General features: G+C 60.1%; 46 protein-coding genes, 1 tRNA gene, 1 other RNA gene and 1 pseudogene (2 of these 49 cut by a window edge). 14 read left to right on the top strand and 35 right to left on the bottom strand.

Annotated features, from left to right (window positions below):
- The 5 genes from NFR47_RS01320 to hutI form a co-directional block, all read left to right on the top strand.
- On the top strand, window positions 1-37 hold the 3' end of the coding sequence (locus tag NFR47_RS01320) for a TonB-dependent receptor plug domain-containing protein (protein ID WP_251213773.1). The gene continues 1,967 nt to the left of window position 1, outside the view; the window shows 37 of its 2,004 coding nt (coding positions 1,968-2,004); its start codon lies beyond the left edge, outside the window; the stop codon is at window positions 35-37.
- Window positions 38-219: 182 nt separating this feature from the next.
- Complete coding sequence (ftcD, locus tag NFR47_RS01315) at window positions 220-1,920, top strand: glutamate formimidoyltransferase (RefSeq protein ID WP_251213772.1); 1,701 nt, start codon at window positions 220-222, stop codon at window positions 1,918-1,920.
- Window positions 1,921-1,922: 2 nt separating this feature from the next.
- Complete coding sequence (locus tag NFR47_RS01310; RefSeq protein WP_251213771.1) at window positions 1,923-3,938, top strand: urocanate hydratase; 2,016 nt, start codon at window positions 1,923-1,925, stop codon at window positions 3,936-3,938.
- Between the two features lie 22 nt (window positions 3,939-3,960).
- Window positions 3,961-5,451, top strand: coding sequence for a histidine ammonia-lyase (gene hutH, locus NFR47_RS01305; protein WP_251213770.1), 1,491 nt, complete (start codon window positions 3,961-3,963; stop codon window positions 5,449-5,451).
- Complete coding sequence (gene hutI / locus NFR47_RS01300; RefSeq protein ID WP_251213769.1) at window positions 5,435-6,682, top strand: imidazolonepropionase; 1,248 nt, start codon at window positions 5,435-5,437, stop codon at window positions 6,680-6,682. Before hutH ends, hutI begins: the two co-directional genes overlap by 17 nt.
- A gap of 63 nt (window positions 6,683-6,745) precedes the next feature.
- Here hutI and NFR47_RS01295 read toward each other — a convergent pair.
- Window positions 6,746-7,222, bottom strand: a pseudogene (locus tag NFR47_RS01295) (cupin domain-containing protein); the annotation flags it as partial.
- A gap of 138 nt (window positions 7,223-7,360) precedes the next feature.
- Here NFR47_RS01295 and NFR47_RS01290 point away from each other — a divergent pair.
- Window positions 7,361-8,257 carry a helix-turn-helix domain-containing protein gene (locus NFR47_RS01290; protein WP_251213768.1) on the top strand — a complete coding sequence of 299 codons (897 nt, stop codon included), beginning with the start codon at window positions 7,361-7,363 and terminating at the stop codon, window positions 8,255-8,257.
- Between the two features lie 77 nt (window positions 8,258-8,334).
- Here NFR47_RS01290 and NFR47_RS01285 read toward each other — a convergent pair whose 3' ends face one another.
- From NFR47_RS01285 to NFR47_RS01240, 10 genes are all read right to left on the bottom strand, one after another.
- The gene (locus tag NFR47_RS01285; protein ID WP_251213767.1) at window positions 8,335-9,465 is read right to left on the bottom strand and encodes an aldo/keto reductase; all 1,131 of its coding nucleotides are present in this window, start codon (window positions 9,463-9,465) and stop codon (window positions 8,335-8,337) included.
- Between the two features lies 1 nt (window position 9,466).
- The gene (locus NFR47_RS01280; protein WP_251213766.1) at window positions 9,467-9,976 is read right to left on the bottom strand and encodes an ECF transporter S component; all 510 of its coding nucleotides are present in this window, start codon (window positions 9,974-9,976) and stop codon (window positions 9,467-9,469) included.
- A gap of 35 nt (window positions 9,977-10,011) precedes the next feature.
- A complete protein-coding gene (locus NFR47_RS01275) occupies window positions 10,012-11,928 on the bottom strand; it encodes a TonB-dependent receptor (RefSeq protein ID WP_251213765.1) in 1,917 nt (638 codons plus the stop codon).
- Window positions 11,925-12,446, bottom strand: coding sequence for a DUF1893 domain-containing protein (locus NFR47_RS01270; protein ID WP_338022837.1), 522 nt, complete (start codon window positions 12,444-12,446; stop codon window positions 11,925-11,927). The genes NFR47_RS01275 and NFR47_RS01270 overlap by 4 nt, the downstream gene beginning before the upstream one ends.
- Before the next feature lie 36 nt (window positions 12,447-12,482).
- Window positions 12,483-13,457, bottom strand: coding sequence for a DUF362 domain-containing protein (locus NFR47_RS01265; protein ID WP_251213764.1), 975 nt, complete (start codon window positions 13,455-13,457; stop codon window positions 12,483-12,485).
- A 165-nt stretch (window positions 13,458-13,622) separates the two neighbouring features.
- Window positions 13,623-14,264, bottom strand: a complete 642-nt coding sequence (locus tag NFR47_RS01260) for a nitroreductase family protein (protein ID WP_251213763.1) — start codon at window positions 14,262-14,264, stop codon at window positions 13,623-13,625.
- A gap of 81 nt (window positions 14,265-14,345) precedes the next feature.
- Window positions 14,346-14,419 (bottom strand) — tRNA-Asp (locus NFR47_RS01255).
- A gap of 55 nt (window positions 14,420-14,474) precedes the next feature.
- Complete coding sequence (locus NFR47_RS01250; protein ID WP_251213762.1) at window positions 14,475-15,011, bottom strand: RsmD family RNA methyltransferase; 537 nt, start codon at window positions 15,009-15,011, stop codon at window positions 14,475-14,477.
- Complete coding sequence (locus NFR47_RS01245; protein WP_251213761.1) at window positions 14,999-15,628, bottom strand: hypothetical protein; 630 nt, start codon at window positions 15,626-15,628, stop codon at window positions 14,999-15,001. Before NFR47_RS01245 ends, NFR47_RS01250 begins: the two co-directional genes overlap by 13 nt.
- Window positions 15,606-16,241, bottom strand: coding sequence for a hypothetical protein (locus NFR47_RS01240; RefSeq protein ID WP_251213760.1), 636 nt, complete (start codon window positions 16,239-16,241; stop codon window positions 15,606-15,608). Before NFR47_RS01240 ends, NFR47_RS01245 begins: the two co-directional genes overlap by 23 nt.
- Window positions 16,242-16,292: 51 nt before the next feature.
- Here NFR47_RS01240 and NFR47_RS01235 point away from each other — a divergent pair, with 51 nt between their 5' ends.
- Window positions 16,293-17,705, top strand: coding sequence for an ATP-dependent DNA helicase (locus NFR47_RS01235; protein ID WP_251213759.1), 1,413 nt, complete (start codon window positions 16,293-16,295; stop codon window positions 17,703-17,705).
- A gap of 99 nt (window positions 17,706-17,804) precedes the next feature.
- Here the strand turns inward: NFR47_RS01235 and NFR47_RS01230 are convergent, their stop codons facing one another.
- From NFR47_RS01230 to NFR47_RS01220, 3 genes are read right to left on the bottom strand one after another with little or no spacing between them, the layout of a single operon-like run.
- Window positions 17,805-18,755 carry a hypothetical protein gene (locus NFR47_RS01230; protein WP_251213758.1) on the bottom strand — a complete coding sequence of 317 codons (951 nt, stop codon included), beginning with the start codon at window positions 18,753-18,755 and terminating at the stop codon, window positions 17,805-17,807.
- 12 nt (window positions 18,756-18,767) lie between these two features.
- Window positions 18,768-19,376 carry a leucine-rich repeat domain-containing protein gene (locus NFR47_RS01225; protein ID WP_251213757.1) on the bottom strand — a complete coding sequence of 203 codons (609 nt, stop codon included), beginning with the start codon at window positions 19,374-19,376 and terminating at the stop codon, window positions 18,768-18,770.
- Between the two features lie 29 nt (window positions 19,377-19,405).
- Complete coding sequence (locus NFR47_RS01220) at window positions 19,406-20,155, bottom strand: hypothetical protein (protein WP_251213756.1); 750 nt, start codon at window positions 20,153-20,155, stop codon at window positions 19,406-19,408.
- Window positions 20,156-20,322: 167 nt separating this feature from the next.
- Between NFR47_RS01220 and NFR47_RS01215 the strand changes: the two genes are divergently transcribed.
- The 4 genes from NFR47_RS01215 (at window position 20,323) to NFR47_RS01200 (ending at window position 25,452) form a co-directional block, all read left to right on the top strand.
- Entirely contained in the window at window positions 20,323-20,688 is a 366-nt protein-coding gene (locus NFR47_RS01215; protein WP_251213755.1) for a hypothetical protein, read from the top strand.
- A 114-nt stretch (window positions 20,689-20,802) separates the two neighbouring features.
- On the top strand, window positions 20,803-21,393 hold the full coding sequence (locus tag NFR47_RS01210) for a uracil-DNA glycosylase family protein (RefSeq protein ID WP_251213754.1): 591 nt from the start codon (window positions 20,803-20,805) through the stop codon (window positions 21,391-21,393).
- A 160-nt stretch (window positions 21,394-21,553) separates the two neighbouring features.
- On the top strand, window positions 21,554-24,187 hold the full coding sequence (mutS, locus tag NFR47_RS01205; protein ID WP_251213802.1) for a DNA mismatch repair protein MutS: 2,634 nt from the start codon (window positions 21,554-21,556) through the stop codon (window positions 24,185-24,187).
- A gap of 59 nt (window positions 24,188-24,246) precedes the next feature.
- Window positions 24,247-25,452, top strand: coding sequence for a WG repeat-containing protein (locus tag NFR47_RS01200; protein ID WP_251213753.1), 1,206 nt, complete (start codon window positions 24,247-24,249; stop codon window positions 25,450-25,452).
- Window positions 25,453-25,518: 66 nt separating this feature from the next.
- Here NFR47_RS01200 and udk read toward each other — a convergent pair whose 3' ends face one another.
- The 3 genes from udk to NFR47_RS01185 form a co-directional block, all read right to left on the bottom strand.
- Window positions 25,519-26,136, bottom strand: a complete 618-nt coding sequence (udk, locus tag NFR47_RS01195) for a uridine kinase (RefSeq protein WP_251213752.1) — start codon at window positions 26,134-26,136, stop codon at window positions 25,519-25,521.
- Window positions 26,137-26,205: 69 nt separating this feature from the next.
- Entirely contained in the window at window positions 26,206-28,161 is a 1,956-nt protein-coding gene (gene gyrB / locus NFR47_RS01190; protein WP_251213751.1) for a DNA topoisomerase (ATP-hydrolyzing) subunit B, read from the bottom strand.
- A 101-nt stretch (window positions 28,162-28,262) separates the two neighbouring features.
- Window positions 28,263-28,997, bottom strand: coding sequence for a cell division ATP-binding protein FtsE (locus NFR47_RS01185; RefSeq protein ID WP_251213750.1), 735 nt, complete (start codon window positions 28,995-28,997; stop codon window positions 28,263-28,265).
- A gap of 162 nt (window positions 28,998-29,159) precedes the next feature.
- On the opposite strand from NFR47_RS01185, the gene ssrA reads away from it, so the two are divergent.
- From ssrA to purT, 3 genes are all read left to right on the top strand, one after another.
- Window positions 29,160-29,563, top strand: a transfer-messenger RNA (tmRNA) gene (ssrA, locus tag NFR47_RS01180).
- A 306-nt stretch (window positions 29,564-29,869) separates the two neighbouring features.
- A complete protein-coding gene (locus tag NFR47_RS01175; RefSeq protein ID WP_251213749.1) occupies window positions 29,870-30,319 on the top strand; it encodes a peptidylprolyl isomerase in 450 nt (149 codons plus the stop codon).
- A 6-nt stretch (window positions 30,320-30,325) separates the two neighbouring features.
- On the top strand, window positions 30,326-31,501 hold the full coding sequence (purT, locus tag NFR47_RS01170) for a formate-dependent phosphoribosylglycinamide formyltransferase (protein WP_251213748.1): 1,176 nt from the start codon (window positions 30,326-30,328) through the stop codon (window positions 31,499-31,501).
- 76 nt (window positions 31,502-31,577) lie between these two features.
- Here the strand turns inward: purT and NFR47_RS01165 are convergent, their stop codons facing one another.
- From NFR47_RS01165 to NFR47_RS01080, 18 genes are all read right to left on the bottom strand, one after another.
- Entirely contained in the window at window positions 31,578-32,765 is a 1,188-nt protein-coding gene (locus tag NFR47_RS01165) for a pyridoxal phosphate-dependent aminotransferase (protein WP_251213747.1), read from the bottom strand.
- 155 nt (window positions 32,766-32,920) lie between these two features.
- The gene (locus NFR47_RS01160) at window positions 32,921-34,585 is read right to left on the bottom strand and encodes a putative transporter (RefSeq protein WP_251213746.1); all 1,665 of its coding nucleotides are present in this window, start codon (window positions 34,583-34,585) and stop codon (window positions 32,921-32,923) included.
- Between the two features lie 83 nt (window positions 34,586-34,668).
- Window positions 34,669-35,361: an LrgB family protein gene (locus tag NFR47_RS01155; protein WP_251213745.1), complete on the bottom strand. Its 693-nt coding sequence runs from the start codon at window positions 35,359-35,361 to the stop codon at window positions 34,669-34,671.
- On the bottom strand, window positions 35,354-35,704 hold the full coding sequence (locus NFR47_RS01150; protein ID WP_251213744.1) for a CidA/LrgA family protein: 351 nt from the start codon (window positions 35,702-35,704) through the stop codon (window positions 35,354-35,356). Before NFR47_RS01150 ends, NFR47_RS01155 begins: the two co-directional genes overlap by 8 nt.
- A 94-nt stretch (window positions 35,705-35,798) precedes the next feature.
- Window positions 35,799-35,963 carry a hypothetical protein gene (locus NFR47_RS01145; RefSeq protein WP_251213743.1) on the bottom strand — a complete coding sequence of 55 codons (165 nt, stop codon included), beginning with the start codon at window positions 35,961-35,963 and terminating at the stop codon, window positions 35,799-35,801.
- Window positions 35,954-38,314: a ferrous iron transport protein B gene (gene feoB / locus NFR47_RS01140; RefSeq protein WP_251213742.1), complete on the bottom strand. Its 2,361-nt coding sequence runs from the start codon at window positions 38,312-38,314 to the stop codon at window positions 35,954-35,956. Before feoB ends, NFR47_RS01145 begins: the two co-directional genes overlap by 10 nt.
- A 149-nt stretch (window positions 38,315-38,463) precedes the next feature.
- Entirely contained in the window at window positions 38,464-39,861 is a 1,398-nt protein-coding gene (locus NFR47_RS01135; RefSeq protein WP_251213741.1) for a sialate O-acetylesterase, read from the bottom strand.
- A gap of 5 nt (window positions 39,862-39,866) precedes the next feature.
- Window positions 39,867-41,438 carry a calcineurin-like phosphoesterase C-terminal domain-containing protein gene (locus NFR47_RS01130; RefSeq protein WP_251213740.1) on the bottom strand — a complete coding sequence of 524 codons (1,572 nt, stop codon included), beginning with the start codon at window positions 41,436-41,438 and terminating at the stop codon, window positions 39,867-39,869.
- Between the two features lie 80 nt (window positions 41,439-41,518).
- Window positions 41,519-43,516, bottom strand: coding sequence for a metallophosphoesterase N-terminal domain-containing protein (locus NFR47_RS01125; RefSeq protein WP_251213739.1), 1,998 nt, complete (start codon window positions 43,514-43,516; stop codon window positions 41,519-41,521).
- A 29-nt stretch (window positions 43,517-43,545) separates the two neighbouring features.
- Complete coding sequence (locus tag NFR47_RS01120) at window positions 43,546-45,396, bottom strand: DUF5017 domain-containing protein (RefSeq protein WP_251213738.1); 1,851 nt, start codon at window positions 45,394-45,396, stop codon at window positions 43,546-43,548.
- Window positions 45,397-45,414: 18 nt separating this feature from the next.
- Window positions 45,415-46,416, bottom strand: coding sequence for a DUF5017 domain-containing protein (locus tag NFR47_RS01115; RefSeq protein WP_251213737.1), 1,002 nt, complete (start codon window positions 46,414-46,416; stop codon window positions 45,415-45,417).
- Window positions 46,417-46,435: 19 nt separating this feature from the next.
- Window positions 46,436-48,025: a RagB/SusD family nutrient uptake outer membrane protein gene (locus tag NFR47_RS01110; RefSeq protein WP_251213736.1), complete on the bottom strand. Its 1,590-nt coding sequence runs from the start codon at window positions 48,023-48,025 to the stop codon at window positions 46,436-46,438.
- An 18-nt stretch (window positions 48,026-48,043) separates the two neighbouring features.
- Window positions 48,044-51,181: a SusC/RagA family TonB-linked outer membrane protein gene (locus NFR47_RS01105; RefSeq protein WP_251213735.1), complete on the bottom strand. Its 3,138-nt coding sequence runs from the start codon at window positions 51,179-51,181 to the stop codon at window positions 48,044-48,046.
- 29 nt (window positions 51,182-51,210) lie between these two features.
- Complete coding sequence (locus NFR47_RS01100) at window positions 51,211-53,001, bottom strand: L-fucose isomerase (RefSeq protein WP_251213734.1); 1,791 nt, start codon at window positions 52,999-53,001, stop codon at window positions 51,211-51,213.
- A 28-nt stretch (window positions 53,002-53,029) separates the two neighbouring features.
- Window positions 53,030-54,493 carry a sulfatase family protein gene (locus NFR47_RS01095; protein WP_251213733.1) on the bottom strand — a complete coding sequence of 488 codons (1,464 nt, stop codon included), beginning with the start codon at window positions 54,491-54,493 and terminating at the stop codon, window positions 53,030-53,032.
- Complete coding sequence (locus tag NFR47_RS01090; protein WP_251213732.1) at window positions 54,490-55,974, bottom strand: sodium:solute symporter family protein; 1,485 nt, start codon at window positions 55,972-55,974, stop codon at window positions 54,490-54,492. Before NFR47_RS01090 ends, NFR47_RS01095 begins: the two co-directional genes overlap by 4 nt.
- Before the next feature lie 21 nt (window positions 55,975-55,995).
- A complete protein-coding gene (locus NFR47_RS01085; RefSeq protein ID WP_251213731.1) occupies window positions 55,996-56,913 on the bottom strand; it encodes a dihydrodipicolinate synthase family protein in 918 nt (305 codons plus the stop codon).
- A 196-nt stretch (window positions 56,914-57,109) separates the two neighbouring features.
- A protein-coding gene (locus NFR47_RS01080; RefSeq protein WP_251213730.1) for an FG-GAP repeat domain-containing protein crosses the window boundary here: on the bottom strand, window positions 57,110-57,671 show its final stretch. Its footprint extends 1,235 nt past the window's final position; only the last 562 of its 1,797 coding nucleotides appear in the window; its start codon lies off the right edge, out of view — the gene reads right to left on this strand; it ends in the stop codon at window positions 57,110-57,112.

The following is a 57,671-nucleotide window of genomic DNA, read 5'->3' as shown; positions in this document are numbered from 1 at the left end:
CACGGCCGGCGTGGTGCTGACCATCGGCAGACGTTGATTTTTCCAGGGCGGTTCGTCCGCCTGTTTCCGGCTGCTTCTTCGGCCCGGGGCCCGCAAGGGTTCCGGGCTTTTTTCGCAAAGATGAATCCCTGCATGAAAATGAACGATTCGTTGCCCGTCTGCCGAAAAATTCCTACATTTGTATAGAATCGAAAAAAAAATCATAATACAATCATCGTCATGGAGCAAAGAATCGTAGAGTGCGTCCCCAATTTCAGCGAGGGGCGCGACCGGGAGGTCATCCGGCAGATTACCTCGGCCATCGAACAGGCGGGCGGCGTCAAGGTGTTGGACGTCGACCCCGGCGAAGCTACCAACCGCACGGTCGTCACTTTCGTCGGTTCGCCCGAAGCGGTCGTCGAAGCGGCTTTCCAGGGGGTGAAGCGCGCCGCCGAGCTCATCGACATGCGCCGCCACAAGGGGGCCCATCCGCGTATGGGGGCCACCGACGTGCTTCCGCTGATTCCCATTTCGGGCGTTACCTTGGAGGAGTGCGCCGCCTTGTCGCGCGACCTCGCCAAGCGCATCGCCGATGAGTTGCGGATTCCGACTTATTGTTACGAGGCCGCCGCTTTCCGCCCCGAGCGCAAGAATCTGGCCGTCTGCCGCGCAGGCGAGTACGAGGCGCTGCCCGAGAAGCTGGCGCATGCCGATTCCGCCCCCGATTTCGGGGCCCGGCCCTACGACGACGGGGTGGCCCGCACGGGTGCTACTACCGTCGGGGCCCGCGACTTCCTCATCGCCGTCAATTTCAACCTCAATACCACCTCCACCCGCCGCGCCAACGCCATCGCGTTCGACGTCCGCGAGAAGGGCCGCCCCGTCCGCGAGGGCAACCCCATTACGGGCAAAATCGTGAAAGACGCCGACGGCAATCCCCTCATGCAGTCCGGTACGCTCAGGGCGACCAAGGCCATCGGCTGGTTCATCGAGGAGTACGGCATCGCGCAGGTTTCGATGAACATCACCGACATCGCCGTCACGCCCCTGCACGTCGCTTTCGACGAGGTGTGCCGCAAGGCCGACGCCCGCGGCGTGCGTGTCACGGGCACCGAAATCGTCGGGCTCGTTCCCAAGCGGGCGTTGGTCGAGGCCGGAAAATACTTCCTCCGTAAGCAGCACCGTTCGACGGGTATCGCTGAGGAGGAGATTGTCCGTACGGCCATCAAGTCCATGGGACTGGGCGATTTGAAGCCGTTCGTCCCCGAGGAGAAGGTCATCGAATACCTGCTTGAAGCGGAGGTTGCGAACAAGCGGCTTATCGACATGACCTGCAAGGCGTTCGCTCACGAGACTGCCAGCGAGTCGCCCGCTCCGGGCGGCGGTTCGATTTCGGCCTACATGGGGGCTTTGGGCGCCGCCCTCGGGGCCATGGTCGCCAACCTCTCGGCTCACAAGGCCGGGTGGGACGAGCGTTGGGAGGAGTTCTCCGACTGGGCCGACCGGGGGCAGGCTCTCCTCTCCGAGTTGCTGCACTTGGTCGACGAGGATACCGCGGCTTTCAACCGCATCATGGACGTCTTCGCCATGCCCAAGTCCACCGACGAGGAGAAGGCCGCCCGCAGCGAGGCCTTGCAGGCCGCGACGCTCTACGCCACGCAGGTGCCGCTTCGGACCATGAAAGCCGCCGTGCAGGTCTTCGACCTCGTGCAGGCGATGGCCGCCGAGGGCAATCCCAATTCGGTTTCCGATGCCGGGGTGGGGGCCTTGGCCGCCCGCAGCGCCGTGCTGGGGGCTTGTCTCAACGTCAAAATCAACGCCGCCGGGCTGAAAGACCGTGCCGCGGCCGATGCCCTCGTTGCCGAAGCCGAAGCGTTGGCCGCCGAAGCCGACCGCCGCGAAAGGGAGGTGCTCGCCGTTGTCGAATCCAAAATCCAATAGTTATGACCTTGCAAGAGTTTCAGGATGATATTCGCGCCGGGATTCCCGACCGGCTGCCCGCTGCCAAGCCTTACGACAGGCAGATCAACCATGCGCCGCGCCGCAAGGAGATCCTTTCGCCCGAGGAGCAGGTGCTCGCCTTGAAGAACGCCCTGCGTTATTTCCCCGAGAAGCACCACGCCGTGTTGGCCAAGGAGTTCGCCGAGGAGTTGCGCAAGTACGGACGTATTTATATGTATCGGCTGCGTCCCGACTACGAAATGTATGCCCGGCCCATCGACGAGTATCCGGCCCGCTGCCGGCAGGCCGCGGCCATCATGATGATGATTCAGAACAACCTGGACAAGGCCGTGGCGCAGCATCCCCACGAGCTGATTACCTACGGCGGCAACGGCGCCGTCTTTCAGAATTGGGCGCAGTACAGACTGACGATGAAATACCTCTCCGAGATGACCGACCGTCAGACGCTGGTCATGTATTCGGGTCATCCGCTCGGTTTGTTTCCGTCGCATCCCGACGCTCCGCGCGTCGTCGTCACCAACGGCATGGTCATTCCCAATTACTCGAAGCCCGACGACTGGGAGCGGATGAACGCCCTCGGCGTCTCGCAGTACGGGCAGATGACTGCCGGGTCCTACATGTACATCGGGCCGCAGGGCATTGTCCACGGCACCACCATCACCGTGCTCAACGCCGCCCGCAAGCGTTTCACGAACGGCCGCAGCGACACACGCGGCATGTTGTTCGTCTCGTCGGGCCTCGGCGGCATGTCCGGCGCCCAGCCCAAGGCGGGCAATATTTCGGGCGTCGTGTCGGTCATCGCCGAAATCAACCCCAAGGCTGCCGCCAAGCGCCACGAGCAGGGTTGGGTCGACGAGTTGCATGAATCGCTGGATGAATTGATGCCCCGTATCCGGCAGGCAGTCAGCAGGAAAGAGGTCGTTTCGCTGGCTTACGTCGGCAATGTCGTCGACCTTTGGGAGCGGCTCGCCGCCGAGGAAATCGCCGTCGACCTCGGTTCCGATCAGACTTCGCTGCACAATCCGTGGGCGGGCGGTTACTATCCCGTCGGTTTGAGCTACGAAGCGTCCAACAAGATGATGGCCGAGGAGCCCGGCCGCTTCCGCGAGTGCGTGCAGGAATCGCTTCGCCGGCAGGCCGATGCCATCAACAAGCTCACCGGGCGCGGCATGTACTTCTTCGACTACGGCAATGCTTTTCTGCTGGAGGCTTCGCGCGCCGGCGCGGCCGTCATGGGCGAGGGCGGACGCTTCCGCTATCCCTCCTACGTGCAGGACATCATGGGTCCCATGTTCTTCGACTACGGGTTCGGCCCGTTCCGCTGGGTCTGCACTTCCGGCAGGCCCGAGGACCTGGAGCTGACCGACCGGCTCGCCGCCGAGGTGTTGGAGGAGATACGCCGCACGGCGCCCGAGGAGATCCGCGGCCAGCTCGACGACAACATCCATTGGATTCGCGAGGCCGGGCGCAACAAGCTCGTCGTCGGTTCGCAGGCCCGCATCCTCTATGCCGACTGCGAGGGCCGCACTAAAATCGCCCTGGCGTTCAACCGCGCCATCGCCGAGGGGCGGCTGTCGGCTCCCGTCGTGCTGGGCCGCGACCACCACGACGTCTCGGGCACCGATTCGCCTTACCGCGAGACTTCCAACATCTACGACGGTTCGTCGCGCACGGCCGACATGGCCGTGCAGAACGTCATCGGCGATTCGTTCCGCGGCGCCACCTGGGTTTCGATCCACAACGGCGGCGGCGTAGGCTGGGGCGAGGTCATCAACGGCGGTTTCGGCATGGTCGTCGACGGGTCGGAGGATTCCGACCGCCGCATCCGCGACATGCTTTTCTGGGACGTCAACAACGGCATCGCGCGCCGCAGCTGGGCCCGCAACGAGGGGGCCCTGTCGGCCATCCGCCGCCAGATGGAGCGCACACCCGGACTGAAAGTCACGCTGCCCAATTCCGCCGACGAAGATTTGGTTCGCAGCGCATTGAAAAACTAACTGTTAAAACGTTTTAATTCCTATGGAGCTTCACCATATTTCCGCCGAACATCTTTCGGTCGGCCGGGTCCGCGAAATCCTCGAAAAGCACCTCCGGCTGGCACTCTCCGACGACGCCCGCAGGCGCATCGTCCGTTGCCGCGAGTACCTCGACCGCAAGATGGAGAACCCCGAGCGGCCCATCTACGGCATCACCACGGGGTTCGGTTCGCTGTGCAACATTTCGGTCGGCCGCGACGACTTGGCCGCCTTGCAGAAGAACCTTGTCATGTCGCACGCCTGCGGCACGGGCGAGCGGGTTCCGGCCGAGGTCGTGCGGCTGATTCTGCTGTTGAAAATCCAGTCGCTTTCCTACGGCCATTCGGGCGTGCAGCTCGCTACCGTCGAGCGTCTTATCGACTTCTTCAACAACGACATACTCCCGGTTATCTACCAGCAGGGTTCGCTCGGTGCTTCGGGCGACCTGGCGCCGCTGGCCCACATGAGCCTGCCGCTTCTCGGGCTCGGCGAGGTCGAGCATAAGGGCCGGGTGCGCCCGGCTTCGGAGGTGCTGGCCGAAATGGGGTGGCAGCCCATCGAGTTGCAGTCCAAGGAGGGGTTGGCGCTGCTTAACGGCACGCAGTTCATGAGCGCCTACGGCGTTTGGTCCGTGATCGAGGCCGAGCGGCTCAGCGAGTGGGCCGATACCATCGGCGCCCTGTCGCTCGAAGCCTTCGACGGCCGCCCCGAGCCTTTCTGCGACGAGGTGCACGCCGTGCGTCCGCATGCGGGGCAGATCGCCACGGCCCGCAACTTCCGCCGCCTGCTCGAGGGCAGCGAAATGATTGCCCGGCCCAAGGAGCATGTGCAGGATCCCTATTCGTTCCGTTGCATCCCGCAAGTGCATGGCGCATCGAAAGATACGATTGCTTATGTCAAGCAGGTCCTGACCACCGAAATCAATTCCGCCACCGACAATCCCACCGTTTTTCCCGACGAGGACATGGTCGTCTCGGCCGGTAATTTCCACGGCCAGCCCATCGCCCTTGCGATGGATTTTCTGGCGGTCGCCGTGGCCGAGCTGGGCAATATTTCCGAGCGGCGTATCTATAAGTTGATTTCCGGTTCGCGCGGACTGCCCAGTTTCCTGGTCGCCAAGCCGGGGCTCAACAGCGGGTTCATGATTCCGCAGTATGCCGCGGCTTCCGTCGTCAGCCAGTCCAAGGGGCTCTGCATGCCCGCGTCGGTCGATTCGATCCCCTCCTCGCAGGGGCAGGAGGACCATGTGAGCATGGGTTCCAACGCCGCTACCAAACTTTTCCGTGTGGTATGCAATACGCAGCGCGTGCTGGCCATCGAGCTCTTCAACGCCGCGCAGGCTTTCGAGTTCCGCCGTCCGCTGCACACGTCGCCCGTGCTGGAGCGATTGTTGGCCGATTACCGCAGGCAGGTGCCGTTCATCGACGACGACACGGTCATGTATCCCCATATCCGCACCTCCGTCGAATTCCTGCGTCATGAGAACGCTCGTTAAGAACATCGGCAAGCTCGTCGGCATCCAGCTTTCGGGGCGTCAGCGCCTGTGCGGTGCCGAGATGAACCGTCTGGAGACCCTCGACAATGCGTGGCTGCTCGCCGAAGACGGGCGGATTGCCGCTTTCGGCCGCATGGACGACTGCGGTTCGGGCGTCGCGGCCCGGGTGGTCGATGCCGAGGGCGGGATGCTTTTCCCGTCGTTCTGCGATTCGCACACCCATCTGGTCTACGCCGGGAGCCGCGAGCAGGAGTTTCTGGACAAAATCAACGGACTGAGCTACGAGGAAATCGCCCGGCGCGGCGGCGGGATTCTCAATTCCGCCGACCTGCTGCACGAGACTTCCGAGGAGGAGCTCTACCGGCAGGCAATGGGGCGCGTGCGCGAAATCATCCGCATGGGTACGGGCTGCGTGGAGATCAAGAGCGGCTACGGACTTTCGACCGAGGACGAGCTGAAGATGCTGCGCGTCATCCGCCGCATCCGCGAGACGGCGCCGCTGGCCGTGCGGGCTACTTTCCTCGGGGCCCACGCCGTCGCCCGGGCTTACGCAGGGCGGCAGGCAGAGTATGTCGACCTCGTTTGCGATGAAATGTTGCCCGCCGTGGCGCGCGAGGGGCTGGCCGATTTTGTCGACGTCTTCTGCGACGCCGGATTTTTCACCGTCGGCGAGACGGCCCGCATCCTCAAGAAAGGGCGCAAATTGGGTCTGCGCGCAAAAATCCACGCCAACGAGCTGGCCGTTTCGGGCGGCGTGCAGGCGGGGGTGGCCCACGGCGCGCTGTCGGTCGACCACCTCGAAAGCATGGGGCCCCGCGAAATCGAGGCGCTGGCAGGTTCCGAGACTATGCCGACGCTGCTGCCCGGCGCGGCGTTCTTCCTCGGGATGAATTATCCGCCTGCCCGCGACATGATACGCGCAGGGCTGGGCGTCGCCCTCGCTTCGGACTACAATCCCGGTTCTTCGCCTTCGGGCAACATGCGCATGGTCGTCTCGCTCGCTTCCATCCGGATGCGGATGACCCCGGCCGAAGCCGTCAACGCCGCCACGATGAACAGCGCCTATGCCATGGGCCTAAGCCGCGATTACGGGTCGATTACGCCCGGCAAGGTCGCCAATTTCTTCCTGACGGCCCCCATGCCGTCGGTCGAGTTCTTCTCCTATGCCTATCAGACGCCGCTGATTCGGCGGGTGTTCCTGCGCGGCGAGGAGTATACGGAGCAGTCCTAAGCCTCCGGCGTTTTGAACGTTGTTAAAACGTTTTAGCAGCGGCCGAATTCTTTATTCGCGGGCCGTTGCTTCGGCATATTGTTCGTCGTCCACCGGGCCGAGCCAGGTGTTGCGGTTGCTTTGCGGATTGACTTCGACGGCCAAATGGGCGAACCAGCTGTCGGGTGCGGCTCCGTGCCAGTGGACGGCGTCGGCCGGAATCTCCACCACGTCGCCCGGATGCAGTTCGCGCGCAGGTCGGCCTTGGGCCTGATAGTAGCCGCGTCCGGCCGTCACGATAAGCAGCTGCCCGCCCGAGTGGCTGTGCCAGTTGTTGCGGCAGCCCGGCTCGAACGTCACGTTGCTGACGGGGCAGTTGAGCGCCGGGTCGGCGGTGAGACGGGCCAGCCAGGCCTGCCCGATGAAATACTGCGAAAACTGCTCGGGGAGCTTTTCGCCCTGCGGAAAGATTTGCTCGAAAGAGTGTTCCATTGCGGTGTCGGGATTTTGCATGCAGCCGCCGAACGTCAGCAGCAGCGGGATGAACAGCGATTTTTTCATGCGGCAAATGTACCGGCTTTGCGGCGGCCGGACCGTATACGGATTACGGGGTTCGCTACCATTATTACCGATTCGGCGCCCCGGCGGCCCGCGACCGCATTTTTATCGTTACATTTGCAGCGAACAAGCAGCACAGCCATGAATAAAATCGAGCATTTCGAGCATGTTTTCGAGTACAACGACCTGCTGGGCGTCGAGACCCTCCACCCGCTGGTGTCGGTCATCGACCTCTCCAAGTCGCGCCGGATTCGTCACATGCGCCATACTTTCGGCTTCTACACCCTTTTTCTCAAGGAGGTCAGGTGCGGCAATCTGATCTACGGCCGTCAGTACTACGATTATCAGGAGGGGACCATCGTGGCCATCGCTCCCGGGCAGGTCGCGGGCGTCGAGGACAACGGCGAGGAGTTCCAGCCCAAGGGGTGGGCGCTGGTCTTCCATCCCGATTTGATTCGCGGCACCTCGCTGGGCCGCAATATCCGCAGTTATTCGTTCTTCTCCTACGAGGCCAACGAGGCGCTGCACCTCTCCGAGCAGGAGCGGGCCATCGTCGTCGACTGCCTGCATAAAATCCGCACGGAGACCGAACATGCCGTCGACAAGCATACGCGGCGGCTCATCACGGCCAACATCGAGCTGCTGCTCGACTACTGCGTGCGCTTCTACGAGCGGCAGTTCCTCACGCGCAGCCAGGTCAACAGCGACCTGCTGATTCGGTTCGAGACGCTGCTCGACGCCTATTTCTCCTCGGACCGTCCGCAGAGCGAGGGGCTGCCCTCGGTGAAATATTTCGCCGAACAGCTCCACCTGTCGGCCAACTATTTCGGCGACCTTATCAAGAAGGAGACGGGCCGCACGGCGCAGGACCATATCCAGCTCAAGCTGATCGACGTGGCCAAGGAGCGGATTTTCGACGTCCGCAAGTCGGTCAGCGAAATCGCCTACGAGCTGGGGTTCAAGTACCCGCAGCACTTCACGCGGCTGTTCAAGAAACTCACGGGCCTGACGCCCAAGGAGTACCGGACACCCAACTGACGCCGAGCCCTGCTAAAACGATTTACCCCTGCCGAAACTCGCTTCGGCAGGGGTAAATTGCATTTGTGCGGCGGGTGTTATTCTTCCTTGTCGAACCGGGCCGCTACCTGCCGCAGGTGCTCGACGATGGGCAGGTGCTGCGGGCAGCTCTTTTCGCACTTGCGGCAGCCGATGCAGTCCGAAGCGCGGCCGTGCGTCTGCGCGAGATTGGCGTAGTAGACGGTCTGCACTGAAAATCCTTTGTTCAGCGACTGCTCGGCGTTGTTGTAGAGGGCGAAGTACTCGGGAATGGCAATCTGTTTGGGGCATCCGTCGACGCAGTAGCGGCACGCCGTGCAGGGGACGGCTATCGAACGGTTGATGATTCCGACGGCGTCTTCCACGGCAGCGCGTTCTTCTGCATTCAGCGGCTCGAAATGCTGCATGTAGGAGATGTTGTCGCGAAGCTGTTCCATCGACGACATGCCGCTCAGCACCATCATGACCCCGTCGAGCCCGGCTGCATAACGGATGGCCCACGACGCGGGCGACAGTTCGGGACGCACCGCCCGGAACCGCTGTTCGGCCTCCTCGGGCAGGCGCGCCAGCGTACCGCCCTTGACGGGCTCCATCACCACGACGGGTTTGCCGTGGCGGCGGGCCGTCTCGTAGCACCTGCGCGACTGGATGCTTTCGTTCTCCCAGTCCATGTAGTTGATTTGCAGCTGCACGAACTCCGTTTCGGGGTGGGCCGTCAGAATCTCGTCCAGCAGCTCGGCGCTGTCGTGGAACGAGAATCCGACGTGGCGGATTTTCCCCTCGGCTTTCATCCGCGCGGCGAACGCGAAGCTGTCGAACCGGCAGACCTTGCGGTAGTTCGCCACATTGAGGTTGTGCAGCAGGTAGTAGTCGAAGTAGTCGACACCGCATTTTTCCAGCTGCTCGGCGAAGATGCGTTCCTGGTCGCCCTCGGCTTTGAGGAACATGGTCGGCAGCTTGGTTGCCAGGGTGAAGGCGCTGCGGTCGTGGCGTTCGACAAGCGCCGCGCGGACGATCTTTTCGCTCTGGAATTCGTGGTACATGTAGGCCGTGTCGAAGTAGGTGAATCCGTGTTCCAGAAAGGTGTCGACCATCTTTTCGACCTGTGCCATGTCGACTTTCGCAAAGTCTTCCGGGTCGGTGAGCGGCAGGCGCATGCAGCCGAACCCTAATTTTCGGGGTGTCGTCATCTTATTTGCGCTTCAGGTTGATGAGTGCCCAGCCGCCGGCGATTTGCAGAAGCATGCCCGGCAGGCCGAGACGGAAATCCTGGGCGGCGGTCCGGAAGTCGCCGGCCAACGCCCATTCGCCGAGGGTGCCGACGGTCTGATAGGCCAGCACGACGCCTGCCAGCAGCAGGAGCGACGCCCGGCGGAACCGGGCCGCCGTCCAACTTGCGACAAGGGCCAGCACGACCGACTTCAGCAGAATCGCGGGCAGAGCCGCCGCGACGGGCATCCCGAAAAGCAGCGAATTGGCCACGGGCGACGCAAGGGCCGTCAACAGCCCCGTCCGCCAGCCGTATTTGTAGGCGCCGACGAGGGTGAAGAAATAGATAGGCAGCCACGTGGGGCCGCCCAGATGCACCGTATGGCACAACTGCGGCAAGGCGATGTTGCCCGCCACGAAAAGCGCCGCGGCTAAGTAGGTTTTTGCCTGGCCGCAGTGCAGCGAGTAAAGTTTTGCGGTTGTTGTTTGCATGTTGTTCTTCAGCTATTTAAGTTCTTTTATTGCATCTAAAAGTGCAGGTTCACGCCGCCCAAAACCGTGGCCTTGGGCATGGGGTAGCCCGCATTGATTTCGTAGCGCTGGGCCAGCAGGTTTTCGCCCCGCACGAACAGCTCGACGACCTTGCACACGCGGAAACTGCCGCGCAGGTTCCACAACACGAAATTTTCCTGCGTGCTGCGGCCGCTGCCGTTGACTTTGACTTCGGTGTAGAGCCCGCCGACATATTGCACGCCCGTCGAGACGTTCCAGCGGCCCCTGGCGAACGCGGCTCCGACATGGAGCTTGTGCTCGGGCGACGCCAGCACGGGGTAGGCCATGTGCAGATAGCTGTAATTGGCGTCGAGCGACCACGCGGGCGAAATCCGCCACGCGAACTGCGCTTCGGCCCCTGCGTTCTCGATTTTTCCCGTGTTGATGTTTTTCGGCCGCCCGTCGACGGGGACGCGCATGATGAGGTTCTCGCCGTCGATGTAGAAGACGTTGACCCCGAACGAAATCCGGCCGTCGAGAACGCGCTGCGACCAGGCGATTTCGTAGCTCCACAGCCGTTCGGGCTTCAGGTCGGGATTCTGCGGCGGGAACATGTACATTTCGCGGATGGTGGGGTAGCGGAACCCTTTCGAGGCCGAAAGTTTGATTTCGGCGCTGTTCGAGGGCAGGAACGAAACGCCCGCCTGCGGCACCCATTCGGTTCCGACGTGCGAATGATGGTCGATGCGCAGGCCCGCATCCAGGGTGAGCCACGAACCGATGGTCTGGCGGAAATCCACGTAGGCGGCCACTTCGTGCAACGTTTTGTCGGCCAGCATCGAGCGCGGCGAACCGTCGAGCGGCTGGTTCCATGCGCGGCCCCCGAAACGGAACCAGTCGAAGCCCAGCGTCAGGCGGTTGCCCTCGAAAAGACGGGCGCTCTGGTAGCACGAAATGCCCAGCATCTCGTCGCGCGAATGGAACCGGTAGTCGAGCGGCTCGCTGCCGGGCGAATAGCCGTCGTCGATTTTGTGGCAGCCCCAGTTGCAGAAGAAGCTCAGCGCGCCCGAGGTCCGTTCGTATTCGTTGCGCAGGGCCAGCGAGGTCATGCCGCGCGTGATGTGCGAATCGTTGTCGAGCACCGGAGCCGCGACGCTTCCGGGATTCGAGGCGTTGAAGCGGGTGAGGCTGACATCGGCCTCGATGTTCCATGCCGAGGCGATTTCGTAGCCTGCCTTGGCATAGCCGCCGTACTGCTCGAACCCCATCCGGGGCCGATGGCCGTCGGTGCGGTTGTAGGAGCCTGTCACGACGCTGCTAAAACGTTTTAGCTTCACCCGGTTGGTCGCTTCGGTCTGCAAGGTGTTGTAGGAGCCGTAGCCGATGTGCACCCCCGTTCGGATGCCGTCATTCTTCGATTTGCGGGTCACGATGTTGATGACCCCGCCCATGGCGTTGGAGCCGTAGAGCACCGACGCCGGGCCGCGCAGTACCTCGATGCGCTCGGTCAGCATCGACTGGCAGGCGTCGGCGATGGGGTGGCCCATCAGCCCCATGTACTGCGGGTGTCCGTCGATGAGCACCATCAGCCCGGTGGTGGGCAGTCCGGCCTGCGGCGCCCCGCCGATGCCGCGCAGCGACATCTGCCCGGCAGCACCCGTCGAGACGCTGTAACCCATGATGCCGCGCCCGGTGGCGAACAGCCCCGGCACCTGCTCGGTGAGGAGCGGCAGCAGCGACGGCTCGTGGCTCTGCTCGATTCGCCCGCGCCCCACCGTCGAGACGGTCATGGGCAGGTGGCGGACGTCGGCCCGGTAACGGGCGCCCGTGACGACCACGCTGTCGATAGGCCGGGGCCGCTCCTCTTCGGTGACGGCGTGCGTGTCGGCGGGCAGCGAAGCCCGGACCGGAAAGGCCAGCAGCAGGGCGGCCAGCAACGGAATCTTATTCATGGAACGGTACGGATGAAATTGCGGATCGGTTCGAGGCACTCCTTGGCGGTGCGGCAGTCGCGGCACAGCGTTTCGACGGGACACCAGCCCGTGCCTGCGCGGTTGATGATATGCGGTACTTGGAGCGTGCAGCTCACGGGGATATTTTGCGCGTCGAACAACTGGAGCGCTCCGGTGCTGGCGACGTCGGCATGGACCGCGCGGACGCCGCCCAAAATCATCAGCGCCGCAGCTCCTTTGCCCACGACCTTGTCGGCCACGGATGCGCCGTCGAGCAACTCCGGTTCTTCGGTCAGAATCCGGTAGAGGTCCTTGATGCCCCGCTCGCGGAAAATCCGCACCTGCGCACCCTGGCGGATTACGCAGGAACACGGCTCGGCGTGGAGCCGGGCGGCGAGTTCCTGAAGCTCGCTGACATAGGGTCGGAGGGTCTGCTGCACGGTTTCAAACTGTTTGCACGGGACATGATGGCCGCAGGTCTGCAACGACCGTGCCACGAGGGTTTCGCGGGCTTCCATGCGGCTGACGCATAGTGTTTTCGGCTATGCGGGATTTCATTGCTGCGGCTGCGTTCGGTCGAGGTCGACGAGCGTATATTCGCGGCTGCCCAGCCCGATGGCGGCGGCGTGCTCGACGGTGTGGATGCCGTGGCGCGATTCCATCCGCTCGATGAGATGGACCTTGCCGGGGTCTTCCGAAGCGTAGACCTGGTCGACACATGCCTGATCGAGCGCCACGGGGTCCAGCGAAGCGAAGATGCCGATGTCGCCCATCTGCGGAGCAGCGGGGTGCGCGTCGCAGTCGCAGTCGACCGAAAGGTTGTTCATGACGTTGATATAGAGGATGCGCTCGCCGCAATGGTCGGCGACGGCCTTGGCCGCTTCGGCCATGGATTCGAGAACGGCGTCCTGCTCGGGCAGGTTGTTCCACAGGTCGGTCCTGGTCTTGCCTGCGGTGTGTATCCAGGCCTTTCCGGCCGACGAAGCGATGCCGATGGACATGTTCTTGAGCGCTCCGCCGAATCCGCCCATGGCGTGCCCCTTGAAGTGGGAGAGGATGACCGTGAAATCGTAGGCGGGGAAGTGCGAGCCGACGAAATCTTCCTTGAGATGCTTGCCGCCGACAACGGGCAGCGCGATTTCGCCCTCGGCATCCATGATGTCGACGGGCGCGATGGCCGTGAATCCGTGCTCCTCGGCGGCTTTGAGATGGTCGGCCGTAGCGGCGCGGCCACCGCCGTAGGCCGTATTGCATTCGACGATGGTGCCGCCGATTTTCCGGACGAAATCGCCGATAAGCGCGGGCTTCAGGAAGTTGCTGCCGCCCGGCTCTCCGGTCGAAATCTTCACGGCGACCTTGCCTGTGGCTTCGCGTCCCAGCGCCTCGTAGACGGCGTTGAGCCCGGCCGGGGAGATGTCGCGCGTCATGTATACTTCGGGGACGGCGGGGACCGCCTTGCCTGTGCAGCCCGTGCATCCGGCGGCCGCCAGGAGCAGGAGCCCTGCGGCGAACAAACGAATCTGTTTCATGACTGAATGGTTTTGAGTTCGGTTCTGCGTGCAAATATATGGTTTTCAGCGCGAAGATTTGCAGCCGCGGCGCAGAAACCGGAATATGGGTAGCAAATTCCGGAATCGGTATCGGTCCGGCGAGAAAAACGGCGGCTCCCGGAGGAACCGCCGCTGTATGGCTGTTTATCGGATTATCAGATCGTCGATTCGCAGTTTCGGCACGTGGTGGACGCCGTGTTCGTCGCGGTAGTAGTCGTGACTGTCGTTTTCGCCGATTTCGGTCAGCTCGATTCGTTCGGCGCCTTTGCCGATGGCGAGAACCAACAGCGGCTCCAACGGCAGTGCGAGCGCATCGGCGATCTTCTCCTTGTCGAAAGCGGCGATGCAGATGCCGTTCAACCCCAGCTCCACGGCTTTCAGCAACATGCTTTGTGCCGAAATCCCGAGGTCGATGTCGACATAACGGCTCTCCCCGACCGTCGAACAAACGACGATGAAGGCGTTGGGCTCGGTGCCGGGCAGCGGCAGGTGCAGTTCCGGCAAAGCGCCGCCCAACCGGATGTGGGGTAGCAGGGCAGGCGCCTCGTCGGCCAGCACGGGGCGGAACCGCAGCACCTGCTGGTTGCGGGCCGAGGGGATACGGGCATTGACCTCGATGATGCGGCGAAGCTGGTCGTCGCGCACGACGAAACCGGCGTCGTAACCCCGGTGGCTGCGGTTCTTCAGCAGCAGCCGATCCAATGTCATTGCCGGACGGCGGGCCGCGCGGTCATCCCTGCGTGCGAAGTATTCGTCCATCTTGCGGCCCAAATAGTTGTCTGCCATGGTATCGGGAAGTATTCTGTTATGCGGTTGGAGCAACGAAAAAAGGCTTTGAGAATCTTCCGATCCCAAAGCCCTTGTCTGCGGTGCGTAGGGGACTCGAACCCCTGACCCCGTGCGTGACAGGCACGTATTCTAACCAGCTGAACTAACGCACCTTTTTGCTGATTGCGAATGCAAAGGTAATACAAATTTCGGTAACTCCAAACAAATTCAGCCTTTTTTGAAGAAAGAAAATTGCACGCTTCCGTAACTCCTTAACTGCCAGAACTCCCCGTGCGAAGAAAAATCCATTTTCCGGGAGTGCTCGAAGATGAACAAACCGTTTTCGCGGAGCAATCCGCCCCCGAGGACCGAATCGACGATTCGCTCGCTGCCCTCCAAATCGTAGGGCGCATCCGAAAAAATCACGTCGAACTGCTTCCCGCAGCTTTTCACATAGAGAAAGGCGTTGGCCTTGACCGGGTAGAAATTTTCGATGCCCAGCCGGGCGGCTGTCTGCCGGATGAAATTCCAGTGCACCGGATTGATTTCCACCGCCGTGACGCTCCGGGCGCCGCGCGAGGCGAACTCGTAGCTGATAGACCCCGTACCTGCGAACAGGTCGAGCACGTCGCACTGCTCGAAATCGACCAGATTGCCCAACACGTTGAACAGGTTTTCCTTGGCGAAATCCGTCGTGGGGCGCGCCCGCAGGTTGCGGGGCGGGTTGATGGCCCGGCCCTTGTATTTTCCGCTTACGATTCGCATACGACGTATCTGAAGCGTTTGCCTATCAACTTGCGCAGGGCCTTGGCGCCGGGTCCGGCTATCTGCAGCCGCATCTGCCCCAAAGGCAGCGCCCTGCCCAGCCGGTCGATGAAGTAGAGGATGTCGGCTTCGGCCGCGGCCGGGATGACTTCGGCCAGCCGCAGGGTCCGGCCGAATACCTTTATATATAGCACCCCCGGAGCGCGGCGCAGCCAGACGGTCTGCGCTGCCGCCGTGGGACCCTCCAAAAGCGGGGTAGTGAAGTCGGCGCGGTAACCCAATCGCCCGCGGATTCGCTGGAGTATCTTTTCGTCCAACGCCATGACGGCGACCACCTCCTTGTCCCGGCCGAGCGAGCGCGGCATACTGCGGACCGCCTGCTCGTCGTGCCGGCAGGCCATTCCGGCGGCGGCGAGCAGCTCGGCGGCCGTGGATGTCTGGAGCAGGTCGGCGGGCACGAGCAAAGTCTGCGGCGTGAGAATCTCCACCGTCACTATCGCCTCGCCCGTGAAGTCGCGGTCGAGCCCCGAGACCGAAAAAGAGTGTCCATCCAACGACCGCTGAATGGACACCTTGTTCGTGAGGCGCGGGGTCCTACTCCCAGTTGCCTGCTTCATTGTTGCCGGCTTCCATCGAACCGAACTTGACGCCCGGATAACGGTTGAAGTTGTGGACCTCGTCGTCGACCAGGTTGATGAACTCCTGGCGATAAGCGACCGTGTCGAGGAAAATCTTGTAAGGAGCGCGGCACTCCACGACGGGAATGACGACCTTCGATTCGGTGGTGATGATGCCCGCCTCCATGATATATTGGGCCTGGTTGTCCGTGCCGGGAATGTAGCGCAACTGCTCGATGTCGGACTTGCTCAGCACCTTGGGGGCGAAAATCGTGTCGATGACGGCAATCTTGAACTTCTCGATGTTCTTCTTGCCGGCCTTTTTCAGCGCAGCCATGCCCACCGAGTCGTCCTCGTCGACGATCTTGCGCTCCAGCTCCAGCGTATCGTTGAGAATGAACGCCGTGAGCGTGTCGAAGTCGCCCGTGAAACGCTGGTACTTGGACTTGTAGGCCCGCTGTGCGGTGCGGATGTCCTTGATGCGCTCGATGACCTGCGCCTTGCGGGCGGCCAGCTCGTTGTCGAAACGGATGGGTGTCGAAATCTGGTCGTAGATGACATAGACCAGCGCCACGATCACCACTGCAAGAATGATTTGGATGATTCTTTTCATTTTTTTAATCGAGTATTTGTTATTAATTTTGTCCGAAATAAAACAAGGCGAATGCTCAGCACACGTATCGCGTCCCAAATTTACGCTAAAATTTGTTTCCAAGCAACTCCCGGGCAAAAAAAAATCGTAGAACGCATATCGGAATACCTTGCCGACGAGGATTTTTCGCGGATTTTCGTGCTGAACGGCTATGCCGGAACGGGCAAAACCACGCTGATAGCCGCACTGGTTGCGGCGCTGAAGGAACTGGGCACGAAACCCGTGCTGCTGGCTCCTACGGGCCGGGCGGCCAAGGTGCTGGCGCGCTATTCCGGTGAGAAGGCCTTCACGATTCACAAACGCATTTACCGTCAGCAGACGGCGGCCGACTACGAATCGAAATATTCGCTCAATTTCAACCCCGAACGCGATGCGGTTTTCATTGTCGACGAGGCTTCGATGCTGCCCGACCGCGCACCCGACGGACCCCATTTCGGCAGCGGCTCGCTGCTGGAGGATTTGGTGCAGTACGTCCGCAGCGGCCGTGCCTGCCGGCTGATTCTGGTGGGCGACAACGCCCAGCTGCCGCCCGTGGGCAGTGACTTCAGCCCGGCGCTCGACCCGGTGTCGCTGGGAGCCTATGGCGATGTGGTCTACAATACGCTGGACGAAGTGGTCCGCCAGCAGGCCGAATCGGGCATCCTGTTCAATGCTACGCTGGTGCGCTGCATGCTCGAAAACAACATCCTCGACATACCGCGGTTCCGGATGGATTTTCCCGACATCGAAGCGGTCGAGGGCGGCGATTTCCTCGAAAAATTGCAGGACAGCTATGCGCAGTACGGCCGCGACGAAACCATTGTCATCACTCGCTCGAACAAGCGCGCCAACCGCTACAACGAGGGTATCCGGCGCAACGTGCTCTACGCCGAGGAGGAGGTGGAGAGCGGCGACATGCTGATGGTGGTGAAGAACAACTACTATTTTGCGCAGGGCGACGACTGCCCGATGAGCTTCATAGCTAACGGCGACGTGGCCCGGCTCAAGCGCATCCGACGCTTCGAGGAGTTCTACGGGTTCCGTTTCGCCGACGCCGTGCTGGAGTTCCCCGACTACGACGACACGGCCGTCGAGTGCAAGGTGCTGCTCGATACGCTCGCTTCCGAATCGCCGTCGCTCACGCGCGAAGAGTCGCAGCGGCTTTTCTACGAGGTGGAAAAGGACTACGAGGAGATAAAAAGCAAGCTCAAACGCTTCAAGGAAATCCGTGAAAATCCGCACTTTAATGCCGTTCAGGTGAAGTTTTCCTACGCCATTACCTGCCACAAGGCGCAGGGCGGCCAATGGAAGGCTGTCTTCATCGACCGCTGCCTCTTCGGCGACGAGCCCATGACGCGCGACATGCTCCGCTGGCTCTATACGGCCCTCACGCGCGCTACGGAAAAACTCTATTTGGTCAATTTCGACGAACAGTTTTTTGAATAACCGGCCGGCTCTCGCATTGTTCCGCAAGCAGCCAATGCCCATAAAAAAGAGGTCGCCGAATCTTCGGCAACCTCTTTCGGCAAACCATGCGAGGCGATTTTACAGCGCCGCAATCTCGAATCCGAGCTTCTGTTTCTCGACGTTCGCGATAAATTCGTCGATCGATTCTTTCGCCCATTGGTTGCAGGTGGCGATTTTCACACCGTCGCCCAGCGCAATCAGCATCTTCCGGTCGGCATAGTAGCGGTCGGCTCTCTTTTTCGCGACCTGTGCTTCGGCAAAGACACCCAAAGTCCGAATCAATCTCGGCGTCGGGAATATCTTTTCCAGTCGGTCGATGCTTGCCTCCGGATGTTGTTTTACATAGCGTTTGACAATCTCGTGCACCAGCTTGGCTTTGCCGTAGCGTCCTTCGCCGTCGATTTGGTATTTCGTCGTGTCCTTGACGCTCGTTTTAACGATCGGCGTAGAAAGGACGACGATCTCGCAGGTGTGCGGATTGCGGAAGCGTTCGAGCGTGACGGCCGATATTTGGTCGGTATATCCCTGAATAGTCTGCTGCCGGGGATGTTCTTTCAGCAGATTATTGTTTTTCAAATCCGTTATCGGCATCTCTTTCCGCAGTTCATCGTCGATATACCCGCCGACAAGTACGCCCACGAACTTCACGTTCTCCGGGTCGAGGTCTACCTCCACAGCGTCGCTCTGGTTGATGGCCTCTACTATTTTCTCGCGTTCGGACAGGTAGTCGCACAGCTGGAACAGGGTATCTTTGTCGAGCGCGTGTTTCTTCAGCTCCAAAATTCCGAAAAGATTTTCGCCGTACCGCACGACCATATCGATTCGGCCGCGCGTTTTCCGGTTCGTGCATTTGCCGATGCTCATCTCGCACTCGATGATTTGCGGCTCGCCGTATTTGCGGTCGTCGAGTTTGAGGATGGACGGATTGTCCATCAGGTAAGCTTCCATGCCCAGCTCGCTCGGAAAAGGATACGAATCCAGCGTTATGTTGTTGGAACTCGCCTGCTTGTACATGTTCGGGTTGCTCATAATATGAATGTTTTAAAATTGGGTTTCTTTGATTGTTTTAAAATCTTTCCATCCGGCAGCCGCTGCATAAGCTGCCTTGCAGCCTGTCGGAACATATAAGGTTACACCAACGTGTTTAAAAGTATTGTTTTCGATACTCGGCGGGACGATTGCCTTGCAATAGATGCTTGTCAGGTTGCGGCAATTGAAGAATGCGCTGTCCCCGATTGACGTCACACCGTTGCCAATCGTTACGTTTGTCAGGCCGCTGCAACCCTCGAATGCGCCGCTCTCAATCGACGTCACGCTGTCGGGAATCGTTATGCTTGTCAGGCTGCTGCAATCGAAGAATGTGTAGTCTCCAATCGACGTCACACCGTCGGGAATCGTTATGCTTGTCAGGCGGCGGCAATCGAAGAATGCCTTCTTCCCGATTGTCGTCACGCTGTCGGGAATCGTTACGCTTGTCAGGCCGGTGCAATTATAGAATGCGTAGCTCCCGATAGTTTTCAGTATTAGCGGCAGCTTGACGGATGTCAACGATGTCATGGCTCTGAATGCTTCAGCTGGCAACTCCTCCAAATTCACATGCTCCATATCGAGGATTGCGAGATTCCCAGGATGATATTTCAGCGTCTCCATATCGTAATCGTTCAGATTGCCGATAATGGTCAGTTCTGTGATTCGATGACCGGACAGCAGTCTGACAGTGTGCCCGGAGTTCCGACCACGACTGTTTTGCCATCGAATGCGCTAAGTGTAACGGCGATTTTAGCCGTAACGGTCTGCGAACCGTCCGATACGGTGATGAGCACGCAATTGTCGGTCGACAGCGTTTTGGCCGTAATCGTAATCGTTCCCTCCGTCGCCGAGGTCGGTGTCGTTTCTACCATATAAGCGCCGTCGAGAGTTTGCATCTCGGCCGTCACGACGGTTTTGTCGCTGCCGCCCGTGATGATATAATTAATCGTCTTTGGCTCATTTAAATTGAGCTGCAATGAATTGCCCTCGGCAAATGTAATAGCAAGCTCTTCAGTAATAGGATTGGTCGATACAGTAATTTCGGCCGTAATCGACCGGTCGCCATCCGATACGGTTACGAGCACGCAATTGTCGGTCGGCGTTTTGACCATAATCGTAATCGTTCCCTCCGTTGCCGAGGTCGGTGTCGTTTCCACTGCATAGGCGTCGTCGGGGTTCTTCATCTCAGCTTTCACCACGGTGTTGTCGCTGCCTCCCGTAATGGTGTAGTGGACGATTTTGGCTTCATTTACGTCGAATTCCAGCGAATTGCCCTCGGCGAATGCGATGGCGAGCGGCTGAGGCTCGGGCCAATCGGGTGTTTCGACGCCATCGTGCTTGCTGCACGACGGGAACGCTGCTGCGACGAATAACGCGGTTAAAAGAAATAGTTTTTTCATAGCAATATAAATTTGAGTTCTTGTGTTCAAATTCTATTGCCGTACAACTCCTATGCGGCGGGATATGCGCAAAAAGAAAGTGTGGAGCCGATTTCGTCTATCTAACGGAAGGTTGTAGCAGGACCTAAGTAACAATAAACGATGCAATACCCCACACTTGAATAGATATGGAACATAAGGCGCAGAAGCGCCCACCGCATAATCTAAACAAGAAAAAGAGTGCTGTTCGTTGTCCTGCTACTTTGAAAACTGCTACATTTTCCGTTAAGGACAGTGCGAAAACACTTTCAAATATGTCGCTGCGGGCAAAAGCCGTCAGCACCGCAAAAATAGAAAATATTTTCCCAACGAACAAGCACTCTGCGGGATATTGCAGGCAAAAATCCGGATTATTTTTCGGGGTTATCCGCTGCGGACGCAGTGGGCTTTGTTTCGTGTCGATTATCCGATCCTTGGGGTCGGGCGAGCCGCAGCCCCCGGATGCGGAGGCTCGCACTTCGTGTCTCGCCACCGCTGGCTACGGCCCGTTTTGAACCATTCAATTTTGACCTTATTTTCGTATCTTTGACTCCGTCTTAGATACTTCCGCCTCGGCAATGCTCAAATAAATTTGGCATTGCGCTCGGCTTATTCGTATCTTTGTCCGAATGAAACCGAACGATAATCCTGGCGAACGCCATCCGCTCGAACCTTTCCTGCCCGAAAACGCCCGTCTGCTGATGCTGGGCAGTTTCCCGCCGCAGCGCCACCGCTGGTCGATGGAGTTCTTTTATCCCAATCTGCAAAATGACATGTGGCGCATCGTCGGCTACTTGGCCACGGGCGACAAGACCCATTTTCTGATGCCCGATGCGAAGCGTTTCGACAAGGAGCGGATCGAGGCTTTCTGCCGAGAGCGGGGGATTGCGCTCTACGACACCGCAGCCGAGGTCATCCGGCTGAAAGACAACGCATCGGACAATTTTCTTCAAGTAGTGCGCGATGTCGATCTGGCGGCGCTGCTGGCCCGGATTCCGGCCTGCCGGTCGATCGTCACTACCGGGCAGAAAGCGACCGATACGCTGCGTTCCATTACGGGTTGCGACGAACCGCCGGTCGGCGGTTTCGTGGAGTTCGATTTCGCCGGGCGCCGCATGCGCTTGTGGCGGATGCCTTCTTCTTCGCGCGCCTATCCCCGGCCCGTCGAATGGAAAGCCGAATTCTACCGTAAGGTATTCACCGACTGCGGGATAATCTGACCTACCTAAAGCGGTGCGGACCGCAAAAGGCCGAAAAATATTTCACCCGGTTTTGCGGAGTTGCCAAATTCCGTTATCTTTGCTTGATTGAATTTATATACAATATCCTATTGTGGCTTCCGAAAAGAAAACAGACAAGAAGTACGTGGAAACCCCGCTCATGAAGCAATACTATGCAATCAAGGCGGTGCATCCCGATGCCGTGCTGCTGTTCCGGGTCGGCGACTTCTACGAAACCTTCGGCGAAGACGCCATCAAGGCCAGCGGCATTCTGGGCATCACGCTTACGCGGCGGGCCAACGGGTCGGCTTCGTTCGTCGAACTGGCCGGTTTTCCCTATCATGCCATCGACACCTACCTGCCCAAGCTGGTTCGCGCCGGAGAACGGGTAGCCATCTGCGAACAGCTGGAAGACCCCAAGACGGTCAAGGGGCTGGTCAAGCGCGGGGTCATCGAACTCGTCACGCCCGGTGTGGTCATGGGCGACAACATCCTCTCCAACAAGGAGAACACCTACCTTGCGTCGGTTTTCTTCGGACCCAAGCTCACGGGCGTCGCCTTTCTCGATATTTCGACGGGCGAATTCTATGTTGCCGAGGGTTCGGACACCTATGTAGACAAGCTGATTTCCAATCTCGCGCCCAAGGAGGTCATTTTCCAGCGCGGTTACGAGGACCGGTTCGCCGGGGCTTTCGGCTCGCGGCTCTATACCTACAAGCTCGACGAATGGGTCTTTTCGGAGGAAGTGAACCGCGAAAAGCTCTGCAAGCAGTTCGGCACCAAGTCGCTCAAAGGCTTCGGCATCGACCAGTTCACCGGGGGCGTGTCGGCTGCCGGAGCCATTCTCCACTACCTCGAGTTCACCGAACACCGCGACATCGCACACATCAAGTCCATTGCGCGGCTCGACCAGGAAGATTTCGTGTGGATAGACAAGTTCACCATCCGCAATCTGGAACTTTTCGCTTCCAACGGCGCCCGCGAAAAGGGCAGTTTCGCCGAAGCCATCGACCGGACCCTCACGCCGATGGGCGGGCGGATGCTGAAGCGGTGGATTGCCATGCCCATCAAGAATCCCATGGCCATCAACGAGCGGCTCGACATCGTGGAATACTTCACGCAGCAGGCCGATTTCAGCGAGACGGTGCGGGCGCAGGTGACCCTTATCGGGGACCTGGAGCGTATCGCGTCGCGCATAGCCGCCGCCAAGGTGACGCCCCGCGAACTGGTACAGCTCAAAAATTCGCTGACGGCCATCGAGGAACTGAAACGCCTGCTGGAGCAGGCCGACCAGCCCCGGATGCGGGGATTGTCCCGGCAGCTCGACACCCTGGCCGAGGTGCGCGACCGCATCGCCCGCGAAATCTACCCCGACCCGCAGAACAACCAGATTCAGAAAGGCGGCGTCATTGCCGACGGGGTCGACCCCGAACTCGACGACCTGCGCCGCATAGCGCTTCACGGCAAGGACTACCTGGCCAAAATCCAGCAGCGCGAGAGCGAGGCGACCGGAATCCCGTCGCTCCGGCTGAGCTACAACAACGTTTTCGGCTATTATATCGAGGTGCGCAACACCCACAAGGACAAGGTGCCCGACACGTGGATACGCAAGCAGACCCTTGCCAACGCCGAACGCTACATCACCGAAGAACTCAAGGAATACGAGGAGAAGATTCTTGGCGCCGAGGAGAAGATGCTCGTGCTCGAACAGCGCATCTACAACGAACTTATCGGCTATATCCGCACGACGCTCAAGACGTTGCAGACCAGCGCCATGACCGTTGCCCGCATCGACTGCCTGCAATCGTTCGCGCGGATTGCTTGCGAGCGCCGCTATGTGCGGCCCGTGCTCGACGAGGGCAAGCGCATCGAAATCAAGCAGGGGCGCCATCCGGTCATCGAAACCACCATGCCCGTGGGCGAGGAGTATATTCCCAACGACATCATGCTCGACGACAAGCAGCAGCAGATCGTCATGATTACGGGTCCCAACATGTCGGGTAAATCGGCCTTGCTGCGGCAGACGGCCCTTATCATTCTGATGGCGCAAATCGGCTCGTTCGTCCCGGCCAAGTCGGCCCATATCGGTGTGGTCGACAAGATTTTCACCCGTGTGGGCGCTTCGGACAACATTTCGCAGGGCGAATCGACCTTCATGGTCGAAATGCTCGAATCGGCCAGCATTCTCAACAACATTTCCGACCGCAGTATCGTGCTGCTGGACGAAATCGGCCGGGGTACAAGCACCTACGACGGCATCTCCATTGCCTGGGCGATGGTCGAATACCTCCACAATCATCCCACGGCCCACGCCAAAACGCTTTTCGCCACGCACTACCACGAGCTCAACGAAATGGAACAGATGTGCCCGCGCGTGAAGAACTACCACGTGGCGGTCAAGGAGATGGGCAATCAGATTGTTTTCCTGCGCAAGCTCGAACGGGGCGGGACCGAGCATTCGTTCGGTATCCATGTGGCCCGGATGGCGGGCATGCCGACCTCGGTCGTGTCGCGGGCCGACGAGATACTGCGCAACCTCGAACTGGTCTACGGCAACAACCAGATTGTGCCGAACCGCAGTCTCAAGGAGCGCGGCAGCCGCAAGCCCTCGGCCCAGTCGGTGCGCGAAGCGGCCGAAAACAGCCCGCAGAACATGCAGCTGTCGATGTTCCAGCTCGACGACCCGGTGCTGGTGCAGATACGCGACCAGATCAAGGGGCTCGACCTCGACGCCCTCACTCCCATCGAGGCGCTCAACAAGCTCAATGAAATCAAGAAGATAGCAGGAATCTGAACGTTTCCTGCTGGCTGTGCCAAGGCGAGAAAACCTGCATGAAAAAGAACGATTGTCTTATGAAAGCCCTACGTTATCTCCTCTTGGCGGCGGGTGCGCTCGTCCTGACCTGCGCCGTTTCGGCCCAGTCTCCGCAGACGCTCCGCAAACTGAAGAACAAATACCGTTATGTCGGCCGGCCTCACGACGGTCTGATGGTGGTTTCGCCCAACGATGCGCCGGGACCCCGAATCGGAGGATTCGTCGTCGGCATGCGATTCGGTTATGCGGACACGCTCGGCAAGGATGTCATTCCCGTGCAGTTCGACTATGCGTCGGATTTTTCGCAGGGACTGGCACTGGTCGGCATCGGCAAGCGCGATGTCCGCAAATTCGGTTTTATCGACCTTTCGGGCCAGGCGGCGATTCCGATTGAATACGACAATGCGGAACTGACGAAAGAGGGTTTGCTGAAAGTGATGCGCAAGGAGGGCATCGCCGAGCAGTGGGGGTATCTTTCGCGGGACGGCGAAGTGGCCGTGCCGCTCGAATACGGCCAGCTGATGAAGCCTGCCGAGGGCTTTATCGCCGCGGCCAAAGGCACGTGGACCGAGGGAAAAACGGCAATGTCGAGTCCGAAATTCAAGGGCAAGTACGGTTTTCTGGACTACGAAGGCAACGTCTTGATTCCGTTCGACTTCGTTGATGCCCATTCGTTTCAGAACGGGGTCGCTGCCGTGGCTGTCGAAGGCAAATATTACCCGAAATGGGGGGTTATCGACACCTGCGGAAAGACCGTGGTGCCGTTCCGGTATTATGAAGTCCGGAATTTCCGTGAGGGGCTGGCGCTGGTCGGCCGGGTTATCGACGGCGAAGTGCGCTACGGGTTCATCAGCCCTGACGGCGAGGAGGTCATAGCGGCGCAATATGCTTCGGCCCGGGAGTTCCGCGACGGCTATGCGCTGGTCAGCGAATTCTCCAAGAGCGATTTCGCCCCGTTCTATCTGATCGACAGGGCAGGCAACCGCCGGTTGCCCTATGCGCTTTACGATGTGAATGACAGCGGGCGCTACGGACACATGACAGCCGCTGTTCCCGATTCGACGGGCCTGCTGCGCTACGGGCTTATCGACAAACGCGGCCGACAGATTATCCCGTTCCAATACGACCGGATTACGATTTTTTCGGAGTGGGATGCTCAGACGCAGAGCTGGAAAGAAGCCGGTATCGCCGAAGTGAACGGTATGGAGAGGTCGTTCAACATTTTCAGAAACAGCAAAAAGTAGTCTCCCGACACGATACGAACAAGGCCGGACTTTGCGCGTCCGGCCTTGTTTATGTTTTGATTCCGGCTATTTGTTGATGAGCGAACTGATGTTCTGAATCAGCATGGCCACGGCGACCGAATTGAATCCGCCCTCGGGGATGATGACGTCGGCGTACTTCTTCGACGGCTCGACGAACTCTTCGTGCATGGGCTTGACCGTGTTGGTATACTGCGAAATGACCGACTGCATCGTGCGGCCGCGGTCGCAGACGTCGCGCAGGATGCGGCGCGCCAGGCGGATGTCGGCGTCGGTATCGACGAACACCTTGATGTCCATCAGGTCGCGCAGCTCCTTGTTCTCGAAGATAAGAATACCGTCGACGATGATGACCTTGGAGGGCTTCACGCTTACGGTTTCGGGCAGACGGTCGTGGTCGACGAACGAATAGAGCGGGTGCTGGATGGGCACGTTCTCTTTCAGCGCCTTGATGTGCTCCACGAGCATCTGCGTGTCGAACGCCTGCGGATGGTCGTAGTTGAGCTTCGTCCGCTCCTCGTAGGTGAGTTCGGGGTGGGCCTTGTAATAGTAGTCGTGGCACAGGGTCACCACGTCGTCGCCTTGGAAAGCCTCTTGCAGACGCTTGACCAGCGTCGACTTGCCCGAACCGGTTCCTCCGGCCACTCCGATTACCGTAACTTGCATAGACAGAGATATTAGGGTGTAGTTATACAAAAACGAAGGACCACCTTGCAAAGGCGATCCTTTCGTTCTCTAAGCGTCGATATTGGCGTAGTGGGCGTTCTTCTCGATGAATTCGCGGCGGGGCGGCACGTCGTCGCCCATGAGCATCGAGAAGATGCGGTCGGCTTCGGCCGCGTTTTCGATGTTGACCTGCCGCAGAATACGCGTATCGGGGTTCATCGTCGTCTCCCACAGCTGGTGCGCGTTCATCTCGCCGAGACCTTTGTAGCGCTGTACGTGGGCACCCTTGCCGAATTCTTCGGTAATCGCATCGCGCTCCTTCTCGGTCCAGCAGTAGCGTTCCTGCTTGCCTTTCTTGACCAGATAGAGGGGCGGGGTAGCGATGTAGACATGGCCGTTCTCGATGAGCTCCTTCATCTTGCGGAAGAAGAACGTCAGCATCAGCGTCGCGATATGGGAACCGTCGACGTCGGCATCGGTCATGATGATGATTTTGTCGTAGCGCAGCTTTTCGAGGTTCAGCGCCTTGCTGTCGTCCTCGGTGCCGATGGTCACGCCCAGCGCGGTGAACATGTTCTTGATTTCCTCGTTCTCCCACATGCGGTGCTCCTGCGCTTTCTCGATGTTCAGAATCTTACCGCGCAGCGGCATGATAGCCTGGAAGTTGCGGTCACGGCCCGATTTGGCCGTACCGCCTGCCGAGTCGCCCTCGACGAAGAAGATTTCGGCAATCGAACGGTCGCGGCTCGAACAGTCGGCCAGCTTGCCCGGCAGACCTGCGCCCGACAAGACGGTTTTACGCTGCACCAGCTCGCGGGCATGGCGCGCAGCATGGCGGGCCGTAGCGGCCAGAATCACTTTCTGCACAATGGCCTTGGCATCCTTGGGGTTCTCCTCTAAGTAATGGCCCAGCGCCGACGTCATGGCCTGGTCGACAGCCGCCGAGACCTCGTCGTTGCCCAACTTGGTCTTGGTCTGTCCCTCGAACTGTGGCTCGGCGACCTTGACCGACACCACGGCCGTCAGACCCTCGCGGAAGTCGTCGCCGTTGATGTCGAACTTCAGCTTGGCGAGCATCCCCGAATCCTCGGCGTATTTCTTGAGCGTGCGGGTCAGCGCACGGCGGAATCCGGTCAGATGCGTACCGCCCTCGATGGTGTTGATGTTGTTCACATAGGAGTGTACGTTCTCCGAATAGGAATCGTTGTACTGCATGGCCACCTCGACCGGAACCCCGTTCTTCTCGGTGTCGAGGTAAATGATCGAATCAATGATAGGTTCGCCGCGCGTGGCGTCGAGGTACTTCACGAATTCTTTGAGCCCCTCCTCCGAATAGAAGTGGTCTTCGCGGGTCTTGCCCTCCTCGTCCTTGCGCAGGTCGCGGAGGTTGAGCTTGATGCCCTTATTGAGGAACGCCAGCTCGCGCAGACGGTTGGCCAGAATGTCGTACTTGTATTCGGTCGTGTGGGTGAAGATTTCGCCGTCGGGCTTGAACGTGACGGTCGTACCGCGGTCGGAGCAGGTGCCCACGACCTCGACCTGCGAAGTCGGCACGCCCTTGCTGTAGGACTGGCGGTAAATCTTGCCCTCGCGGTGGATTTCAGCAATAAGCAACGTCGAAAGCGCGTTGACGCACGAAACGCCCACGCCGTGCAGACCGCCCGACACCTTGTAACTGCCCTTGTCGAACTTACCGCCCGCGTGCAGCACCGTGAGCACCACTTCGAGGGCCGATTTGCCCTCCTTTTCGTGGAAGTCGGTCGGGATACCGCGGCCGTTGTCCCTGACCGTGATGGAATTATCTTCGTTGATGGTAACGTCGATGTCGGTACAATAGCCGGCCAGCGCCTCGTCGATGGAGTTGTCCACCACCTCGTAGACCAAGTGGTGGAGACCCTTTTCGCCGATGTCGCCGATATACATGGCAGGGCGCTTGCGGACCGCCTCCAGTCCTTCGAGGACCTGGATGTTCGACGCGGAATAGGCTTCTTCCTGTTTCTTTGCGTTTTGTTGTTCCGTACTCATTTTTCGCCTTTGAAATATCGTACAAATATACTGCTAATTTTCGGAATAAACAAGCGCCCGGACCTGGTTTAGGATGCGCCTTTTTGTTGCGGTGCCCACGGTCAGCCGAGTTCGGCTTCGAGGTCGATTTCGTGGATTTGTCCCGACGCAAAGAGGATGGCGCGGGCAGGGTAATTCTCGATAAGCGACGTGTTGTGCGTCGACATGACCACGGCGCAGCCGCTCTTGGCGATTTCGCGGAACAGCTGCATGATGCCGTCGGCCGTCACCGGGTCGAGGTTGCCCGTCGGTTCGTCGGCCAGCAGCACCTTGGGCCGGTTCAGCAGCGCCCGGGCGATGACAAGCCGCTGCTGCTCGCCGCCCGAAAGCTCGTAGGGCATCTTATAGCTCTTGTTCTCCAGCTCGACCAGCCGCAGGACCTGCTCGATGCGTTCGGCGATTTCCGCCTTCCGCTTCCAGCCTGTCGCCTTCATTACATAATAAAGGTTCATGAACACGTTGCGGTCGGTCAGCAGCTGGTAGTCCTGGAATACGATGCCGATGCGGCGGCGCAGGTAGGGGATGTCGCGCCGCCGGAGCCTGCGCAGATTGAATCCGGCGATATGCCCCTCGCCCGTCAGCAGCGGCACTTCGGCGTAGAGGGTCTTCAGCAGGGTGCTTTTGCCGCTTCCGACCCGGCCGATGAGGTAGACGAATTCGCCTGCGGCGACCTCCAGATCGACCCCCGAGAGCACCATTTCGCTTTCGCGCAGCAAGCGTCCGGCAGACTTGTATCCGCGGGCGTCGGCGTGGCAGATGGCTGCGTTGCGAAATTTTACGACCGGTTTCTGATTCATTCTGGATGCTCCGGATTTGGACGGGTAAAGGTAATAAAAAAATCGGATTCGCCGCCTGCGCTTGAGGAAAAACGCCTTTCGGAGGGTAAAAAAGTCGGAAAATCCGAAATAATGTATTATTTTTGCCCTGTTTTCAGTTGCAGCTTTGCAGTTGCCCGATTCGGGGGTGCCCGGTTTTGACAGCAGGCAGAGTTTGATTGTAAGCACGCCGAGCGCTGTGCGGCGGCTCGTAAATACCGACGCTCGAACTACAAATGGCAATAACAGCTATGCACTCGCTGCCTAATTTTCAAGGAAAATCGGCTTAATCGCCGCGGCCAAGGCGCCGCAGCGACGAGTATCCCGGAGGAGGGTTCCGCTCCCTAATCCTCTTCCATACGGGGTATCATCAATTCGGAGATAGTGCGCCGGAGCGTTCCGGCCGGTGTGCGAAACTCAAGGAACTGGGACCCGGGTTAGGCCGTCGCCTGCCAGACCCGGGTAGAAGGACGAAACGGCGACTAAGCGTGTAGAAAGCTTTCGGGTTCCCTGTTTGGACGCGGGTTCGACTCCCGCCACCTCCACGACTGCGAGGAACGCTCCGGTTTTCCGGAATGTTTCTCGGACGCGGATTTTTGAATTTTCGCCCCGTTTTCTTGTTGACCGATATGCGGCTTCTTCGGAGCCGCGCGAGCCGCAGCCTCTGCCGGCGGAGGCTCGCAAGTTCGCCCCGCAGGCTACGGTCGCGACAAATGACTTCAAAATTCCGGAAACCGATACCTTCTGTCATGAACCGTCTCCTGCTGCTTTTCTTGCTTCTGCCGTTGCTGTGTGCCGCCTGCATTTCGGGCTCCGGCAGGAAACACCCCGCCCATTCAAATCAACTACCCGATATGTCCGACAAAAAGCAGTATGCCGTCATCGCCACCGAGAAAGGGACGATGAAAGCCGAATTGTACACCCATGAAACACCCGGCACCGTGGCCAACTTCGTCGAGCTGGCCTCGCACGATTTCTACGACGGGCTCACGTTCCACCGCGTTATTCCCGATTTCGTCATCCAGGGCGGCTGCCCGCGCGGCGACGGTACGGGCGGTCCCGGCTATACCATCAAGTGCGAGACTTCGGCCCCGCGTCAGTACCACGACCGCGGAGTGCTGTCGATGGCCCATGCAGGCAAGGACACGGGCGGTTCGCAGTTCTTCATCTGCCACAACCGCGAGAATACGCAGCACCTCGACGGCCGCCACACTTGTTTCGGCAAGGTCGTAGAGGGGCTCGACGTCATCGACGACATCCGCCCGGGCGACAAGATTCTCTCCATCCGCATCGTAGAAGAGTAGGAGGCCATGACTCGGAAAATCATGTTGCTCGGTTCGGGAGAATTGGGCAAAGAGTTCGTCATTGCCGCCCAGCGGCTCGGTCGGACCGTCGTTGCGTGCGATAAGTATCCCGGCGCTCCGGCCATGCAGGTGGCCGACGCCTGCGAGGTGTTCGACATGCTCGACGGCGATGCGCTCGAAGCAGCCGTCGCCAAACACCGGCCCGACATCATCGTGCCCGAAATCGAGGCCATCCGCACCGAACGTCTCTACGACATCGAGCGGCAGGGCGTGCAGGTGGTGCCCAGCGCCCGGGCCGTCAATTTCACCATGAACCGCAAGGCCATCCGCGACCTTGCGGCCAAAGAGCTGGGGCTCAAGACCGCCCGCTATTTCTACGCCAAGTCCTACGATGAGCTGTGCAGCGCCGCGGCCCGAATCGGATTCCCGTGCGTGGTCAAGCCGCTTATGTCCTCGTCGGGCAAAGGGCAGTCGGTGGTCAAGGGGCCCGAGGAACTGGAGCACGCGTGGAACTACGGGTGCGAGGGTTCGCGCGGCGACATCCGCGAACTGATCGTCGAGGAATTCATCGCGTTCGACAGCGAAATCACGCTGCTGACCGTCACGCAGAAGAACGGCCCTACGCTTTTCTGCCCGCCTATCGGCCACGTGCAGAAAGGCGGCGACTATCGCGAGAGTTTCCAGTCGCCGCAGATTGCTCCCGAGCATCTCGCCGAGGCGCAGCGCATGGCTGCCGCCGTCACCGAAGCGCTGACGGGCGCCGGCATCTGGGGTGTGGAATTCTTCCTCAGCCACGAAAACGGCGTCTATTTCTCCGAGCTGTCGCCCCGGCCGCACGATACGGGCATGGTGACGCTGGCCGGAACGCAGAATCTCAACGAATTCGAGCTGCACCTGCGCGCAGTGCTCGGTCTTCCGATTCCTGCGATTACGTTCGAGCGCATGGGTGCCAGCGCCGTCATTCTTTCGGAAAAGGCCATCGCCGGAACGCCCCGTTACGAGGGTGTCGGCGACGCGCTGGCTGCCGGCCCGCAGACCGACATCCGTATTTTCGGCAAGCCCTCGGCCCGCGTCGGTCGCCGAATGGGCGTGGTCGTGAGCTACGCGCCGCTGGGCAGCGACCTCGACGCCTTGCGCGAACGGACCAAAGCGGCCGCCGCCAAGGTCCAAGTACTGGAGTAGCCCATATCTCTGCATAAGCAAGGCGCCGAACTCGTGGGGTTCGGCGCCTTTTGCTTGTTCCGGTCGGAATCCGGATTTATTTGTGCAGTTTCGCTACCACGTTGTCCGTAGCCTTTTTCAGCAGCTCTTCCGGACAGCAGAGCGTGATGCGGATATAGCGCCTGCCCTCCGAGCCGAAGATTCCGCCCGGAGTGAGGAACACATCGCACTTTTCCATCACTTCGTCGGAGAACGAGAAGCTGTCGCCCTCGTAGTCCTCCGGCAGTTCGGCCCAGACGAACAGACCCGCCTGATGCTCGCGGTAGCGGCATCCCAGCGCATCGAGCAGGGCATACGCCTGCTTCTCACGGCCGTAATAGATGGCGTTCAGCTCCTTGAACCATTCGTCGCCCAGCGCCAGCGCCGTGTCGGCCGCCGCCTGAATCGGGTAGAACATGCCCGAATCCATGTTCGACTTGAACGTGAGAATCGAATCTATCCACTCCTTTTTGCCCACCACGACGCCCACGCGCCAGCCGGCCATCGAATGGCCTTTCGAGAGCGAGTTCATCTCCAGCGCCACGTCGCGCGCGCCCTCGGCCTCCATGATGGAAATCGGAGCCTCGGCGTTGCGGATGAAGCTGTAGGGGTTGTCGTGGACAATCAGAATGTTGTGACGGGCACCGAAATCCACGATTTTCTGCATCAGCTCCATCGAGGGCGTCTGTCCCGTCGGCATGTTGGGGTAGTTGACCAGCATCATCTTCACACCCTCCAGCCCGGCGCGTTCGATGGCGTCGAAATCGGGGTAGAAGTTCGTCGCCTTGTTGAGCGAGTAGGTCACCATCTCGCCGCCCGACAGCCGCACGGCCGACGAATAGGTGGGGTAGCCCGGATTCGGCACCAGCACCTTGTCGCCCTTGTTCAGAAAGGTCATGCAGATGTGCATGATGCCCTCTTTCGAGCCGATGAGCGGCAACACCTCCGAATTGTAGTCCAGTTCGGTGCGGTACCATCTTTTGTACCAGTCGGCGAAAGCCTTGCGCAGAATCGGCTCGCCCTTGTAGGACATGTACTTGTGGACGTCGGGGCGCTGCGCCTCTTTCGACAGCCGTTCGATGACCGAGGGGTGGGGCGGCAGGTCGGGGCTGCCCATCGCGAGCTTGATGATCTGACGGCCCGTGGCCGCTTCGATTTCGGCGATTTCGCGCAGACGGCGCGAGAAATAGTACTCTCCGGTGCCGTCCAGCCGGTGCGAACGGGCGATGTTGACTGCTTTGGCCATAATCAAATTGGTTTGTCTTTTACAAAGATAGCGCAAGCCGAACGCAATATCAAGTTTTCTTGAATATTGCTGAGGCGTAGTTTATCTTCTACAAAGGTAGCACACCGGGTGCGCAAAAGCAAATTAATTCCGTACTTTCCTGCCGCGGCGCCGGGTCAGAGTGCAAAAAGAATGAATATCTGCGCCGTGAGCACCCGCAGGAACATGACCACCGGATAGACCGTGGAATAGCCTACCGCGGGCATGTCGTTGCCTGCCGTGGCATTGGCATAGGCCAGCGCAGGCGGGTCGGTCGTCGCTCCGGCAATCAGTCCCATGAGCGTGTAGTAGTTCATCTTGAGCCACAGACGCGCCACGAGCCCCACGATCAGCAGGGGCACCACCGTGATGATGACGCCGTAACCTATCCAGCGGTAGCCGCCGCCGACAACCGCGTCGACGAATCCGTCGCCCGTACCGATTCCGACCGCCGCAAGAAACAGCGCGATGCCGATTTCGCGCAGCATCAGATTGGCGCTCATGGTGGTGTAGGTCACCAGATGGAAGTGGGTGCCGAACCGGCCTATCAGAATCGCCACGATAAGCGGTCCGCCCGCCAGGCCCAGCTTCACGGGCTGCGGCACGTTCATCAGCGGAATCGAACCCAGCAAAACCCCTAAAGCGATACCTACGAAGATCGTCACTAAGTTCGGGTGGTCCAGCTTCTTAAGCGAGTTGCCCAGCACGTCGGCCACCTGCGCCACCGCCTTGGCCGTGCCGACCACCATCACCCGGTCGCCGATTTGGAGTTCGAGCCCCTGGTAGGGTATCAGGTCGACGCCCGCACGGTTCACGCGCGTAAGCGTAATGCCGTATTTGGTCCGGAGCCGCAGGTCGGAAAACTTCTTGCCGTTGACCGAGGGCTTGGTTATCAGAATGCGGCGCGAAATGAGTTCGGCGTCGGGCGTGTTGCCGCCCCACTCCTCGTCGGCCATCTCCACCCGGTGGCCGAAGAACGCCACGATGGCTTCGGTATCTTCGGCCTGGCAGATGACGCACAGGCGGTCGCCCGTGTGGATGACCGTGTCGGTGTCGGCCATCGCTATTTCGCCCGCCGAAGACATCACGCGCGAGATGACGAACTGGCGGTTGATCAGGTCGCGCAGATATTCCACCGTGCGGCCGTCGAGTATCTTGTTGGTGAACTCCACCGACACCTTGTCGGCGAATTTGTGTTCCTGCGAAAGCGCCGCGAGCCCTTCGTTTTCCTTCTCGAATTTCACGCGCAGGGCGTAGCGGATGAAAATCATCGTGAAGATGATGCCGACCACGCCGAGCGGATAGGCTACCGCATAGCCCAGCGCGATGGTCGGGTCGTTCAGCCCCGTTGCGTCGGCATAGGCCTGCTGGGCCGCACCCAGTCCGGGCGTGTTGGTCACGGCGCCCGAAAGAATGCCCACCATCGTGGGAATCGGGGTTCCGGTGACCATATGCAGGATATAGGCGGTCGCTACGCCCAGCAGCACGATGGCCGCAGCGCAGCAAACCAGCGTCAGCCCGCCGTGCTTGAACGAAGCGAAGAAGCCCGGCCCGACTTGCAGGCCTATCGAAAAGACAAAGAGAATCAGCCCGAATTCCTTGACGAAATGGAGCACGTCGCCGCTGACGGTCATGCCGATGCTGCTCAGCGCGATGCCGACGAACAGAATCCACGTGATGCCCAGCGAGACCCCGCCTATCTTGATTTTGCCCAGCAGAATTCCCAGTGTAATGGTCAGCGAGAAAATCAATACCGCGTGGGCGATGCCGCCGCCGAAAAAGAGGGATTGGAGCCACTCCATTTATCTGTCTGTTTTTGTGCTGTTTGACCTGCGTTACCTAACCAAACGCAAAAATAGTCGATTTTCCGGGAAATTTCCAGCGTTCAATACAGAAATTTTTCCATCCAGGGGGTCAGCAGGGCCGTCGCAAGCCCCATCAGCGCCATGGCCAGTCCGCTCAACGCTCCTTCGACCGCGCCTATTTCGATGGCCCGGGCCGTGCCGATGCCGTGTGCCGCCGCTCCGAGGGCGAATCCCCGGGCTTCGGGGTCGCGCACGCCGCAGCGGCGCAGAATCCATTCGCCGAAAATACTGCCGAAGATTCCCACGCAGAAGACCACCACCGAGGTCACCGAGACGTTGCCGCCCAGCGGTCCCGACACCGACACGGCTATGGGCACCGTGACGGATTTGGGGGCTATCGAGTTGAGAATCATCCGCTCGGCGCCGAATGCCTTGGCCGTGTAAACGACGCTCAGCACTCCTGTGACGCATCCGACGAGCGTAGCCACGCCTACGGGAACCAGGCTGCCGCGCAGCCGTTCGACCTGTTCGTAGAGCAGGTAGCCGAGCGCCACGACCGACATCCCCAGCGCGAAGTCGAGCATCCGGGTCGCTTCCTGATAGCGGGAGTAGGGGATGCCCGTTGTCTGCAAAAAGACAATCATGGCAACGAACGTGAGCAGTACGGGGTGCAGCAGAGCCAGCCGGGTCCGGCGGTAGATGATGCCGCCCAGGCAGAAAAGCCCCGTCGTCAGCGTGAGCAGAAAGAGGTCCGAGGAGATGAAGCTATTCATTCTTTCCGGGATTTTTGCGGTTGAGAATCTGATAGGTGCGGCCGGTTATGTAAAGTACCGCCACCGTCGAGACGATTCCCGCCACGACAATCGCCCACAGGTTGTCCAGAATGACATGGTACGATTCGATCAGCCCTACGCCGTAGGGAACGAAAAAGAGGGCCATGCTCCCCAGCAGGAACTTGGCGGCCGGGCGTACCTGTTCGGCATCGACCCACCGCAGGCACAGTGCCGCAAAGAGCAGGACCATGCCGATGATGTTTCCCGAGATGTGGTTCCCGGTCGCAAGGCTCAGCGCATTTCCCGCCAGCCAGCACAACAAGATGTAAAACACTCCGCGCATAACGGCCGCAAAGGTACGCAAACAATCGGCGGAATGAAACATTCCGTCCGAAAAAAAGCGGTCGGAGGTCGAACTTGCCAACCGGCCCGACAGGCTATTTCTTGCGGTTTTTCAGCGGGCAGCGGGTCGCACCGCATCCGGCACAGCCGCCCCGGCGCCGTCCGGAGACGAAGCACACGAACCGCCACAGCAGCAGGGCGACAATCCCGCCGAGGATGATTCCGACCGTATAATCCTGCCAGTCCATGTTCAGAGCCACAGCGCCAGGTGATAGACGCCCCATGCCGCGAGCCATGCCAGCAGCGTGTCATAGACCACCGCGGCCAGCGCCCAGTGCCATCCCGCTTCGGCGCCGATGGCCGTCACGGTGGCGATGCACGGGAAGTACAGCAAAATGAACACCAGAAACGCCAGCGCCGTGGCGGTCGGGAAATCGCCGCTCGCCCTCAGCCGCCGCGGCAGGGTAGCCGCTTCGTCGGCCGGGTCGCCGTTTTCCGAATAGAGCACTCCTAAGGTGCTGACTACGATTTCTTTGGCCGCCACGCCCGATAACAGCGCCACGCCCGCTTTCCAGTTCATGCCTATCGGCTCGAAAACGGGTTCGCAGCCCTTGCCGATACGGCCCAGGTAAGAATTTTCGTAGTGCGCGGTTCCTCCGGCGCTCTCCTCCGTGCGGGGATAATAGCTCAGAAACCATACGATGACCGACGCTATCAGAATCATCCCGCCCATCTTGCGCAGGTATTGCGCGCACTTGTCCCACATGTGCGCCAGCGTGGTTTTCCACGTCGGCAAGCGATAGGGGGGCAGTTCCATGACGAACGGCGTCTCGTCCGCCCGAAAGAGGAAGCGCCGCAGCAGACGCGCCGTCACGACGGCCACCGCCACCCCCAGCACATAGAGCCCCGTCATGACCCATCCGGCGTGTGCCGTGAAGAACGTTCCGGCAATCAGTATGTATATAGGCAGCCGCGCGCTGCACGACATGAACGGAGTTATCAGGATGGTTATCAGGCGGCTGCTCCGGCTCTCGATGGTCCGGCATGCCATGACGGCCGGAACGTTGCAGCCGAATCCCATGACCAGCGGGATGAACGACTTGCCGTGCAGGCCGATGCGGTGCATCACCCGGTCCATGATGAACGCCGCACGGGCCAGATAGCCCGAATCCTCCATGAACGAGATGAACAGATAGAGCACCATGATATTGGGCAGAAATACGATGACCGCCCCCACGCCGCCTATGACCCCGTCCGCAAGCAGGTCGCGCAGCGCCCCGGGAGGCAGCAGCGCATCCACGCCCCGGCCGACCCAGCCCACCAGCGTGTCGATCCACCCTTGCGGATAGGCGCCCAAATAGAACGTGCACCAGAACATCAGCCACATCAGAAAGAAGAAAATCGGGAAGCCCCACAGCTTGTGCGTCACGAACGAATCTATCAGCGCCGTGGTCGTCGCTTCCTCCCGGCGGCCGGGGGTGTAGGTCTCTTTCAGCGCGCCCGATATGAAGCCGTATTTCTGATTGGCGAACGCCGTTTCGACGTCTTCGCCCAGCGCCTTGGTTATCCGCTCCGCTTCGCGGGCCGCCGTTTCGGCCCACACCGGATAGCGTTCGCAGCGGCGCAGCTGTTCGTTCACCTGGCGGTCGCCTTCCAGCATCTTCATCGCAAAGTAGCGGGGCGGGAAGGCCTTGGGCAGTTGGCCGTGGTGCTCGTTCATGTCGCCGTTCAGTCGCCGAAGCCCCTCTTCGATGACGCTGCCTTGACCGATATGGATATGCCGCACCCGTTCGTCCTGGTTTTCGTAGACGGCTATGACCGTGTCCAGCAGGGCTTCGATGCCCTTGCCGTTGCGCGCTTCCACCGGAACCATCGGCACGCCCAGCATCCGGCCCAGACTTTCGTAGTCGAGCTGCGCGCCGCTTGAGGTAAGTTCGTCGAACATATTGAGCGCCACTACCATGCGCGGATTTATGTCTATCAGTTCGGTCGTCAGATAGAGGTTGCGTTCCAGGTTCGACGCCACCACCGAGTTGATGATTACGTCGGGTGTCTCCTCGGCGATGTGGGCCCGGACGAACAGTTCTTCGGGCGTATAGGCCGAGAGGGCATAGGTCCCCGGCAGGTCGGTTATCTGAAACCGGTAGCCGCGGTAGTAGCGCACGCCGCTCTTGGCGCCCACCGTCACCCCGCTGTAATTGCCCACATGTTCGTGACCGCCCGAAATCGCGTTGAACAGCGATGTCTTGCCGCTGTTCGGATTGCCCACCAGCGCCACGCAAATCGTGTGGCTGCGCGTGCGGACCAGTTCGTCTATCGCGTCGTCGCCCGGAACCGCTTCGACCGAAGCGTGCCGCTCCGGCGCCTTGAGCAGTTCGTGCGCTTCGCTGTCCGAAAATACCTGTATCATTTCCGCTTCGCTGCGCCGCAGCGATACGTCGTAGCCCATGATCCGGTATTGAATCGGGTCCTTGAGCGGCGCGTTCAGGATCACCTCCACCCGTTGGCCGCGGACGAATCCCATTTCCATGATCCGGCGGCGGAAGCCTCCGTGGCCCAGTACTTTCAGAATCGTCGCCGATTCTCCGGTTTTCAGTTCGGACAGTCGCATATCGAGGAGTTTTTCATGCAGCATTTTCTCGTCTCAAAGTTACTCCTTTTGTCCCGTTCCCGCAATCCCCATTTCTCGGTATTTCGCCCCAGGCCAGCAAAAAGCCGGGCAGGTTCTCCCCGCCCGGCTTCGTACTCCGTCAATGATTCTCAATCCGCGTCGCTTCGGAAAGGGGCCACAGGGAGTCCCGCGGCATCGAACAGATTGCCTGTTGCTCCGTCGCTGAAGCAATAGCGCACGGCTGTCGGACGCGCAACCCGTTTGCTCCGGACCACCAGCTTGTCGCCGTCGATTCTGCCCTCCGCCGGAACGAATTCCATCGAAGCGTCGCACATTTCCAGCCCGGCGATACGCTTCCCGCGGCATACGAGTCCGCCCTCGGCATTGTCGAACGTCACGATGACCGCCGAGCGCTTGAATTCGGCCGACCGGAACGAAGCATGTTTGTACTTGCTCACCGTCTGCCCGTACACCTCGCCCAAAGCCCAGTTGGCCAGCCGGTCGCCGACCCCCTTTTTGTAGCGGGGATGGATGTTCGTCACGTCGTCGACCAAATCGGCGACAACCGCCATGCCCGTTCCCGGAACCGCAGCCGCCACACGTGCCTGCTGTTCGCGTACCAAGGCTCCGGCAATGCCTCCCTCCGTGCGGGCATAGGGCGCTATCTGCACGAAATAGAAGGGCAGCTGCCCTCCGAATGCCCTGCGCCAGCTCTCGATCATCATCCGGAATTCCGCGCCGTAGAGTTCGGCGTTCCGTTTGTTGGCTTCGCCTTGGTACCAGATTACTCCGGCAAAAGCCGTTTTGAGCAGCGGGGCGATCATCGCATTGTAGGCCGAACCGATTCGCCAGCCTTGTCTGCTTCGGGGATATTTTTCCCACGCCGCGACCATCTCCGCATTCCCGGCCATCGCCTCCGCAGGCGTCCATATTTCCACCGGAGTTCCGCCCCACGAGGCGTTGACAAGTCCCACGGGCTGCCCCAGCTCGGACGCCAGCCGTTTGCCGAAGAAGTAGCCCACCGCACTGAACCAGCGGGCGCTTTCCGCATCGCAGACCTGCCAGCACCCCTCGCAGTCGTCCTGCGGGTAGACCGAGCTGTTTTTCGTCACCGTGAACAGACGTATCTGCGGATTCATCGGCCGCGTCAGTTCCTCCTGCATGTCGACGATTCCATGTTCCGCGCTCCAGTTCATGTTCGACTGGCCGCTGCACAGCCACACCTGGCCTATCAGTACGTCGTCGATGGTTTTCTCGGCTTTCTTGGTTCTGAACGTAATCGAGTGCGGTTCCGCCGAGGCCGCAGGGGTGCGAAGTTCCACGGCCCAGGCCGTGTCGAAGCCAGCCTTGGCCGTCACCTCCCCGCCCCACGACGGGGCCACCGTTACCGTCGTGTTCGGATCGGCCCAGCCATGCAGCCGGACCGTCGTATCAGCTTGCAGGACCATGTGGTCGCCGATTGCCGACGGCAGCCGCAGTATCGGCTGCGCCAGGGCCGTTGCGGCGGTCAGCAGACAGATAGCCCCCGCCAACAGCAGTTTTTTCATCGTCTTCATCGCATGTCCCAGCTGAAAGGTTTGGGCCGCACGACCGTCTGCCGCCAGCTGTGCGAGAATCCGTCGCGCACAACGATTTCCAGCGGCGTGCCGGCTTCGGCCGCAACCACCCTAAACAGGTGTTCGGTCCGGGCCGGAGAAAAGGCGTTTCCGGTTTCGGGGACTTCGCCCTGCGATATGCAGCGGTAGAGCGGGTCGTAGCCGGCAATCCGTTCCACCGGAAGTTTGCGGCCGTTTTCGCGCACCGTTATCTTCCACGCCGGGTCGTAGTTGAATACGTTGATCCACACTTCGTTGCTCCCCGGTTTGCCGCCGTATTGTTCCGGCACGGCGTTCATGTCGTAGACCCGGAACTGACAGCTGTCGACAGGCTGTCCCAGCGCCTTGTAGCTCCACGATATTTTCTTCCCGTCCACCCGGTAGATGGCATAGCCGCCGGGCGTGCCGTCCTTGGCCATGTGGCGGCGCCCTTCGCCGTAGAGTTTCCACGACGATGCCGCCACCGCCACGTTGTTGTGTTCTCTGAGGTGTTTCGAGTGGACATAGTGGCGGTTCACATGGGTGTGGCCCGTCAGCAGGCAGACTTTTCTGAAGCCCGCCAGCTTGGCCAGCAATTCGTCGGCCGCCCCTTCTTCCGTAAACTTTTGTTTCAGCTGTGCCCGGCCGTTTTTCAGCGCCTTGCATCCGAACAGCGGGGCGTGCATGCAGACGACAAGGGGCGTCGATTTCTTCACATGGCTCAGGTCCTGTTCCAGCCAGCCGAGCTGCGTTTCGTCGATGCAGACCCTGAAGTCCCAGCGGGTTTTCCCGTTTTCCAGTTTGCGGGGGCCCAGATAGACGATGTTGTCGAGCATCACATAGTGGACCTTTCCCAGGTTGAACGAGTAGTAGTTCGGGCCGATCACCCGGCGGTAGGTTTTCACCGCCGTCGAATCCCACGCTTCGGGCCTATGGTTTCCCTTGGGGTCGTTGTCGTGGTTGCCCATGCCGTGGTAAATCGCAATGGACGGGATGCGTTCCATCTCTTTCAGATACTCCGGCAGGCCGAATCTGTTTCGGTACCAGCGCGAATCGGTCGTCATGTCGCCCAGGGTCAGCGCATATTGTTTGCCAGGGGTCGTGCGCAGGGTTTCGCGGAAGTCCGGCACGAATTTCTCCCGGAATTGGCGGATGTCCTGCTGCGCCACCGTGTTCGTCAGGTGGATGTCGTTCAGTACGAACAGCGTGTAGCGGTCGTTCTCCGCCCTCACCAGCTCGAAGTCGGCGCGGTCTACCGCTTCGCCCGCCAGCGGCACGAAATGGCGCGGTATTACTCCGTCGGCTTCCACCTCGTAGCCCGAGGGGACCGACAGGAACACATAGCCGCACCGTTTGGAGGAGCGAAGTCCGTAGGTGCCTGCGGCATCCGTCACGGCCGTTCGTTCGCCGTCCGAAACAACAGCTCCCGCTACCGGTTTCCCATCGCAGCGCACCGTGCCCACAACATTGAATTCCTGGGCCGTCGCCGTCCGGAGCGCCAGCAGCAGACAGAGCGCCGGCAGTTTTTTCAAGAATACGATATGTTTCATCGGTTCACAAGAGTTTCAAGGGGCCGGTTCCCGGGCGAGCTTCCGTATCGGAACGCCCGCCCGGAATCGGCTCCGCGCCGTTATTGCATGTCCCACGTAAAGGCTTTCGGCCGGACTACCGTCTGCGTCCATTTGTTGCCCGCGCCGTCGGTCACCTCCGCTTCCACACTGCTGTCGGGTGCCGAAGCCGTCGCCACGAACATGTGCGGCACGCCCGTTCCCGGCAAAAAGGCGCTGCTCAGCCCCGTCACGCCCTCGGCCGCCAGCGAATAGAGCGGGTCGGGGCACCAGCTCTGAACCACCGGGATTTCGGTTCCGTTTTCGCGGACCTTGACCGTCCACGCCGGGTCCCAGTTGTATACGTTCACCAGCAGCTGGTTGCTCCCGGCATTGCCTCCGTAGGCCACAGGCACCGTATTGAGGTCGTAGACGATGAACTGGCATTCGTCCGCATCCCGGCCGGTGGCCTTGTAGCAGCGCGTCATCTGCTTGCCGCTGAACCGATAAATCGTGTAGCCCACCGGAGTGCCGTCCTTGCTCAGCTGCGGTTTTTCGGGGCCCAGAATCTGCCACGAGGAGCCCGACACCGAGATGTTGTTGTGTTCGGTGATCCGGTCCGAAATCTTGCAGTAGTAGTTCGTGTGGGTGTGGCCCGACATGATGTGCACCTGCTCGAACTTGGCGAACTTTTCCAGCAGCCAGTCCACCTGGTCGGGATTCGAGAAATTCTTGTTGGCCAGCAGCACGCCGTCGGCTATGCCGCTGTAACGGTACAGCGGCGCATGGGTCATCACCACCACCGGGGTCGCCGCGTCCACATGCGAAAGGTCCTTTTCCAGCCATCCCAGCTGCACGTCTTCCACATAGGTGTTGTAGGCGTTGGCTCCCGTGTAGACGATGTCGTCGAGCACCACGAAGTGCCATTGTCCCAGGTTGAACGAGTAGTAGTTCGGGCCGATCACCCGGCGGTAGGTCTCCACCGCCAGCGCGTCCCACACCTCCGAGGGTCCGGAGCAGCGGATGTCGTTGTCGTGGTTGCCCATCACATGCCAGATCGGAATCGCCCCGGCTACCCGCTCCATTTCGCCCAGATATTCGGGCAGGGCAAAGTTGTTGCGGTACCAGCGCGTGTCGGTCGTCATGTCGCCCAGCACGGTCGCATAGACCTTGCCCGGGGTCTGCGCCAGCATGGCCGCATAGTCGGGTGCGAATTCTTTGCGGAAACGCTGTACGTCGTCGGTCTCCTTCGTGTTGCTCAGGTGGATGTCGTTCATCACGAACAGGGTGAATTCATCGTTTTCCGCCTCGGTCAGCTCGAAGTCGGCCACTTCTTCGTCCGCACCGTCCAGCCGCACGAAGTTGCGCGGAATCAGTCCGTCCGCCGGCACTTCGTAGCCACTCGGCACCGAAATGAACACATAGCCCGTCCGCTTCCACGAGTGCAGTACGTATTTGCCGTTTTCGTCGGTCGTCGTCGTCAGTTCGCCGTCCGAAACGACCACGTCTTTCACAGGCGTTCCGTTGCAGCGCACCGTTCCCTGGACCGAGCTCGTCGCCAGCGGTTCTTCGGGTACGTCGTAGACAATCTTGCGGGCTATGGGCACCGCGCTCGCAAAGGTCGTCACCTGCGGTATTTCGACAGGCTTGCCCGCGTATGCGCGTTTCATGTAGACCGAAAGTTTCACTTCCTGGTCGGCCGTCGCATACATCATGTCCCGGTCCTGATAGATCGTGTTGGGCACCACCGCCCAGCCCTGGGGTTTGGCCGAGGCCGGCGCCACGATGTAGACCAGTCCGTCCATGCGGGTGGTGATCGTGCCGCCGTTGTTGGCTTTGCCCTTGCTCGTCAGCATCTCGAAGCCGTTGAAGTAGTCCGGGACGTTTGTCACCTTGTAGGCCCGGTCGGTGATGATCCGCGCGCCTTCCGCGAAGGTCTGTTTGCGGTAGCCCTCCGCTCCGCTCACAACGATCGTCTCGGCTGCGTGGTCGGCCGCATCGACCGGCGTCTCTTCGTGGCAGGCCCAAAGCAGCGGCATCAGGAGCAGCGCTCCCCATAGTTGTTTTATCGTCGGTTTCATGGTTTTCGTTTTTTTGTGTTTTCAGCTTCTCAGGGTTTTACCGTCACCGTAAAGCGGCAGACCGTTTCCGTTTCGTCGGTGAGCGTCTTGCTCCGGCCCACCAGTACGGTTTCGTAGGTTCCCGGTTCCGCAAACGCGTAGCTGAAGTCGCGGGGCATCTCCGTTCCCCCCCCCTTTACGGATTCGGGTTTGTCGGGACCGAAGTTCGAGACCTTGCGTTCCAGCTTGTTCGTCACAGCATAGGCGTCGCGGTCGCCGGTGGGTTTGCTCGAACACCAGAAACGCCACGGGAAAAATTCAACTCCGTCGTGTATGAATGTTGCGCCCCAATCGGAATAGTTTTTTGTCTCATCTGCATAATTGGCCCCATTGACAATATGAATATTTTCCTTAGTCTGCGACAAAATGACCGTACGGTTTTCTCCCTCCTGTCGGGTCGCCTGGATGTCGGTGAACCATACTCCGGTTCTTTCGTTCTTCAATGCATCGTATTTGTCGATATGATAGAAGAACGCAACATAAATATAAGGCGATTTTTCGTCATAGTACGAACTCAGATTCACTTCGCCCGAAGGTATCATGCGCCCTTCTTCCAAATAGCGGTCTTCCTTTGTCGGACCATTGTCCGCCCACGGTTTAGTCGGTAGGGTGAACCGGGCACTGATATCCGTCCACGTAGCCGCCAGGATGTTCGGTTCCTCGAACGTTCCGTCGAAATCGGTCGAAACTTTCACTTTCAGAGGATGCACCTGAGTTCCAGCAAGCGTTTGTAACTGCGCCCGGAACGAGAAGAAGACGTCCGAATACTCCAGACGGTCCTTATCGGCATATTCCCATTGGTGGAACTTTTCGCCCGAATAGAAGTCGACGGTCTCGGCTTCTCCGCTCAGCGCGAACACCACGGGTTCGCCGACCCGGCATTCCGTCACGGCTGCCGTCGCGTTGAACGCTTCGGCCGGCACGAATTCGTCCAGCGACAAAGCAGCATCCTGCCGATAGTTGCAGTTGGCCTTGAACGCAACAGCCGGAAGCGTCGTCGTGCAGGTCGAATTGTCGATGGCCGTCACTTCCAGCGCCAGCGTTCCCTCGGGGTGTCGGCCCGGAGCAAGCATCAGCCAAAAGCTCTGATAGTCGGTCTTGTTCAATACGGGCTGTTCTCCGAATACAAGCACGGCTTCTTTCTTTCCGTCGGTAATGTCGAGCGGGTCGTCCGCGACGGGTGCCGTCAGGTCCACCGTGCCCGCCCCGATCGTCAGCGGAGCCGCTTCCGACAGCAGCCGGATTCGCCGCACGGGTACGTCGACAGCCGTTCCGGGCGCCATCTTCAGCCGGATTTCCACCATCGCAAACAGGTTGCGGAACGTGAATCCGACCGGTGCCGGGTCCTCTTCGCTGAATACCCGCGTCACGGGCGCGGCCTTCATCACGCCCAGCCCGGCCAGATGTTCCGTCGAGCCCGGGCCGTTCTGCATCTGTTGGGTCGGCAGGACGACAGGCAGCGCGTTGGGCTCTGCGTCTGCATCTTCCGCGTAGGGATAATAGGCATAGAACGCCTGTTCGCCCCGGCTCCACTTGAAAATCTTGTCCAGGTCGGTCGACGCAAAAGTGCATTGCGACGGTTCGTTCCGTTCGGGAGCTGCGGCATAGGGGTAGTTGTTTCCCGCCGTGGCGCCCCGGCCGAAAATGCCGATGACATCGTCGGAACCCCATACGACGGATATTTCCGTGCCGTCCGCCTCCACGACCGTGCGGGTCGCGGCCGGACCGGCGCCCACAAAGCGCACGGCCGTTTCCGATGCCGCGAACGACGCTTCTACGGGAGCTTCCTGGCAGCCTGCGGCCAGGCCAAGAAGCCATATCGGTATAAGTATCTTTTTCATAATCCGCTTTTTTTTTCGTCAGTTGCTCCATTCGTCGTGGACCGGAGGTTCGATGGTTCCGGTGTCGTTCACCACCGTGATCCGCAGTTCGCGCACCGCGTCCTTGCGTCCGTAGACATTGGAATTCGAGGCTACGAACGTCACCGTGTATTCGCCCGGCTTGTCGTAGGTGTGGTGGAACGACTTCATCGTCGGGTCGGCCACCGCCTTGATGCCCACTCCGCCGTCGGGGCCGGAGTTCACGTCGTCCGGGCGGTACAGCGGGCCCGATACGGCCCGTATGCGCATGTCGGCGGTCGGCTTGTAGTCCGTGCGGAGCATGATGCGGCTCGTATTGACGTCGGGTTCCTGCGACTTGTTGTTATCGCGGTACCCGGCATCGAACACGAACTGGAATCCGGCGTTCTTGAGGTTGTAGATGGTCGTCGTTCCCGCAGGGGTGATTCCGTTGATGTTGAAGTTCATGATGTCCACCTGCGTGCGGCCGTTCTTCTTGCTGTCCGTGTATTTTGCCACATGATAGTCGTACAGCAGATAAATCGGCGAGCCGTCTTCCGGAAACAGTTCGTCTATGTAGAGCGTGCCCGCAGGCACCGACTGCTCCGTATCCGTCGGCAGCACGAATCGGTCGGAAAGGTCCGTCCACGTGGCTTTGTCGACGCTTTCTTCGGTGTAGGTTCCGTCGAAGTCGGTCGAATAGAAGACCGGAGCGTTCCGAGGATTGGCGTTTCCCTTGACTCCCGCCTTGGTCTGGGTCAGAAAGGAGAGGGTGGTCTCGGCCTTTTCGATACGGTCGCGGTCACGGTAGTCGTAGGCATTGCCCGGTTCGCCCGAGTAGAATACGATGAAGTCGGGATTTCCCGCCAGCGCGAATTCCACCGGTTCGCCCACCTTGAACACCGTGCCGGAGGCCGACGCCGCAAAGTCGGGCGTTCCGACTTTCTCTTCTTCGTTGCAGCCCGCCAGCCCCAGCAGGGCTGCCGCCGCCAGCAGACGCGTCGCTAATTGATAGTATTTCATGATTCGCAGTTTTTTAAGATTACCAGCCGTTGTTCTGGACCAGATAGGGGTTCACGCTCAGTTCGTAGGTCGGAATCGGCCACAGCACGTCGCGGCGCTGTACGTTGCCATAGTACAGCCGGGCCGCCACATAGTAGTTCGACGTATAGGTTTGCGGCACCGTCGAGCGGATCGACTGCATCCGGTCGTAGAATTCGCCCCAGCGTATCAGGTCGTCCTTGCGCAGCAGTTCGTGCCCCAGTTCGCGGGCGCGTTCGTCCTTGACGGCTTCCAGCAGCGACACCGCGCCTTCCACCGGCAGGTCGACCCCTTCGGCCGGCGCATTCAGGTCGCGTCCGTAGCCGCGGCGGCGTACCTTGTTCAGATGTTCGTAGGCCGCGGTCAGTTCGGTCGCGTCGCTTCCGGCATCCGCCGCCACCGCTTCCGCATACATCAGCAGGACGTCCGAGTAGCGGAGCAGCGGGAAGTTCGTCGACGTGTGGGTCGTGCTTTTCGGCGTTATGAGTTCGTACTCGCGGCGGAACTTGCCGCAGAAGCGTATCCACATGTTGTTCGCCGAGACCGTCTCCTTTTCGCCGCTGTCGCTCAGCGTGTAGTTCGCAATCGACCAGTCGCGGCGTTCGTCGTCCTCCTCGAACAGCTGGAAGAAGTAGGGCGTGGCCCGTATCGAGCCTATCGAGTAGCCCACTTCCGGCATGTCGGTGTTCGTGAACTTGATGCCGTTGTTGCGGCCTACCTGTCCCGCGGTCGTGCTGTAGGTGCCTACGTTGTTGCCATAGAATTCCACCTCGAAGATGCTTTCCCGCGTGTCGTACTTGTCTTGGATGTAGTTGATGAACACTTGTTGGTACGACGGGTTCAGCGCATGGCAGCCCGTGCCGATTACTTTCGCGGCATATTCCTTGGCTTTGGCGTACATTCCCGGTTCGTTCACCGGTTCGCCCGCCATGTAGAGACAGACGCGCGCAAGGATCCCCCACACGGCCGACTGGCTGATGCGTCCGCCGCATTCCACTTCGCCGATGGGCTTCACTTGTCCGGCCGCGGTTTCCATGTCTTCGATGATCTTCAGATAGACTTCGCGCTGCGGGGTCTGCGGAATCCGCACGTCGGAAAGTTTGCCCGAAGCAGGCGTGTGCAGCACCAGCGGCACGTCGCCGAAACGGGTCGTCAGCAGGAAATGATAGTAGGCGCGCAGAAAGAGCGCCTGCCCGCGGATGTTGTCGCGGTCGGCTTCGTCCATTTCGGGGTTTCCGATGTTCTCCAGCAGCAGGTTCGCCCGGCCGATTCCATCATAGAGGTCGCGCCAGTAGTTGCGGATTTTGCTGTCGGCAGGGTTCACGTCGTAGTAGCCGACCGTTCCTTCGTCCACGGTGTAGGTTTCGTAGCCGATGTCCGCCGACAGCCCCATGCGGCCCAGCATCATGGCTCCGTAGAGGCTCGTCTGGGCCAGCGTCGCATACACTCCGTTCAGCGCCGATTGCAGTTGCTCCTCGGTCTTGTAGTACTTCTTCGGGTCGATGAAGTCCTGCGATTCCGTGTCCAGCAGGCTGCAAGCATCCGCCAGCAGGAGCGACGCACAGAGCAGAATATATTGTACTTTTTTCATGTTCAGCGTGTTGTTGAATTAAAACGCAATCTTCAGCCCGGCCATATAGGTCCGGTTCCGGGCATAGGCCGAATAGTCGTAGCCCGGCGTCAGCGCCGAGTTGCGGGTCGACACTTCCGGGTCGAGCCCCGAATACCGGGTCCACGTCCACAGGTTCTGTCCCGAAACGAATATCTGTACGTTGTGAAGATGGATTCGGCGCACCCATTTTTCCGGCAGCGTGTAGCTCAGCTGTACGGTCTTCAGGCGCAGGAAAGAGCCGTCTTCAATGGTCCGCGACGAGTAGACGCCGCGCGGGCCCTGGCCTCCGGGGCGGAAATTGCGGCTCGTCGGGTTTTCGGGGGTCCAGTGGTCCACATAGGAGCGGAATTGGTTGATGTTCTTTCCGTTGTAGTTTCCCTCGAAGATAATGCGGTTGGCATTCATGATGTCGTTGCCGTAGCTCCATTGGAAAAAGATGTTCAGGCTCAGACCCTTGTAGGTGAAGTTGTTGTTGAATCCGCCCGTGTGGATCGGCGTGGCCCGGCCTATGATGACCATATCCTGGTCGTTCACCACTCCGTCGCCGTTCTGGTCCGCATACTTGATGTCGCCCGGTTGTATCGTCTCGCGGGCATTGCCGTTGGTCGGCACGCTCTTTTTCAGGACATAGGCACCTGTCGCATCCACTTCAAAGTCGTCGTAGCCGTAGACCCCGTCCCAGGCTATGCCGTAAAACGCCGCCATCGGGCCGCCCACACGCGCTATGTAGAGCGGCGTGGAGTTGAAGTCCGTCGTGAAAGCCACCGTCGAGAGCAGGCTTTCCTGCCCTTCGGCCAGCGCCATCACCCGGTTGCGGTTGAAGCTGATGTTGAGGTCCGAGGTCCACTCGAAGTCGCGGGTCTTCACGTTCACCGTGCTCAGCGAGAGTTCCAGACCGTCGTTGCGGACTTTACCCACGTTCTTGTACACCGACGAGTAGCCGCTCGTGAAGGGCAGATTCGCATTCAGCAGCAGGTCGCGCGTGGTCTTGCGGTAGAGGTCGGCCGTGAGGTTCACCCGGTTGCCGAACAGCGACAGGTCCAGTCCGAGATCTATCTGTTCGGTGCTTTCCCACGTCAGGTCCTTGTTTCCCAGGTTGTTCGGCACGACCGCTTCCGAGGGGGTCCCGTTGCCGAACGAATAGTAGTCCGACTGCGTCAGCGACGGATAGGTCGCAAAGTCGCCGATGCGGTTGTTGCCCGTCACGCCATAGCTCACACGCAGTTTCGCGTCGTCCACGAATTTCAGTTTGCGCATGAACTTTTCCTGGCCCAGGCGCCACGCGAACGCCCCCGACGGGAAGATGCCCCAGCGGTTTCCAGGCGTGAATTTCGACGAGCCGTCCGCACGGAACGAGGCCGTGAACATGTAGCGCGAGCGGTAGCTGTAATTCACACGGCCCAGCCACGACATCAGCGCATTCTCCGACAGCACGGCCGTCGTCGAGTAGGGTATGCCGTCGTCCATGCCGCTCATGCCCAGAAATTCGTGGGGTATGTACGAGGTTCCGAATCCGTAGTTCGACGATACGGTGCCTTGCATCGTGTAGCCCACCGTCACGTCGAACTTATGTTTGTTGTTGAATTCGCGTTTGTAGACCAGCGTGTTTTCGTTCATCCAGTCTTCCAGCACGCGTTCGCCGAAGCTCGCGTTCACGCCCTTGTTGTTCCCGGCCCGCGGGAATCCCTGGAAAGTCAGCGAGTTGTTGAATTCTTCCTGGCGGACCGTCTTCTTGCCGTATCCGGCCCGGACCGTCAGTTTCAGCCCGTCGACGATTTCCCACACCAGCTTCGCGTTCGACAGAAACGTCGTGGTCTTCTTGGTCGTGTTCTCGTTTTTGTTCGAGATGATGGGGTTCATCACGCTGGTGTCGTTTTCATCGTCGAACAGACTGTCGTCGTCTTTCGAGTTGAGAATGACCGGACGATAGGCCCATGTGCGGTACATCAGATAGGAGGCATACGCATTGGCCGACGCAAGTGACTTCGACGTGGTCTGTCCGTGGGTCCTGTCATGGGTGTAGTTGGCGTTTACGCCCAGATTCACTCGTTTGTTCAGTTTCGTGTCCAGCGATATGCGGCCTTGATACTTGCGGTAGCCCGAGTTGTCGATCACACCGTCCTGGTCCACCACCGAGCCCGATACCGCATAGCGTATCTGTTTGTTGCCGCCCGACACCGATACGTTGTGCGTGTGCATCAGCGCGCTGCGGAACAAGCGGTCCTGCCAGTCGATGCCTTCGTGCGTGCGGTAGAAGTCGAGCGTGCGGCCCGGCCGGGTCAGATAGCGGTCCAGGTTCGACGGGGCCCGTTCGATTTGGTAGACCACGAATTCGTAGGGCGTCATCAGTTCCATCCGTTTGGTCACTTCCTGGAATCCGACCGTTCCGTTGTAGGTCACTTTCGGTTTGCCCGCTTCGCCCTTGTTCGTCTCGATGATGATGACGCCGTTGGCTCCGCGCGAGCCATAGATGGCTGTCGCCGAAGCGTCTTTCAGCACCGTCAGCGAGGCTATGTCCGCCGTGTTGACCGCCGCGCTCGAAAAGTCCTCTATCGGGAATCCGTCCACCACATAGAGCGGCGAGTTGCTCTGCGTAAGGGAGTTCGCACCCCGGATTACGATGTCCATTTCCGCTCCCGGGGTTCCGTCGGACGAGGTGACCGAAACGCCCGCCAGACGTCCTTGCAGCGCCTGGTCGAACGACGCCACCGGCGCCTTCACCATGTCTTCCATCTTCACACGGCTCACCGTGCCCGTCACGTCCACCAGCCGTTGGTTGCCGTAGCCGATTTCCACGACCACGCTTTCGATCATCTTGGAGTCTTCTTTCAGCGTCACGTCTATGCGCGTCCGGTTTCCGACACGCACTTCTTCCGTCACGTACCCCAGCATCGAGAATACAAGCGTCTGCCCGGCTCCGGCTTCGATGGCGTATTTTCCGTCCGCGCCGACCGTCTGGCCCTTGTTGGTCCCCTCCACCAGCACCGCCGTGCCGACCAAGGGATTCCCGGCTTCGTCGCGCACTTCGCCCGTGACCGTCGCCGGACGCGGGTTCTGCCCCCAAAGCAGGGGCGAGCCGTAGCCAGGCAGCAGGAACGCGCATAGGCACAATCCTTTAAGTAGCATGTTTTTCATTGTTCGGGTTCATTTTAGGTTTCGGTTTTTCAGCGATACAGAGGCCCGTAGTTCCGGCAGGCGCGGTAGTCGGCGCCTTCGGGTTCGGAGCCGAACGCGGCCCAGGCCGTAGGGCGGAACAGTTCTTCCTGCGCTACGTTGTGCATCGACACCGGTATGCGCAGCATCGAAGCCAGCGTTATCAGGTCGGCGCCTACATGGCCGTAGCTGATGGCTCCGTGGTTGGCGCCCCAGTTGTTCATCACCGCGTAGACGTCGCGGAACGCCGTGTTGCCCGTCAGGCGAGGGGCGAACCACGTCGTCGGCCACGTGCGGTCGGTCCGGCGGTTGACGATGTCGAATATCTCGTCGTCCACGTTCACCGCCCAGCCTTCGGCTATCTGCAATACGGGACCCAGGCCTTTCACAAGATTCAGCCGGCACATCGTCATCGGCATTTCGCCGCGCGTCAGGAAGTGCGACGAGAATCCGCCGCCGCGCATGTATTCGCGGCCCGCAGGGTACCACGTCGTCGCTTCGAGACACGCTTCGGCCTCCCGTTCCCCGATTTCCCAGAACGGTTTCATCGCCGGGCTGCCCGCCGCATCCGTCTGGCGTCCCGTCGCATCCAGCGTGCACGAGCCCGAGTTTATCAGGTGGATGATGCCGCCCGCGGCCTTGCCCGTCAGACTGCGGCCCGTCACGCGCTTGACCGCTTCCGGCGACCAGAACGTGCGCACGTCGGCAAAGAGCTGCGCCCGGTTGGTCAGCAGGTGCAGCAGCAGCATCGACGCTCCGTTGAGCGTGTCGTTTTCAGTAGCGAACGTAATCGCTTCGCGGATGCCGTTCCAGTCGAACGACGAGTTCAGCACCGCTTCCGCAAAGTCACCGTCGGGCCGGAAGTCCGTCCATTGGCGCTGGCCCTGGAATCCGCCCGCTATGGCGTTGTGGCCCATCGCTTCTTCCTCGAATCCCATTTCGGCCAGTTTCGGATTGCCGTGCATCAGGTCGCGGAAAATCTGCGTCATCTTCACCGCATACTCCCATACTTCGTCTTTCTTCTCGCGGGAGTATACAAGGTGTTCCGGGTTGCAGTCGGCGCCTTCGCGGGGTTTGCAGTATTTCTCCACCCACGCCATCGCACGCGCGAATTCCTCCTTGTCGTAGATGCCCAGTTCCACCCGGCGTTCGATTTCCGAGCAGTCCACCGCTTCGCTGCGCATGCCGAGGTATTCCTGGAAGAAGTCCGGGTCGGGCATCGAGCCCGCAATGCCCATCGACACCGAGCCTATCGAGAGGTAGGATTTGCCGCGCATCTGCATCACCGCCACCGCCGCACGGCCGAATCGCAGCAGTTTTTCGCGCACGTCCGCCGGTATCGTCTCGTCCGTCACGTCCTGCACGTCGCGGCCATAGATGCCGAACGCAGGCAGTCCCTTTTGGTTGTGGCCCGCCAGCGCCGAGGCAAGATAGACCGCTCCCGGGCGTTCCGTGCCGTTGAATCCCCAGATGGCCTTGGGCATCAGCGGGTCCATGTCGATGGTTTCGGCGCCGTAGCACCAGCAGGGCGTCACCGATACGACGGTTCCTACGTTGTTGTCGCGGAATTTCTCGGCCGCTGCTGCGGCTTCGGCCACTCCGCCTATCGTCGTGTCGGCTATCACGCATTCCACAGGTGCGCCGTCCGCATAGCGGAGTTCTTCGCCGTACAGACGGGCCACCCGTTCGGCCATGCCCATCGTCATGGCTTCGAGCGATTCGCGGATTCCTCCGCGCCGTCCGTCGATAATCGGCCGGATTCCGATCTTCGGATGTCGGCCTGTCGGGATTGGGTTCTTCATTCTTCGGTAGTTTTATTTGGTTTTAGGTTCATTGCTGGTTTTCCCGCCGTTCGTAAATTTTCGGGTGGGGCAGCGTCGCGAAGTCTTCGTCTTCGATCATCTTGTAGGTCAGTTTCAGTATCAGATCGTCGCGTACGCTCCGCAGCGCCGGGTCGTCGGCCAGGTTGCGTTGTTCGTGCGGGTCCGTTTCCAGGTCGTAGAGCTCGAACATCGGCCTCGTCGGCGAGAAGTAGAGTTTCCCGAATCGCGGGGCCAGTTGGCCGCTTTCGTTCATCCGCGCCAGTTCGCGGAACATCTCCGTCTTCGCAAAGTCCACCGGCACCCACGGCTGTCCCGGCAGCAGGTTGTATATCAGTTTGTAGCGTTCGCCCACGATGCAGCGCATCTGGTCGAATACCGACGTGTCTTCGGGCAGCGAGTTCGTCGCATGGCAGCTGCGCACCGAGTAGACGTAGCGTTCTTCCGGTTCGGCGCCTTCGGTCAGCAGCGGCAGCAGGTTTTCGCCCTCCATCTCGGCAGGTACGGGCAGTCCCGCCGCCGACAGGCATGTCGCCGCAAGGTCCACATTCGACACCACCGCATCGGTCACCGCCGCCGGAATCCGTTCCGGCCAGCGTATCAGCAGCGGTACCTTGATTCCGTTTTCGTAGAGCGTTCCCTTGGCCATGAACTGCGCCCCTCCGTTGTCGCCCATGAAGATGACAATCGTGTTCTCCGCCAGCCCGTGGTCGTCCAGGTATTGCAGTACTTCGCCGAAATCCGAGTCCAGCCGATGGATTTCATCATAGTAGGCGGCCAGATATTCGCGTACGGCCCGCGTGTCCGGATAGAATTCCGGCAGCGTCAGCGACGCCGGGTCGTGGAGTTTCGGCGCATCGTAGGGGTGGTGCGGGTCCGAGTAGGAGAGTTGCAGGAAGAAGGGTTTGTCCTTGTCGCGCCGCGCCATGAACGTGCGGAACTGGTCGTTGATTTGTCCGTGGCAGGCTCCTTTCCGCGCATCGGCCACAATCATGCACGTGTCCAGCCGCTCCGGGAAGGTTTGGTAGCCGTGGTCTATGTAGTATTGTTCCACTTCCTTGATTCTGCCTACCCGGCCGCTCACCGCGCCGTCCAGATGATAGCCGCGGCCCGCTACGCCCGTGTAGTAGCCCTTTTCGCGCAGATACTCCGGAAATGCACGGAAGCGGCGCGCCAGCGTCACATTGAAGCGCGTCATGTTCACCGCCACCGGGCTCCGGCCCGTCATGATCGACGCACGCGAGGGTACGCTCTGCGGCGAGGTCGCATAGGCGCGGTTGAAGCGCACGCCCTCCGACGCGAAGCGGTCCAGATTCGGCGTCACGATGTCGCCGTTGCCGTAGCAGCCCACCGCAAATGCGCTTTGGTCGTCGCTCAGCACCAGCAGGATGTTCGGTTGTTCGGTTTGCGCCGCCGCGCTTCCGCCCAGTATTCCGCCGCACAGCAGCATGCCGGTTTTCAGTTGGCTTTTCATTTTTTCGTCGGTTTAGCGGTAAGCCGGGTCAGCAGGAATCCCGTCAGGAAGATCACCGTCGTCCCGAATACGATGGTCAGATAGGTGTGCAGCGGGCTGTGCACGACATAGAACGGCGAGCCGTCGTTGATAAGCGGCGAAAGGCTCATCCACGCGATGGTCAGCAGGCCCAGCACCACCGCCACCACGGCATGCGCGCGTTTCACACGCTGGCACACCACGCCCAGCAGGAACAGGCCCAGCATGCCGCCGCTGAAGATCGACGCCAGTTTCCACCACGCGTCCAGTATGCCGTCTATGCGCATCATCAGCAAGCCCACCACAATGCCCAGCGCTCCGATGACGAACGACGTCCCGTACAGGGTCGCCATGTTGCGTTTTTCCGTGAATTCCTTTTTCGACAGGCGTTTCGCGAAGTCGGTCAGTACGATGGTCGCCGACGAGTTGATGCTCGTCGCTATCGTGCTCATCCCCGCTGAGAAGAGCGACGCCACCACCAGGCCCGTCAGCCCCGTCGGCAGTCCGTGTACGATGAACCACGGGAATACCTGGTCCGACGGCAAGCCCTCCGGCAGCAGTTCCGGCTGCGCCGTGTAGTAGCTGAACAGCGCCGTTCCGATGTATACGAACACCAGCGACACCGGTATGTAGAGCAGACCGCCGAACAACGTCGATTTCACCGCTTCGGCCGTCGACTTGGTGGTCATGTAGCGTTGTACGTAGTTCTGGTCGATGCCGTAGTTCTGCATGTTCACGAACAGGCCGTATATCAGCACCACCCAGAACGTCGGTTCGGTCAGCGACAGCGAGAAGCTGCCCAGGCTGAATTTGCCGTGCGCCGCCGTTATGCCGAACAGTTGGCCCGGACCTTCGGGCATCGTGAACGTCAGTATCGCCGCGCAGGCTATCGCTCCGAATATCAATATGATGCCTTGTATCGCATCGGTCCACACCACGGCCGCTATGCCGCCCAGCAGCGTGTATACCAGCGTCGCTATCCCCGTGCAGATGATTATCGTCTGTATGTCCCAGCCGAACATCGTGTTGAGCGGCAGCGCCAGCAGCAGCAGTATCGAGCCTATGCGGGCCAGCTGGGTCAGCAGGTAGCACACCGCCACATAGCCCCGGGCCCAGTAGCCGAAGCGGAGTTCCAGGTAGTGGTAGGCCGATACGCTGTTCACATTGCGGTAGAGCGGGATGAAGACTTTCGCCGCCAGCCACGTCGCTATGGGTATCGACAGGCTGAATACGAACGGGTTCCAGTTGCCCTTGTAGGCGTCGCCCGGCAGTCCCAGGAAGCTGATGCTGCTCACGAACGTCGCAAATATCGACATGCCCACCACCCACGTCGGCAGCGAGCCTTCCGCCGCCGTGAAGGCCGCGGCTCCCTTGCGGCTGCGGAAATAGAAGCTGCACCCGAACAGGGCCACGCCGCCGACAAAGACAAAAAATACCAGGTAGTCAAGTATAGTTATTTCCATAGTCGTTTCCGTTTCGATAGGTTATTCCGCGCATTTCGCTCCCAGTGCTTCGAGCGCTTCCCGGATTCGCGTGCGTTCTTCCGCGCGGAATTTCCGATAGGGGTAGGAGAGGAAGTCGTCGCAGATGCCCAGGAGCGAAAGGGCGCATTTCACCCCTTTCAGGTAGCTCGACCCGTATTTTCCCACCGTGTAGACGGTCGTGCTGATTTGCATGATCCGGCGTTGGAGTTCGCGTACCCGCGCGATGTCGTGCGCCGCAGCTGCTTCATACATCCCCACATAGAGTTCCGGGAATATGTTCGCCCCGCCGTTCACTCCGCCGTCGGCGCCCAGCAGCACGCTCTCGCCCGTCAGTTCTTCGGGGCCTACATAGAGCGAGAATTCCGGGTCGTCGCCCAGGTGGTAGAGCAGCGTCTGGAAATAGTTCATGTTCGCCGAGCTGTCTTTCAGTCCCGCTATGTTCGGGTGTTTCGCCAGCGTCTTCACCGTGGCCGGCTCCAGGAATACTTTCACATGCGAGGGCATGTTGTACAGATAGAGCGGCAGGGGCAGCGCATCGGCCAGCGCCGTATAGTATTCGATCAGTTCCTGCTGCGAGGGGGCAAAATAGTAGGGCGGGGCGGCCACTACGCCCACGGCTCCGCACTTCGCCGCATGTTCGGCCAGCCTTACGCTCTCGTCGAACGCCGTGTCCGTCACGCCCACCAGCACCGGGACACGGCCCGCCGCCTGTTCGCATACAAGGCTCACGAATTCGTAGCGCAGCCGATAGGTCAGGTTCTGCGCTTCGCCCGTCGTTCCCAGTATGAATATCGCGTGCACGCCTCCTCTTATCAGATGTTCCGTCAGGCGGACCGTTCCTTCGCGGTCCAGGCAGTCGTTCCCCTTCAGCGGGGTAATCATCGGGGGAATGATGCCCCGCAGTTTCGTCGTTTGCATTCAGGTTGTTTGTTTATGGGTTGTTTTCAAGTCGTATCCTCTTGTCAGTCCGAATTTTGTCATCCCGGGCGCTTCCTCTTGTCTCTCCGAGAAACCCTTTCTTTCGTCTCTCCGAGAAATCCTTTCTTTCGTCTTTCCGAGGAGCCCTCTTCTTCCTCTGTCATTCTGAGGAGCCATCGGCGACGAAGAATCTAATCTATTCCGGACAGCCGTTGTTTTTCAGCAGATGGAAGTGCCCGTCTTCGGCACCTAAGAGCAGGTCCGGGCGGCCGTCGCCGTCCCAGTCTACGGGGGTGGGGCAGGTCGTGTGGCCCGCCAGCACACGGTCGCTCAGATTGCCCATGTATTCGTACCACACTTCGCCCTCTTCTTCGCGCACGTTGCGGAACCACGCCGCATTCTGGCTGTCCACAATCAGGTCCATGCGGCCGTCGCCGTCCCAGTCCGCGAAGCATATCTTGCGGCGGCCCGATTGTCCGCCTATGCCGTCGTTCAGCCGCAGCAGTCCCTCCGAGGTGTCGAGCACTCCTTTCTTGGCGCTGTACAGCGCGCAGTTGGTCGCATGGAAAATGCGGCGGCCCGGTTTGAGCAGCAGTTCGCCCTCCGGCGTGCGGAAGCGCTCGAAATAGGCCAGGTAGCCCTCGTGGTCCATCACCACCAGGTCCGTCAGCCCGTCGCCGTTCCAGTCCATCGCTACGGGCGTCGTGCGCCATTGGGTCGTCAGCGTCCCCGGTTCGGGGTTCCACCAGTTCCACGCA

It is taken from the genome of Alistipes muris, from assembly GCF_943193205.1.
Lineage (GTDB): Bacteria > Bacteroidota > Bacteroidia > Bacteroidales > Rikenellaceae > Alistipes > Alistipes muris.
This window is presented reverse-complemented; position numbering and strand designations above follow the sequence as displayed.

What these genes read in the sequence shown, in the direction of transcription:
- NFR47_RS01100 (WP_251213734.1), bottom strand. Translation starts at nt 53,001, where the DNA reads ATGAAGAACCCAATCCCGACAGGCCGACATCCGAAGATCGGAATCCGG.
- NFR47_RS01270 (WP_338022837.1), bottom strand. Translation starts at nt 12,446, where the DNA reads ATGGAAGCCCGCGAAACCCTCGTGGCACGGTCGTTGCAGACCTGCGGC.
- NFR47_RS01275 (WP_251213765.1), bottom strand. Translation starts at nt 11,928, where the DNA reads ATGAATAAGATTCCGTTGCTGGCCGCCCTGCTGCTGGCCTTTCCGGTC.
- purT (WP_251213748.1), top strand. Translation starts at nt 30,326, where the DNA reads ATGACTCGGAAAATCATGTTGCTCGGTTCGGGAGAATTGGGCAAAGAG.
- NFR47_RS01285 (WP_251213767.1), bottom strand. Translation starts at nt 9,465, where the DNA reads ATGACGACACCCCGAAAATTAGGGTTCGGCTGCATGCGCCTGCCGCTC.
- hutH (WP_251213770.1), top strand. Translation starts at nt 3,961, where the DNA reads ATGGAGCTTCACCATATTTCCGCCGAACATCTTTCGGTCGGCCGGGTC.
- NFR47_RS01130 (WP_251213740.1), bottom strand. Translation starts at nt 41,438, where the DNA reads ATGAAACATATCGTATTCTTGAAAAAACTGCCGGCGCTCTGTCTGCTG.
- NFR47_RS01265 (WP_251213764.1), bottom strand. Translation starts at nt 13,457, where the DNA reads ATGAAACAGATTCGTTTGTTCGCCGCAGGGCTCCTGCTCCTGGCGGCC.
- NFR47_RS01200 (WP_251213753.1), top strand. Translation starts at nt 24,247, where the DNA reads ATGAAAGCCCTACGTTATCTCCTCTTGGCGGCGGGTGCGCTCGTCCTG.
- hutI (WP_251213769.1), top strand. Translation starts at nt 5,435, where the DNA reads ATGAGAACGCTCGTTAAGAACATCGGCAAGCTCGTCGGCATCCAGCTT.
- NFR47_RS01185 (WP_251213750.1), bottom strand. Translation starts at nt 28,997, where the DNA reads ATGAATCAGAAACCGGTCGTAAAATTTCGCAACGCAGCCATCTGCCAC.
- NFR47_RS01245 (WP_251213761.1), bottom strand. Translation starts at nt 15,628, where the DNA reads ATGAAGCAGGCAACTGGGAGTAGGACCCCGCGCCTCACGAACAAGGTG.
- NFR47_RS01090 (WP_251213732.1), bottom strand. Translation starts at nt 55,974, where the DNA reads ATGGAAATAACTATACTTGACTACCTGGTATTTTTTGTCTTTGTCGGC.
- NFR47_RS01125 (WP_251213739.1), bottom strand. Translation starts at nt 43,516, where the DNA reads ATGAAACCGACGATAAAACAACTATGGGGAGCGCTGCTCCTGATGCCG.
- NFR47_RS01160 (WP_251213746.1), bottom strand. Translation starts at nt 34,585, where the DNA reads ATGGAGTGGCTCCAATCCCTCTTTTTCGGCGGCGGCATCGCCCACGCG.
- NFR47_RS01220 (WP_251213756.1), bottom strand. Translation starts at nt 20,155, where the DNA reads ATGAAAAAACTATTTCTTTTAACCGCGTTATTCGTCGCAGCAGCGTTC.
- NFR47_RS01290 (WP_251213768.1), top strand. Translation starts at nt 7,361, where the DNA reads ATGAATAAAATCGAGCATTTCGAGCATGTTTTCGAGTACAACGACCTG.
- ftcD (WP_251213772.1), top strand. Translation starts at nt 220, where the DNA reads ATGGAGCAAAGAATCGTAGAGTGCGTCCCCAATTTCAGCGAGGGGCGC.
- NFR47_RS01225 (WP_251213757.1), bottom strand. Translation starts at nt 19,376, where the DNA reads ATGGAGACGCTGAAATATCATCCTGGGAATCTCGCAATCCTCGATATG.
- mutS (WP_251213802.1), top strand. Translation starts at nt 21,554, where the DNA reads ATGAAGCAATACTATGCAATCAAGGCGGTGCATCCCGATGCCGTGCTG.
- NFR47_RS01215 (WP_251213755.1), top strand. Translation starts at nt 20,323, where the DNA reads ATGGAACATAAGGCGCAGAAGCGCCCACCGCATAATCTAAACAAGAAA.
- NFR47_RS01210 (WP_251213754.1), top strand. Translation starts at nt 20,803, where the DNA reads ATGAAACCGAACGATAATCCTGGCGAACGCCATCCGCTCGAACCTTTC.
- NFR47_RS01310 (WP_251213771.1), top strand. Translation starts at nt 1,923, where the DNA reads ATGACCTTGCAAGAGTTTCAGGATGATATTCGCGCCGGGATTCCCGAC.
- NFR47_RS01085 (WP_251213731.1), bottom strand. Translation starts at nt 56,913, where the DNA reads ATGCAAACGACGAAACTGCGGGGCATCATTCCCCCGATGATTACCCCG.
- NFR47_RS01240 (WP_251213760.1), bottom strand. Translation starts at nt 16,241, where the DNA reads ATGAAAAGAATCATCCAAATCATTCTTGCAGTGGTGATCGTGGCGCTG.
- NFR47_RS01235 (WP_251213759.1), top strand. Translation starts at nt 16,293, where the DNA reads ATGCTCAGCACACGTATCGCGTCCCAAATTTACGCTAAAATTTGTTTC.
- NFR47_RS01110 (WP_251213736.1), bottom strand. Translation starts at nt 48,025, where the DNA reads ATGAAAAAAGTACAATATATTCTGCTCTGTGCGTCGCTCCTGCTGGCG.
- NFR47_RS01165 (WP_251213747.1), bottom strand. Translation starts at nt 32,765, where the DNA reads ATGGCCAAAGCAGTCAACATCGCCCGTTCGCACCGGCTGGACGGCACC.
- NFR47_RS01135 (WP_251213741.1), bottom strand. Translation starts at nt 39,861, where the DNA reads ATGAAAAAACTGCTGTTGGCGGGGGCTATCTGTCTGCTGACCGCCGCA.
- feoB (WP_251213742.1), bottom strand. Translation starts at nt 38,314, where the DNA reads ATGCGACTGTCCGAACTGAAAACCGGAGAATCGGCGACGATTCTGAAA.
- gyrB (WP_251213751.1), bottom strand. Translation starts at nt 28,161, where the DNA reads ATGAGTACGGAACAACAAAACGCAAAGAAACAGGAAGAAGCCTATTCC.
- udk (WP_251213752.1), bottom strand. Translation starts at nt 26,136, where the DNA reads ATGCAAGTTACGGTAATCGGAGTGGCCGGAGGAACCGGTTCGGGCAAG.
- NFR47_RS01250 (WP_251213762.1), bottom strand. Translation starts at nt 15,011, where the DNA reads ATGCGAATCGTAAGCGGAAAATACAAGGGCCGGGCCATCAACCCGCCC.
- NFR47_RS01280 (WP_251213766.1), bottom strand. Translation starts at nt 9,976, where the DNA reads ATGCAAACAACAACCGCAAAACTTTACTCGCTGCACTGCGGCCAGGCA.
- NFR47_RS01175 (WP_251213749.1), top strand. Translation starts at nt 29,870, where the DNA reads ATGTCCGACAAAAAGCAGTATGCCGTCATCGCCACCGAGAAAGGGACG.
- NFR47_RS01120 (WP_251213738.1), bottom strand. Translation starts at nt 45,396, where the DNA reads ATGAAAAAGATACTTATACCGATATGGCTTCTTGGCCTGGCCGCAGGC.
- NFR47_RS01105 (WP_251213735.1), bottom strand. Translation starts at nt 51,181, where the DNA reads ATGAAAAACATGCTACTTAAAGGATTGTGCCTATGCGCGTTCCTGCTG.
- NFR47_RS01260 (WP_251213763.1), bottom strand. Translation starts at nt 14,264, where the DNA reads ATGGCAGACAACTATTTGGGCCGCAAGATGGACGAATACTTCGCACGC.
- NFR47_RS01150 (WP_251213744.1), bottom strand. Translation starts at nt 35,704, where the DNA reads ATGCGCGGAGTGTTTTACATCTTGTTGTGCTGGCTGGCGGGAAATGCG.
- NFR47_RS01155 (WP_251213745.1), bottom strand. Translation starts at nt 35,361, where the DNA reads ATGAATAGCTTCATCTCCTCGGACCTCTTTCTGCTCACGCTGACGACG.
- NFR47_RS01115 (WP_251213737.1), bottom strand. Translation starts at nt 46,416, where the DNA reads ATGAAATACTATCAATTAGCGACGCGTCTGCTGGCGGCGGCAGCCCTG.
- NFR47_RS01095 (WP_251213733.1), bottom strand. Translation starts at nt 54,493, where the DNA reads ATGAAAAGCCAACTGAAAACCGGCATGCTGCTGTGCGGCGGAATACTG.
- NFR47_RS01230 (WP_251213758.1), bottom strand. Translation starts at nt 18,755, where the DNA reads ATGAGCAACCCGAACATGTACAAGCAGGCGAGTTCCAACAACATAACG.